We start from the raw sequence: 57,671 nt of genomic DNA, 5'->3' as shown, positions 1-57,671 counted from the left end.
TCGACTTAGTTTATTTTCGATTTTTTCAGGATAGCCCGCAATGAGCGTAGAGATTCCTCTACTTCTCTAGGATCCACCTTCTTTGTTTGAGTTTCTATTTTCTCTAAAAATTCCTCCGCGGCATTCTCGCTCAGCACAGGAATATTTCTTATAGGTATCGCCATACTTAGTTTATTTTACGGTTTTCGCAAAGGAAATATTTATTTCCCAGACAAACAAATTATTGCAGCTATTAAGCATGTATCATCCTGGTATTTTCCTGAATTGTTTAAATTGTTTCACAAGCACGATCGCTGTCACGATCGCTGCCACCGTATCGGCGATAGGCATGCTGATCCAGACACCGAGAGTTCCGAATAACGGGGGGAGGATGATTAAACAGGGTATCAAGAAAAGCATCTGCCGGGTCAAGGAGAGAAAGATCGCTTTCTTAGACATGCCGATGGAAAGGAAGAAGTTGGTCGCCACCATCTGGAAACCCACGATCGGGAATACGGCGAAGACAATATGCAGGCCATAGGAGGCGGCACCGATCAACTCCCCGTCACTCGTAAACATACGGACGATCCACGACGGCACCAACTGGCAAAGCAAGAAACCCAGCGTAGCCACTCCCACCGCCCAGCGCATCGTCAGCCGGGTCACGTCCGTCACCCGGGAATAGAGCCGGGCACCATAATTATAACCGGCTATCGGTTGCATACCCTGATTAAATCCCATGATAATCATCACGAAAAGAAAAGCGATACGGTTCACGATACCATAAGCGCCAATCGCCATATCCCCTCCATGCTCTTTCAATCCCCGGTTGATAAGGATCACGATCAAGCAGGAACAAAGGTTCATCAAGAACGGAGATAAACCGATCGACAAGATACCTTTCACGATCTCTGAGCGCAGCCTATAGATACCTTTCTTGAAATGAAGGAGTTGCCTCGGACTCGAGAAATGGATCAACTGCCCGGTAAGCGAGATCGCTTGCGAGATAACCGTAGCCCAAGCCGAACCTTCTATTCCCCACCCGAAACCAAAAATAAACAATGGGTTCAAGGCGCAATTGATAACAACCGACGCCAACGTAGCATACATAGCCATCTTCGGGAAACCCGAGGAGCGCAAGACGGAATTCAATCCCAGATACATATGTGTAATCACGTTACCATACAGGATAATCCGCATATAATCACGGGCATAAGAAATCGTATGCTCACTAGCGCCGAAAAAGTACAACACAGGATCAAGCAAGAACAAGAAAACGATCGTGAAAACGATACCCAGAACCACGTTCAAGATCAACACATTCCCCAACACATTATTCGCTCCCTCATAATCTTTCTGACCCAGCTTCACGGCAACCAGCGTAGAGGCGCCGACTCCCACCAGCGAGCCGAAAGCAGCCGCCAAGTTCATCAACGGAAAAGTCAAGGCAAGGCCGGAAATCGCCAACGCCCCCACTCCATGACCGATAAAAATGCTATCGGCCATATTGTACAAAGAAGAAGCTGTCATAGCGATAATCGCAGGAATCGCATATCGCGTAAGTAATTTACCGATGGGATCGGTTCCTAATACCAATGGAGAATTTTGTTTTGCCATGCCGCGAAGGTACAGACTTTTCAATTTATTTTTTACATTTGTAATCTTATAATAGTTTAAATATGGCAGAGGAACTACGGATTAAAAACGGTGATAAACAGGAGATGTATGAGACATTACTCCCTCAAATTATCTCATTGACAGGCAATGAAACCGATCCAATCGCTAACATGGCGAACATCGCCGCGGCACTCAAGCAAACCTTCGGTTTCTTTTGGGTGGGTTTCTACCGGGTCATAGACAATCAGTTGGTATTAGCGCCTTTCCAAGGCCCTATCGCCTGTACACGAATCAAATACGGAAAAGGGGTATGCGGCACGGCCTGGCAGGAGGCCCGCACGATCATCGTACCGGATGTAGACGCTTTCCCGGGACATATCGCTTGCAGCTCGGCATCACGCTCGGAGATCGTGGTTCCCGTGATACGGGAGGATAAGGTAATCGCCGTATTGGATATAGACAGCGACCAACCGGATAGTTTCGATGAGACAGACCGGATCTTTTTGGAAAAGATCGTGGAGTCGCTTCCTCATCAGTAAGCCTCGCCCCAGTACTCCGCAAGAAGTACTGTAGTACGGCCTAAGAAGTACCACAGTACTTTGTAAGAAATACTTTAGTACCCTCCGAGAAGTACCGGAGCGAATACTACTTGCCACAAATATTTTTAAACGGACAATAAGAGCAAGCTTTTCCCGTAGGTGTTTGCGTGAAAGGGATCTTTGGATTGAAAATCTCGTCCAAGCATCCCCGAAGACCTTCCTCGAAGGCTTGGGAATAACCGGAGAAATCCTCTACTTTTTCCGATTTCCCCCGTTCGACACGTTGATAGATAGACGGATCGAATGGATCGGCGAAGAGAGAGCGGACGTAATAAATACCCGGTTGTACCGTCTTCCCTTTGTTCTCGGTGAGATGGGCATACATCCAACAATACATGAATACCTGCATCACGGCTTTCGCACGGTCTTTCTCCTCCTTATCGAAAAGGCTCTCTATACCGCTAAAAGCCGTGGTTCCGCTACCGCTCTTGTAGTCGATAATACGGATAGCCCCACGTACCTCATCTACACGGTCGATAAAGCCTTTCAACCGGATCTCGGAATGATCGGACAGGCTGATCAAGCCGTTTATCTTACGCTCGGACTCAATGTAGGTGAAAGGAGTCAGTTTGCCGTCGCGTTCCAAGATTTTCCCAACATATTTGCGGATCATCTCACCAATCAAGAAGTTTTGTCCGGTAAGGGGACGAACCACCTCCGTCTTGAAAAACTCGCTGGCAAAAGCACGGGCGATAGTTCCGGTCAACAGGGGCGTATCCTTACGGATAGCTTTCAGCAAATCAGCGGTTACCATCTTTCCACGAAACGGGTTATAAAGCTCCTCCATTACTTTATGCAAGATGCTGCCGAAAACATCACTCTCGATCGTCTCGTTTACCTCTTCCTCCTCTTGGATACCTTCCACGACAGAAAAGTAGAATTTCAACGGGCAATCCAGATACGTATTGATAGCGCTCGCCGAGATTGCCTTGGTTCCCCCTTTCCGGTAAGCATCCAAACGGCGTATGATATCTTCCTTTTTCGGAATGGCCAGCGGAGGAGTCTTGGAAGAGGATACATTATATACGACCAACTTATCCTGTATAGGAACCTCGTAATGATAACGCAATTGATGAACAAAACGACTCACCTCCCCCGTCTGCAACCCGTTACTACGGGTATCGTATAAAAGGCTCACACGGCTGGCACGTTCTATCAAACGATAGAAATGGTAGGCCCATACGCTATCTTGGTGCTCATAAGTAGGTAGCCCGAACCCTCTGCGCAGGTTATAAGGGATAAAGGAGTTCGCCGCTTTTCGTTGCGGGAAAATCCCCTCGTTCATGGACAAGATGATCAGGCGGTCGAAATCCAAGGCACGGGTCTCAAGCACGCCCATAATCTGCAGACCGGAAAGCGGCTCACCGCGGAAAGGGATCGTGATAGTATCGGTTACCCGTTTCATGAGACGGAAGAAGGTATCCATTCTCATCTCTATATGAGCGTCTCTCATCACCTCTTTCATACGATTTATCGTGGTGAAATAGTGGAAGATGAACTCTTGCTCTAAATCGTTTGTCCGTTGGGTAACGTCCTCCTCTTCCTCATCGGAAAGGGCAGACATGACCTTGTTCAATTCTTCCAAAACCTTGATCAGGTAATCCGAGAAAGCCTCTACCCCGGTCACCGGCGTGAAAAGGATCTCCAGCAAAGGTGTTTTCTCCAATTCGGTGTGCGAGATATAGATCTTGTTGTTTTCCGTGATCTCTTTCACCAAGGAGGAAACAATCTCCGGTGAGGTCGAGAGCACATAGCGGTGATTCAATACCGGAAGCACGTCCCGGAAATAAAACAGCGGGTTCCGGTCTACATAGCGAACGTTCTTCTGCAACGCCAAGATATATTCGATCAAGGAGGCAACCGGGGTTCCTGCCAAGGGATAACCCATCGTGACGTTGATACGCCGGATTTGTTCCGGTATGGCGTTCAATACCGGGATCAGCAGATGCTCATCGGGCAAGATCACCGCCGTACGCAGAGCTTCTTCCGAACTCATCGCCACGTCCTTGCACCAATCGCTCAACAGGGTGTAGACGTGCTTGGCCTGCCCGATACCGGACGGGATACCGATTACCTCGATCTCGGTCTCTACTTTCTCCTCGGGGGATAAATTCATCGAGGAAGGGAAGCTTTTCAAGTTGCGGGAAACAAAATAAGAGGCTTTATTATCCGGATCGGTTACCTTATCGGATACATAATCCCAATAGAAATCCGCAACTCCCCGTTTTTGTAATTGAGCAAGAAAACGTTCCTCCGATATGGACAAGGCGTTCAAGCCGACGAAGACAATTCGCTCGTAAGGTAAATCCGGAGACTCACCTCGTTCCAAGCTTTCCACGACCTCTCGGAAAATCATACCCTCATAGCCTTTTCCCTCAGCGGCCAAAGCCGCACGGAATTCCTCATACAGATCGTATAACACTTGCCAGACCGCCAAGAATTGTTGTTGGTTGGGCGTATCGCCGCGGGGGTAAAAACTAGACCAAAAGCTACGGATGGCAGCGATCTGCTCATCACTCAAGAAATCGAAATCATTCTCTATCTCCCGTAGGTCCGTTACGTTGCTGAATAGCATGCGGGCGTTCGCCATGTACTTATCGACATCGTCAAAATCATTGAGCAACATCTCGCCCCAATAGAGGAACTCATCAAACGTCTCGGTAGAACCGCTTTGACGGATGTAGATATCGTACAGGGTAAAAAGCATGCTGATCCGGTCGGCGGTTTGTTTTCCGCTCAACTGGATAAAGAGGTCGTTGATCGTAAGGATTGTCGGAGAGAAAAGGGGGGTATCGGCTATCTCCGAGAGGTATTTCTGGAAAAAGAGGCCCGTACGTCGGTTGGGAAAAACAAAGGCCAAACGACTAACCTCCACCCCATATTTCTCGTAAAAAAGAGACGCTACTTGATATAAGAACGGTTTCATTTATTCTAAAATTTATACAGGCTTGTAGAGACGGGGCGTGCCCCGTCTCCCGCCATCTAATAGTAACTTTAAATATCCTTTTGAGGGGATGAGACGGGGCACGCCCCGTCTCTACAACTAGGTCCAATCATTGAAGGTTGGATACCTATTTTCTGAATCCGGATATGGTTCATGTTATAGTAAGATATTTTCTATCTCTTGTAATTCTTCCTTGGAGAAAGAGATATTGTCTAACGCTTTGAGGTTATCCATTAATTGGGCGACCGAGCTCGCGCCGATCAATACGCTGGTTACCCGGTCATCCTTTAATAACCAAGCGAGCGCCATCTCAGCCAAGGTCTGACCGCGGCGGGCAGCCACCTCATTTAACCTACGAGCCTTTTCCACAGCCTCCGGGGTAACCTGGGAGGTCTGCAAATGACCGGTTGGTTTCGCCGCACGGGAATTCTCCGGGATTCCATGTAAGTACTTATTCGTAAGCAAGCCTTGCGCCAACGGTGAGAACGCGATCATACCAACCCCCTCTTCCTTCAATACAGGGAGTAAATCAGGTTCCGTCCAACGATCGAACATCGAATAGCGGGCTTGGTGAATCAAGCAAGGAACCTTATGCTCTTTCAATACGGCCAAGGCCTTACGGGTCTGGTCCGCGTCATAATTGGAGATACCCACATACAAAGCCTTTCCTTGCCGGACAATATCGACCAAAGCCCCCATCGTCTCCTCGATCGGGGTCTCCGGGTCCGGACGGTGGGAATAAAAGATATCCACATATTCCAACCCCATTCGCCTCAAGCTCTGATCCAAGCTAGCCATTAGATACTTACGGCTTCCCCAGTTTCCATACGGCCCCGGCCACATATCGTAACCCGCCTTCGTGGAGATAATCATCTCATCCCGGTAAGCCCCCAAGCCTTTCTTTAATATCCGGCCGAAATTCTCCTCCGCCGATCCGTAGGCCGGGCCATAATTATTCGCCAGGTCGAAATGAGTCACGCCATGATCGAACGCGGCGTGAGCGATCTGGATAAAATTACTGAACACGTCCACACTACCGAAATTGTGCCACAATCCTAAAGAAACGGCCGGCAATAAAATGCCGCTCCGTCCGCACCGCCGATATATCATATCCGCATAACGATTCTCTTCCGCTTTGTAAAACTCCATATGATCTTTCTTTTTTAATTAGTATATCTCATCCGGCCAAGGAACTGGTTTGCCTGTTGCCTTAAACGACGGACGTTGCCCGTCCACTTTCCGTAAATACGTACCCAATTCCCCGGACAAACGCTTTACGATGTCGGGATGTTGTCTCGCCACGTCATTATGCTCTCCTATATCCTCCGGGATATTAAACAGCTCCTTCTTCCCGGTCTCGTAATAATAGATCAGTTTCCAGTCTTCATTACGGACCGAGCAAGTCGGACCGATTCCCGGCCCGTCATTTCCCCATATATTCGGGCAGTTCCAGAATAAGCTACGTCCTGCGGAAGGATCTCCCGTACCTTTTAATAAAGGCATGAAGCTAACGCCGTCTATCGGTTGTACGGTCTTATAATCTTTTATACCGGCCATCTCCAAGATGGTCGGATAGAAATCCTCGATAATCAAATATTTATCACATTTGCTTCCCGGCTTCACCACACCCGGCCAACGCACGATCATCGGCTCACGGATACCTCCCTCATAGGCAAAGCCTTTACCGCTATTCAAGGGATAATTTTGCGTATGGATCTCCCCGTCACGCCATTCGGGTTCGCTGGAGAGACCACCATTATCACTCATGAAGATCACGACCGTGTTACGCGCCTCATCATTCTTCTCCAGCCAATCCATCAAATCGCCCAAGCTCTTATCCATACCTTCTATCAAGGCTGCGTAAGCCGCCTCTTTAGCCGTCAGGCCCTTATCGATATATTTCCGGTAAAAACGCTTGTCTTTATCGATGGGAACATGGATTGCGTAATGAGACATATACAAGTAAAACGGCTGGTTATACTTCTTAGCCTTGTCCAGCGCCTTGATCGCCTCCTGCGTCAAGGCCTCCGTAGCGAAGGTATCGCTTCCCCAATACTTCTCCAGTCCGGGGATAGCGTTCGGGGCATAAGGTTTGCCATTCTTGGTGTGCCCGTAATTATCTTCCCCGAGATAACTGGCAAGCCCCCCTGCGGCATGTCCGGCTATATTCACCTCAAATCCCCAATGATGCGGGTCCTCCCCAGGGGTATCGATCGCCCCGAAATGTGCCTTGCCGCAATGGATCGTATGATATCCGTTATTCTTCAATATCTGTACGAACGAAGTTCCCACGAACGTATTATTCGTCCCGTCCACTTGAGCCACGCCGTTATAGTTCCAATCCGGCAGGGTAAGCACATCACTCTCCCGGTCGGTTGTTTTATCCTTAAAGAGCGTCCAGTTCGTCACCCGGTGACGGGCAGCGTTGGTCCCGGTGATCAGGCTACAACGAGTGGGCGAACTGATGCTACTGGCATAGGCTTGGGTAAACATCATGCCTTCTTTCGCCAGTCGTTCCATGTTCGGGGTCTCATATACTTCATTATAATGTGTCTTTTGGGTCCAAAAAGGCAAGGAGGTATCCTCCCATCCCATATCATCTACCAAGAACAGGATGATATTTGGGGGACGACCGGCGCTTTGGGCGTTCGTTATCGCCGATACCGACAATAACGCTATAGGGATAAACTGAGCTCTCTTCATGTGTAACAGATGTTTTTCTATGCCTTCCAATAGGGTTTGACTTCTATTTACGAAAGTAAGTATATTTTTGAGAATACACAATCTGATGAAGAAAATACTCACAAATAGGTATTGTCTGTAATTATGGATAAACCTATTTTTATAATTCCAGATAAACACTCAAAAAATGATATGCCCCTTGGATTTTTCGACATAAACACCAGCGGGCGAATCCGTAAGATCATCGATGATAACGCTAGTATCACCCACACATTCCTCGCGCATCAGCTACCCGACTTATCGGGCACGTTCTTGGTTCCTATTGCCGCTATCATCCTTATTTTCACATTCGACTGGCAGCTAGGGCTGGCCTGTATAATCCCCGTTATCATAGCGGCTTTGATCATGAGCTACACCATGAATACCAAAGGACAAGAATTCATGCGATTATATATGAACTCCTTCGAGGAGATGAATACGGAAGCCGTAGAATATGTCCGGGGAATCCCTGTAGTAAAGGTTTTCCAGCAAACGATCTATTCTTTCAAGAATTTCCACAAGAGCATCATGAATTACAATAAAATGGTCTATAGCTATACGATGATGTGGGAAAAACCGATGTCCTTTTATACAATCATCATCAACAGTTTCGTGTTCTTCCTGGCTCCACTGGCCATTCTATTAATTGGGAATAACGATAATTACGCCTCGGTATTACTTAATTTTTTCCTGTTTGTCCTTATCACTCCCGTGTTCTCGCAAAGCGTCATGAAATCCATGTACCTCAACCAAGCGTTGGGGCAAGCCAAGGAAGCGATCGGAAGGCTTGAGAACCTCACCGGTTACGAGACGCTAGCGAAGGCACAGAACCCTACTCCCATACAAGATTTCAGTATCCAATTCGAGCAAGTATCTTTCCGCTATCCCGGAGCGACGCAAAACGCGATCGACAAGATCTGTTTCTCTATACCGCAAGGTCAGACTGTCGCTCTCGTCGGGGCTTCCGGTAGTGGAAAGACAACCATCGCACGTCTAGTTCCCCGCTTTTGGAAAGTTACGGAAGGGCAGGTCTCCATTGGCGGGATTAACGTGAGAGACATCGATCCTAAAGAATTGATGAAGCACATCTCATTCGTCTTTCAAAATACCCGCTTATTCAAGACAACCTTGCTCGAGAATATAAAGTATGGTAACGCAAACGCAACCTTGCAAGAAGTGGAACGAGCGGTCGATCTGGCTCAGTGCAGGGAGATCATAGACCGATTGCCTCTCGGCTTGGACACCAAGATCGGAACGGAAGGTACCTACCTTTCCGGTGGAGAGCAACAGCGTATCGTACTGGCACGTGCCTTATTGAAAAACGCCCCAATCATAGTACTGGATGAAGCGACTGCGTTCGCAGACCCGGAAAACGAACACTTGATACGCTTGACACTAAAAGAACTCACGAAAGGGAAAACCATTCTCATGATAGCCCATCGCCTATCAAACATAACAGACGTAGACCGTATACTGGTCATCGACAAAGGGGGAATAGCCGAACAAGGTACCCATAATGAATTAATCAATAGGAAAGGAATGGATGTGGAATGAATATCAACAATCAGTCCGTTGGACAATCGGAAAGGAGGTCTCTCATGATTAACGCTATAAAAACACGTTTCGCCCTTTCTGAAAAGGGTGCAAAAGATTTTTGTAAAGGGGTATTTTTCACTGTGTTGCTGGATATCGCATTGATGTTGCTGGCGTTTTTTGTCTTCATATTCCTGGATGATTGGCTTCGTACGGAAGATGAACCTTTATTCTATTCTTCACGTACTCAATATCTTAGCAATCTCTAAAATCGTTCTCCCACTAATAACCCCACGTGTGCAATTCTTTGGATTGCTTGGTGTTGCGGTGGTTGTTTGAGTTGGTGCAAAAATACGAAATAGTTCATATAATAATCATCAATAGCCTATAATTTTTACGACAAATCTTTGGAATAACCGACAAAAGAGGTTGAAATGTCACTGAAATGGCTATCATTAAAGCGTTTACAGTGCCAAATGAAGCCAACCGCAAAAAACGGGAAACGCAAAGGAAAGCAGTTCTATGAAGCAGAAAGGTTTTCAAATCGTTACCCGAAGCGGAACGCATTTTTAACGCTCCCTGCAATGATTGCGCCGTTCTGCGCCGATTTGCTTATCAAGGTCTAACTCGTTGAGTAATAACTTTGCAAACAAAAAACGAGTATGGCAAGAAGTACATTCAAAGTGCTGTTCTACGTGAACGGCAGCAAGGAGAAAAACGGTGTTGTCCCCATCATGGGGCGAGTGACAATCAACGGAACTGTGGCGCAGTTCAGTTGCAAGCAGAGTGTCCCGAAAACGCTTTGGGACATCAAGGGCAACCGAGCCAAAGGCAAGAGCAAGGAGGCACGGGACATTAACCTCGCTTTGGACAACATCAAGGCACAAATCATCAAGCACTACCAGCGCATATCCGACCGTGAAGCGTTCGTAACTGCGGAAATGGTGCGCAATGCCTATCAGGGTATCGGCAGCGAGTACGAGACACTTCTCAAAGCGTTCGACCGTGAGAACGAGGTGTTCAAGAAGCGTGTCGGCAAGGACAGGGTAATGGCAACGTACCGTTCACGGGTGGTGGCAAGAAACCATGTGGCAGCGTTCATCAAGTCTTTCTACAGACGGACGGATATGTCCATGCTGGAGATTACGCCCGACTTCATCAAGGAGTTTGCCGCCTACCTCTCAACGGAAGCAGGACTGCATAACGGGACGATATGGGAAAAGTGCATGTGGCTGAAAGGTGTAGTTATGCGTGCGCACTTCAACGGACTGATACCGAGAAACCCGTTTGCCCAATTCCACATCAGCCCGAATGTAAAGGAGCGTGAATACCTGACGGAAGACGAACTGAAAGCGTTAATGACGCACGAGTTCGGGGATGCCAAACTGTCCTATATCCGTGATATTTTCGTCTTCGCCAGCTTTACCGCCCTCTCTTTCGTGGACATCAAAGAACTGACCAATGACAACATCGTGGAAGTGAACGGTGAGAAGTGGATATTATCCAAACGGCACAAGACGAAAGTGCCATTCCAAGTGAAACTGCTGGATATACCCTTGCAGATAATAGAGCGTTACCGTCCCTTGCAGGTAGATAACCTTGTTTTCCCCAATCTCAACTACTGGTCTATCTGCAAACCGCTGAAAAAGGTGATGAAAGAGTGCGGGATAACAAAGGACATCTCGTTTCATTGTGCAAGACATGGCTTTGCAACGTTGGCTTTGAGCAAGGGTATGCCTATTGAGAGCGTGAGCCGTGTATTGGGGCACACGAACATAGTCACGACCCAAATCTACGCAAAAATCACAACGCAGAAGTTGGACAACGACCTTACGATGCTCGGCAACAGGCTGAACCAATCGTTTAACAACGTATCAATGGCAGGACAATGAAAAGGAATATCATCGAAATCACTGAACACGGTACGGTAATTATACCAAGTGAAACGGCATGGATGAGCGAAGCGGAACTTGTCAGCCTGTTCGGGGTTATTGCCCCAACCGTCCGTGCAGCAATCAAAGCAGTCTATAAAAGCGGAATACTGAAAGTGCATGAAGCGCAACGGTATATCCACCTATCGGACAAAATCGGTGTGGATGTTTACAGCCTTGAAATGGTTGTCGCTCTCGCTTTCCGCATTAACTCATACGGAGCGGAACGGGTGCGCAATACCATACTTGAAAGGCTGTACTTGCGAAAAGAGAAAACAAGCATCTTCTTTTCGCTGGGAAATAGAATAGAAGTGCCTAAATATCAAGCATAACGTGTATTGATATGACGACATGAAGTAATGAAACCGATGCGTATTCCCATTGCCAACGATGTATCCATATACATAATTGAGTAGGCGCATTGCCATTCATTCATACGAATGCGACAATCCCGAAGAAGCACCCCTCTATAACGGTTGTTTCTTCGGGATTTTTATTGTTATGTTCTCCGATATACTGCAAGTTTTTCATTCCGTGTGTTTTTTGCGCCATTCTGCCGTGATTTGCGTATCAAGGTTTCAAACGGCTCACTCTAACTTTGCACACGATTATTTATCAACCATTTAAGCATATGGACAATGAGTAAATCAGACATCAGCAAGGAGGAGTTTATCCGAGTGGGTACAACCCTCTACAAGTTAGTGAACCAGCCCCGACTGAACGGCGGCTATGTGAAGAAACGCATCGTGTGGAACAACGAGACCCTGCGGCAGGACTACGGCAAGCACTTTCTCGCCACCGTCCCCAAGTATGACGGTTTCTGCACGATTCCCGACCATGTGAATTACCGTCCGATAGTGGACAAGTTCCTGAACCTCTATGAACCGATAGACCACCGACCGCAGGAGGGTGTCTTTCCCTCTATCCAATCTTTGGTACGGCACATCTTCGGGGAGCAATACGAGTTGGGCATGGACTACCTGCAACTGCTCTACTTGCACCCCATTCAAAAGTTACCAATCCTGCTGTTGGTATCGGAAGAACGCAACACGGGCAAAAGCACGTTCCTGAACTTTCTGAAAGCCTTGTTTCAGAACAACGTGACATTCAACACCAACGAGGACTTCCGCAGCCAGTTCAATTCCGATTGGGCAGGCAAACTCCTTATTGTGGTGGATGAAGTGTTGCTTAGCCGCAGGGAGGACAGCGAACGGTTGAAGAACCTAAGTACCACACTCTCCTACAAGGTGGAAGCCAAAGGTAAAGACCGTGACGAGATAGCGTTCTTCGCCAAGTTCGTGCTGTGTTCCAACAACGAGTATCTGCCCGTCATCATAGACGCAGGGGAAACACGCTATTGGGTGCGGAAGATAGACCGCTTGCAGTCGGACGATACCGACTTCCTGCAAAAACTGAAAGCGGAAATACCTGCTTTCCTCTACCATTTGCAGCACAGGCAGCTATCCACCGAGAAAGAGAGCCGTATGTGGTTTGCCACGTCACTGCTGCACACCGAAGCCTTGCAGAAGATTATCCGAAGCAACCGCAACAGATTGGAGATTGAGATGTGCGAACTTATACTTGATATCATGGCAAGTATGGGTGTCGACACTTTCTCTTTTTGCTGCAATGACATTCTCACGTTGCTGGCAAACACGTATGTCAAAGCGGAGAAGCATCAAGTAAGAAAGGTATTGCAGGAATGTTGGAAGCTCATACCTGCACCGAACGGGCTGACATATACCACTTATCAGCTTAACTACAATCGGGAGTGTCGGTATGAACCGATAAGGAGAGTGGGACGCTTCTATACCGTCACAAGGCAGCAACTTGAAACGCTGTAATTCCATTATCTTTTTGTTGAATTGTTGAATAAGGATATAATCATACTGATAATAAGCAATATATACTCTCAACAAAATCTCAACAGACCAAAAGAGAAGTTGAGCATAAAGCCACGACCTATTGTCGGTTTCTCTTTTGGTGAGTGGTTTGTTGAGCGGATGTTGAGCATCTATTTGTATGTATATAAACATATTACATATACCATTCAACGAATCAACGATTTTCATTCACCATTAAAACCATAGGAAGATTATGACTACACAGGAAGCAAAGAAGATACATATCGCAGACTATCTGCAAAGTCTGGGCTACAGCCCCGTCAAGCAGCAGGGGAAAAGCCTTTGGTACAAATCACCGTTCAGGGAGGAAGCGGAAGCATCGTTCAAGGTGAACACCGAACTCAACCAATGGTACGACTTCGGAACAGGTAAGGGAGGCAACATCATCGCTTTGGCGCAGGAGCTTTACGGTTCGGACTATGTGCCTTACCTGCTTGGTAAGATAGCGGAACAAGCACCGCACGTCCGTCCCGTGTCTTTCTCTTTTCGCCAGCAAGCATCCGAACCGAGTTTCCAACATTTGAAAGTGGGCGAACTCACGCACCCTGCATTGCTCCGCTACTTGCAGGAACGTGGGATAAACACCGCACTGGCGCAGACGGAATGCAAGGAACTGCACTTCATCCATAACGGCAAGCCCTATTTCGCCATCGGGTTCCCGAATGTGGCAGGAGGCTATGAGGTGCGCAACCGTTTCTTCAAGGGCTGCATCGCCCCGAAGGACATCACTCATATCAGACAACATGGCGAACCGAGAAACGTGTGCTATCTATTCGAGGGCTTTATGGATTACCTCTCGTTCCTTACCATCAGAGTGAAGAACAATCCACAATATCCACGATTGACAACGCAGGATTATATCATATTGAACTCCGTTTCCAATCTCGCAAAGGTGGAAAGCCTATTGGCAAACTATACACAGTTTGGCAGTTACCTTGACAACGACACGGCAGGACGGAACGCTTGCGAGACCTTGAAAGCGAAGTTCGGAGAACGGCTACTTGACAAGTCGCTATACTATCGTGAGTACAAGGATTTGAATGACTACCTATGCGGTAAGACCTTGTCCCAATCGGCAGAGCCGATAAAGCAGGAGACGCAAGTCCAATCCACAAGGCGGATGATGCAGCCACCGAAAAAGCGAGGGCTGAAGATGTAGGGAGTGAATGCTTGCAGCGACACGGATATTTGCCAACGGAAAATGCCGTAGCTTATTAGGGAATTTTCCGAGCCGCATTGCAAGCAACGCTGAAAATCCCCCAATAAGCCAAAGAGGTTGCACCTCTCTGGACACTCCCCAGCCAACGGCAGAAGCCGTATGGAAGTAAACCATCAACCATTGTTTCACAAGTTAAAAAGAAAGGATTATACATGGGTTATGCAGTATTACACATGGAAAAGACAAGCGGAACGGATACCGCCATGTCAGCGCATATCGAGCGCACCATCAAACCGAAGAATGCTGATGAGAGCAGGACGCACCTCAATCGGGAACTGATAAGGTTTCCTGATGGTGTGGAAAGCAGGACACAAGCCATACAGCACCGATTGGACACCGCAGGACTGACACGCAAAATCGGTAACAACCAAGTGAGGGCTATCCGTGTCCTGCTCACGGGAACACACGAGGATATGGAACGTATCACCAATGAGGGCAGGCTTGATGAATGGTGCAGCGACAATCTGAAATACCTTGCCGATACCTTCGGTAGAGAGAATATCGTGTCGGCAGTCCTGCACATGGACGAGCAGACACCGCATATACACGCCACCCTTGTACCGATAGTCAAGGGAGAGCGCAAGCGCAAGAAGAAAGAAGAACAGGTAAAGAAGCGATACCGCAAGAAGCCGACAGACACAGCCCGATTGTGTGCTGATGATATTATGACACGAGCCAAGCTCAAATCCTATCAGGACACTTACGCCCAAGCCATGAGCGGTTACGGATTGCAGCGTGGCATTGACGGTTCGGAAGCGAAGCATATCACCACACGGCAGTATTACCGTGATTTGATGCAGCAGACGGAGCAGTTACGAACAGACATAGGGCAACTTCAAGACCGCAAGGAAACGGCACAGGAGGAACTCAGGCAAGTAAAGAAAGAGGTACAGACCAAAAAACTGAAAGGGGCTGCCACAACAGCCGCCACCAACATAGCGGAAAGTGTCGGTTCTCTTTTCGGCAGTAATAAGGTCAAAACATTGGAGAAACAAAATGTAACCTTACAGAATCGAATCATTGAACTTGAAGAGGATGCCCAACGAAAAGAGGAACGGCATATCAAGCAGATGCGAGAAATGAAAAGCGCATACGAACAGCAAAACAGCAAGCTGTCCGAGTTTGTGGATTTTGTCAAACGCTATTTTCCGTATGTAGAGAAATTAATGCCGACAATAAAGTTTCTGCGTGATACTCTGAACTTTGGTGATGCTGCTATTAGAAAGCTATGCACATTCAAAGATGTTTCCATTAGAGGTGAACTATATTCCCGAGAGTTCAACAGACACTTCAAGGCTGACGGTGCGGTCTGCTCTCTCAAACAGGACACAGAAGGAAAATTTGAACTCAACATTGACGGTGTTTCACACGTTAGCTGGTTCAGACGAAAGAAAGACGAGTTTATGGAAACATTGGGAATACCGACAAGGATACAAAATCGGGGTATTAACTTGTAAGTCAATACAAAGTCCGTGATAATCGAATGTCATATCACGGATTTTTTGTACTTTTGTATGGTTTATTTTGAAAGCAAACAATGGAAAGGACAGATTTCATAGAAAACAGAATAGATGTCGTTAAAAACATCTATACTCTATATTCTTATGCCAAAAGTACAATAGTAGAGAATAGAAAATGGGCTTTGCAACGATTTCAAAGAGGGAAATGGTATGTGGTTGAGCCATTTGGTAACACCTTACTATTTGCTCCAAGTCGATTTGTCGGTTATAAAAATAACACAAGAGAAAAGCATACATCCAATCATGGAGATGGCACTCAGACTAACAACAAATTTCGTGAGCTAAAATTATATAAAGAAATATCAGACGATTATCTGTCAGAACAATTTGAACGTTTCATGGCCGCATTGGGTATAGAAAAAGATACTGCTAATTTCTTTATTCCTAATGATTTGGATATTTCTGATTTGCAAAATCAACATAAGTGTTATTTTATCTGTCCCACTCATTGTAAGGGACAAAAAGAAATTGCATGGAAAGGTTTTCTTACCCAAAATCTCATGTCAATAGGATGGAATCATACAGATTACACAAACTATACTATTGATGAGATAAAACAAGAATATCTTGATGACCAAACAGCTATAGGACCATTCACGTTAATTAAACAAATAAAAGCAGGGGATATTATCTGTTGCACCAATAATAATTTCGGTCTTTGGGGTATTGGAATTGCATTGTCTCAATATAAATTTAAAGATAAAATTCATTATGCCGGTGTAGATGATGATGGCAATGAATCATATTATTCGCATTATATTGATGTTGCTTGGTTGTGCTTTAAGGAACAAGGATACATTCCAACCTCCGAATTTAATATCCAATCTACTGAAAAGCAATGGCAGCCTTATGGGACATTGAATCAAAGAAATGATATTCCCCAATATATCTCAAATTACTTATTAAACAGCAGCTATACTGATATGGAAGATAATAATAAATACGAAAAATACATTAAGTTGTTAGAAGTTAATAAAAATCTCATTCTAACTGGAGCACCAGGGACAGGAAAAACATATTTGGCTAAAGCCATAGCAGAAGCAATGGATGCAGAGTATGGTTTTGTGCAATTCCACCCTTCCTATGACTATACTGATTTTGTAGAGGGCTTACGTCCGACTCCACCGGACAGCAATGGAAATATTGGGTTTGAAAGAAAGGATGGGGTGTTTAAAAACTTCTGTATAGAAGCAATTAGAGGCAAACAAAATTTTATTGCTTATAAATCAGCATCAGAGGCATTACTTTCTTTTAAAGAAGATCTAAGAGAAAAAGGTAGCATAGAAATTCCAAGTTTTAGAAGTAACCTCATAATTAAAACGTCATTATCATCAACAGAATGTATATCTGTTCCTGAAAAATCGGGATGGCGTGTATCAGATGAAAAGATGCTAGCTTATTTAGAAACAGGAACTTGTCATGAAAATGACACATATACAAAGTCAATAGGTGACTACATAAGAAAACAGTATTTGAGCAACATTTCTGCTGATATTAATCCCCATACTTCAAAAAAATTTATCTTCATTATAGATGAAATCAATCGTGGGGAAATTTCAAAGATATTTGGAGAATTGTTTTTTAGCATAGACCCAGGCTATCGTGGAGAAAGTGGATTAGTTAAAACGCAATACCAAAATCTGATAACGGATAAAACAGATCCATTCTATGACGGATTCTATGTACCAAGTAATGTTTATATAATAGGTACAATGAACGACATAGACCGTAGCGTGGAAAGCATGGATTTTGCCATGCGACGTCGTTTCGCATGGGAAGAAATCAAAGCAAATGAAAATACAGGAATGCTGGATGAACTTCAAGAAATGAAAGATGAAGTTATAGAAATAATGAAACGCTTGAATGCAGCAATATGGAACGATGAATCCAATACTGGTATAGAAGGGTTAAATGCAGCATATCATATTGGCGGTTCTTATTTCAGCAAATTGCAACTTTATCTCAATGAGGAGCATACAAACAAGAAATCTGCATACAGACACCTTTGGGAAAATCACTTGAAAGGAGTGCTTTTTGAATATCTAAGGGGAACAGCAAATGCTATGGAGAATCTAAAAATGCTTGAATCTGTTTATTATAACGAAAATGGCAACAATGATATTGAAGGATAATACACCGTATTCTTCAGATAACTTCGAAGAATATCTGTCATTCAATAATATTGCTAACAGAAAAATATCAGAATTGTTAGACGATAAGGGTAATAACCTGCTTGTTTATCCTCATTCATTTAGCCAGTGCGAGGATGAAATGGGGAGTCAATATCTATTTTCGTTACAAACCAACTGGAAAGATAATAAATGTACAAAAGCTATATTGGAAACAGGAAATATGGTCGGCTTTATAGACATAAATGGACAATCCGTTTCCATCCATTCCCGTTTTTCAAATAATGCAGAAGATTTCTTTTTACATTATATGCTTCAAAAAGTTTTATGTGTCAATGTTGTAAACTTATCACATGGAACTACAAATGAACGAATATTCGATTTCCTTTTATATCTATTTCCTAAGTTTCTCAAAGAAGCATTAGCACAAGGAGTATATAAAGAATACCTGCGAAATGAATACAATGATGCTAATATACGAGGTGTAATAGATATCAATAGGCATTTGAAAACAAATTTGCCATTTAACGGTCGTATCGCTTATCGTACACGAGAATTTAGTTATGACAATCATGTAACGGAGCTGATACGACATACGATAGACTACATTGGCAAAACTTCATTCGGAAAAATGTTGTTGGAAAATGATGCAGAAACGCATGCTAGTGTTGCTCAAATTATATCCGCAACTCCAAGTTATAGTAGGCAAGAAAGAGAGAAGATAATAAAAAGCAATTCAAAAATTGTAAATCATCCATATTACTTCCGTTATACACCACTCCAAAGGCTCTGCTTACGTATATTAAGACACGAAAAAATTAAGTACGGAGCAAAAGAGGATAAAATATATGGAGTTTTGTTTGATGTATCTTATTTATGGGAAGAGTATCTTGCCTCTATGCTTACAAAGCAAGGATTCAAACACCCTAATAATAAACAAGGAACTGGACGAATATATTTGGCAAAAAATAAATTTCCACGTTATCCCGATTTTTATAGAGAAGAAGACTGCTATATTATAGATGCAAAATATAAAAGAGAAATCAGTCGAGACGATATTCACCAAATGATAACGTATATGTATCGTTTAAAGGGGAAGAACGGTCTATTTATACAGCCAAGTGATAAGATATGGCAAAAAGAGAGTTATGACTTATTAGGATACGGAACTGATAATAATGCTAAACTACAAAAATATTTTTATTCTATACCACAAACTGCAAATGATTATAAGCAATTTGTTGCAGATATGCTTTTGGGGGAAGATATGCTGAAAGTTCAAATGCGCTCAGGGAAATAAAATCGTTGTTTATTTCCCTGAGCGCAGAAAAGTCTGATATATATTGATTATATTTGTAGTCAAATTGAGTTGCCAAGAAAGCATATCAAAGCAGAATACAGCAACAAGAACGGTTGGCAATTCGTTACCTCGAAATCGGGAAATCTACCCAAAGTCCTTATTATAAAGGGATAAGGATTATATTCCAAAGTTACAAGAAAATATTGTATCTTTACTGCAAATAAAGAAACTTAGTATGTTTGAACAGATAAAGTTATACATATCCAACAAATGGGAGAAATTATATCCATTACTATTTTCTTCGATGATATGTTTGCTATTGTACTTTTTTAAAGATAATGAAATAATAGATAAGTGTTATTATAAATGTTTTGATAAAACATTTATATCAGCTTTAGTTACAGCGGAAAGTATTGTTTTTGGGTTTTTATTAACAACGATGGTAACTTTGATGCAGTTAAACAATTCCGCTATTAAAAATTTAATTGATACTAATAGATTTCCAGAGTTAATACAATACAATAAGACAGCGGTAATATATTCTTTTTTATCTGTTATCTTAACCTGTGTGTTTTTATTAACATTAGAAATTCAAATACCTTATTACAATATATTTGTTGCAATATGGATATTTGTTATGAATATGGTCATATTTCTAAGTTATAGATTTTTGAATATATTTTACTCCTTTCTTAAACGCTGAATACTATCTACCACAGTAGAAACTTCTTTATAAAGTTTCATATAAACCGTATTAATACCATTTTTTCTATCCATAAATTGAAGGTTTGAAGCTATAATAGGTTCTTCTATTGAAAAACGAAAATCAATTTTATTTAGTAAAAAATCTACAACATCCTCTATTTCAGCTCCATCTTCATCTAAGATATTTCCTTTAATTATAAGTTTATTACCTTTTTCTCGCCCTAATTCTGTTGCCTCTGAATGAATACGTCCAAAACTATCTATAATATTTAAGATTTCCCCTTTCTTTAAGCTTTTTACTTTATCCGCAGTAAAAGAACATTGCATGTATTTATCTGCATTAAGCTGATCGGATATACTTGCCAATCCTCTTAATGACCCTTTAGACAAATTATTTCTAAGAAGCCCGGTGGGTTTAGCTAATTTCAAATTTACATATTTTATTCTCACCATGTTTTCAACTCTTTCATACGCCTCTTTTTTTAAAAGAGGACTGATTTCAATCCAAAAAGTAGGAATAGAGTCCCTAATAGCCCTCGCCTCAAAATATGCACATATTTTTGACGGACTAACTCCCATTCTATTTGTCTCTAAATATAGTACTTTAAATTGGGGATCATATAAAAATACATTAGGATAGGCTAAGCCTTGTCCATCATCTAAAGGCAATGCTGTATAATCGTCTCCATTTCCAGGTTTATGAGCCGGTGGAATATTTTTTCGACTTGTAGTTACAAATAGACCAACAATACTTCCATTTTTCTGTATTTGAGTATATTTAAGTTCGATTGTTCTATATTGATCAAGAACAAAGGGTTTTAACGACGATTCTTCGTTATCTAAAAGGAGTTGTACAAAATCCATGCTTTCTGGAATATTCACTGAATAGCATGTTACTTTTTTATTAACCATAGTATTATCGTCTTTTGTTACTTACAAAAGTATTACGTTACAACGAATTAAGCAAATTTTTAAATAGAAAATATTAATAATATACACAATCAAACTTGACCTTTATTCATTTTTTGGTATGGCTAATAAGAACGCAAATTTATAAACGCCATTATATTGTTGGTTAATTTTCTAAAGTTCAAATGATTACAAAAATATTTTTTTGATAAAGTAGGGCACTACCCTTTTATTTACTCCTAATTTGCTTTGTATTCTTTCAATAATTCTATGGCAAACAGAGATTAAAAATCAATTCTGATACATTTTTCTATTAGCTTTTAGGGCTTTTTTGTTAGAATGTCCCTTTTTTACACCTATTATCAATCTAAGAAATCTTACTTTTGTCTGATAGTTAAGGCAAAATGGAGAACATTCAAGTAATACAACCTACCAAATTGCTCGCTCCTTATATAAAGCAATATTGTTTTTTAAGGATAGATGACGTAAAGCAAGGCTTTCAGCGTTCTATCCCGGCGGGTTGTGTAGCACTTGTTTTTCATAAAGGAAATAAAATTATTTCTTCTTTTCATAAGGGAACGCAGCCACAATCCTATATAAGTGGGCAAATCAGTACTTATTCAGACATAGAATTTTCTTTCTTGGATATGGTCATTATTTTATTCCAGCCTATCGGATGCAGGATGTTTTTTCCATATCCTATGGAAGAGTTTACTAATCAGAATATAAGTATTGATTTGTTAGATAACACTTGTTTAGTAGAATTGGAAGAGAAAATAAATGAAGCATCAGATAATTATCAAATAGTCAGATTGATAGAAGAATATTTATTAAATAGACTATGCGAAAATATATCATACAACGCCAATAGGATGATGGCTACTATACACAATATCAATGAAGGTGAAGGAAATATATCCGTTTTATCTCAAACGGCTTGTTTAGGATATAAGCAATTCAAACGGATATTCGCTGAATATGTAGGACTAAATCCAAAAGATTTTATCCAAATCACACGATTTAGAAAGGCATTCAGTATTTTGCAATCAACTCCACAAATCAGTATAAGTAAAGTTGCCTATGATTGTGGATATTATGATAAATCACATTTAATAAAAGAGTTTAAAATGTTCACGGGCTATACCCCTAAGCAACTACTTGAAATTTGTGATACTTATACCGAAAATTTATCGGTATTCAACTCTGTATTTATCAACGACAACAAAGAACTTAATAATATCGCTTTATGAAAATATTGATATACGGTGCTGGTGTAGTGGGTTGTACTTATGGCTGGCAATTATCCAAAGCTGGATGTGACGTTACTGTATTAGTGCGTAAAGGGCAAAAAGAATTTGTACAAAAAGATGGTATTCACATTATTTGTTCTGACTTTAGAGAGAAAGTAAGAAAAGATACAGAAATAATCTTTAAGCCTACAGTAATAGACGAACTTTCGTCAAATAATGATTTTGAATACATTATTGTCTCCACCAATAAATTGCAATTATCAACTATATTGCCAAGTCTTTCAAAATCAGCAGGAAAAGCAAATGTCATATTTTTCCCAAATAATTGGGATGTTTTTACTGAAATAGATAAATATTTAAAACCTGAACAATACTTTTTTGCTTTTCCCTTTATGGTCGGAGGAGGAAAAGAAGATAAAAGCATACATTGTGCCATTTCAGGTCTAAAATATTCCAACACTCCGTTAGGTGAAAAAGACGGGCGGATAACTCCACGAGTAGAAAAACTTTCTATAGTACTGGACAAAGCAAACTTAAAACCTGCCATTTCTAATCAAATATTAGTATGGTTAATCACACATTATGCTGTCGCTGCGGGTCTTTCAGCGGGAATAATGAGTGCCGAAAGTACCTCTAAATTTATAGAGAATACGGCTATTATTAAAACCACGATGAAAGCTATTCGCGAAGGCTTGGCTATTTGCAAAAGAATGGGTATCAATCCTAAAACAGAAAAAGCAAACAGATTATATCTTTTACCTTTATTTATCAGTGTGCCAATAGCAAAGAAAATTTATAGTAATGATGCTCTACAACTTATGTTTGAAGGACATATAAATCACTCCCCTACTGAAATACGGCAAATGATAGATGATATAATAGATAGTGGTGTAAAATATGGTGTTGCAACTCCTAATCTGGCACAATTAAAAAGTTACATATCTTCCAATCAAACTAATAAAAGTAATTGAATAAGACTATCAATTCGATAGCTATTAAATATAAGCGTATGAAAGATATATTACAAGAGAGATTTTTCCGATTATTATTGGAATACTCACAGCGTAAAGTTTCTGTGACAGAGTTTACAGAAGCTTTTGAGGAATTGGCTACGCATTTAGCAGATTTCAGTTTCAACGAACAGGATTATAGCGTTTTACTTCGCTATTTCTCCTTTGGTTTACATCGACTTAAATCGTATCGTATGCGGTTTGAGCAAGAAAAAAATGCCCTACTTGCATTTAATTGATGAAGCAATAGGATTACTAAATAATGAAATGCGTATTATCAAACTGCGCATAAAATATCCTGAACAGTTCCAGCAACATGCAAATAAGCTCTTTATTTCTCCTCTCCATTTAGCTGACAAAACAAAGCCTTGTCAATATCATGGAAATAGTCAGCGGCTTATTCCTTTCAAAACGTGTAATATATCAGAATGGAAAACCTATTCACCTGACAGACTTAGGGAAAGCCTTTGAATGGCTTTTTAATATCAAATTAGGTGATTATCACCAAAAGTATATGGATGTCATCAAACGAAAACCTGCCAAACTAACGGAGTTCCTTAATGAACTGGCAAACCTTATCCACAAAGAACACGAAAATAAAGGGTATAGATAATCAATAACTTAGCATTAATTTATACGGGGTAGCGTATGCTACCCTGTAATTTGTTCGCTTTCCTTTTCTGAACTTTACTTCATCAATCGATTGGTAATCATTTAAGTATAACTTGAAAAATGAAGCAAATTATATATGTAGATAATTACGAGTTCAAAGACTGGATGCAAAAACTACTTGATAAACTGGAAGAAGTTGGCAAAGATGTTAAGAGTTTGCAGACCAATCCCGAAGTGATGCCGAACGACAAACTACTGGATAATCAGGATTTATGCCTGCTATTCAAAGTCAGTGCCCGGACATTGCAGAGATTGAGAAGTAAAAAACTGCTACCCTTTATGATGATTAGCGGAAAAGCCTATTACCGGGCTTCGGATGTGCGTGAGTTCATAAAGGAACGGTTCGATGTGGGTACGTTCCGTAAGTTTGAGAAAGAATACGGAACGGATAAGTAAGTATGAAATTTATCCCGGAGCTGTACACGTAGCAGTTCCGGGATGTTTTTTCTTTTGGCAAGTTTTTGTTGTTCGTCCGCCGATATGTACTTTCTATTTAAAATATTGGGATAAAGGTTTTATTACTTTTGCTTAGAATAATGAGCTTCAAGGTTATGTAATTGCTGTATAAATAGATTAGTCTGCTTACTGTTTTCTACCTTATCATATAAACTAACCATTATATATTCTTGCAATAAATCTTTGTTTGTTATGCAGTGACTGAAATCATATACTTTTGTATCAGGATCTAACTTTGTTATATCTTGAACATTAATGTGGTCGGGCATATATCCGTAAACATTGGTATAATATGTGGTTTTACTCCATTTCCAAGTATAAGTACGAGATCCTCCAAAACTATCAGAAGTATATGTTTTAATAAAATATAGAATTCGTAGCTTTTTATATAAATATAATGCAAGAATGATAAATCCGATGACTAAAACTATTATCCACAATGATATTCTATAGTTTAGATATGAGGATGGGATACTAAATAGGATTTCCAAAATTCCTATTAAAGACAAGATTCCTCCGATAATCGGATTAGTAAAAAATAGTATCAGCTTTTTCATATGCTCAATTATGTGTTTTCACTTTTATGATAAACAAAAGTAGTCATTTCTCTATAATTATCTCATTTTCAAAGGAGAATAATTATCTTTGTTGTAGTTATATGATAATATAAGAATGTACTATCAGTGATCCTTTGTGGAGAAAGATTATAATTTGCTAAATACAACATATGATTTTAAACCCCGTTAGTCCTATATTAAAGCAAACAACTAATATTAAAATTCATCCCGAAGCTGTACACGCAGCAGCTTCGGGATATTTTTCTTTTGGCAAGTATGTATTTACTTCTCTACTGATATAATCCCCTCTTCCTTATAAGATGCTTCAAACTGTTTGGTAAGTACAATAATCTGCTGGTTCATCTTTACCAGTTCAACAGTGTTGTGTTCCAGCTTGTAATGCAGGGTAAGTACTTTCTTTTCCGAAAAGTTGGAATGAAGTTCTTTCACCGTTTGGTTATACAGTATGCCCATGCTCCTGAATTGTGAAAACAATTGGGAGAGTTGGATGTAATAATCAACCTTGCTTTTATCAATCCTAAGTACCTTAAACAACTTTCCGAAAATACAGTTCTTTATGAAATGTGCCTTTACCTTATAGCCAGACTGGTCGTAAAAGGCTAAGAACTTGGCGTTCTCCACATCATCCAAATTCAGTGAATAGCGGTGTGTTCGTGGGTCAAGTTTAGGCTTGCACCCACCTTTGTTAAATGGCTTCTTTTTCTGTTCCATAATGATAATTATTTACTGGTTTTATGACTTCGGAGTAAAACTAACCGCCTGAAAAGGTGGCAAGGTTTTGAGGCACAAAAAACGAAGTGCGGGCCTCAAAACACAACTTGCTGTTATCATGTGATAACAAAAATCTTCCCTATGGTCAGATTGCAAAAGCAAGCGGTTTGGCTTCCTCCTATGCCTGTTTATTGATTACAAAATTACAGACAGCTATTTACCCCTGAAATATGCCTTATTACGCCAAATTGGGACACAAACGGACAAAATAATGCCATTTTTAAAAGCATCTGTTTTTACCCTTTTCTTTGCTGAAAATTGATTGAATGGTAACAATATATAAGACAGTCAAACAGGGTTTTAATACGGCTTTAAACCATATTTGAATGCTGTTTAAAGACATGGCAACATTACTATAAAACAAGCTTGCTTCCTTTCAATCGGTATCAAAAATCAATCAAGCTATTTTTAAACCATTAAAAACTGAATGTATGGAAGAAGTAAAACAGTCATTACAGGAAACAGCAAGTAAAGAACGGGAAAACTATAAATCGGTGTTCCTTAAAAAACGGTCGGTTTGTAACCGTCAAAGTGTGTACATAAGTGGAGAGATACAGAAACGTATTATGCAGATTGTAGGAGTGATTACTGGCAAACAAGTAAGCATCGGAAATTTCATTGATAACGTACTGGAAGAACATTTGAATACACACAATGATGTTCTTTCGGCTCTCTATCGGGAAGAAATGCAAAAAGGAATATTCAACCAGCCAAAAGAGAAAGACGTATGAATATTGTAACTATTGAGGAACAGACTTTTAAACAAGTATGTGGGCGGTTCTCCGGTTTCGTCAGTCAGGTGGAACGGGTTTGCAGAGAGAATACCCGCCAGCCGGAGAAATGGTGTCAGGTCGTGAAGTGTGCGCCCTGCTCGGTATCAGCATCCGAAGTTTGCAGAACTATCGGGACAGTGGCAAATTGGAATACGCTCAATGTGTTTCTTTTCACTGCTCCCATAATTCTTTGATTTTTAAGTGGTACAAAATTAGTTTGCTACGCTCAAAAAACAACTACGCAAAAAGCTGACAATCAAAGACAAATGCGTCAATTCGTGGGAGCAAAAACGGCTTCCAAAAGGTTCCACGGATAAGCCATGTGAGAACTGCCTGAAACCGCTGCTTTTTGCCGAAGCGGAGAAAAAGAAAAAGCTATAAAATCCTTGAATTTCAGAGCTTTACTCTAATTTGCTATTTGCTTTCGCGGTGCGTCCGGTATTTGAGCCTACGGCATCTGTCACCCATGGGATACTTTACTATAGCTTGTTGGGGATAGCATTCATGATCGTCATGTACGCATTCGCGGTCTTACAATACCGAAGCACGTATACCTCGGTCTATGAGGAGAGCGCAAACCGTCGTATCTCGCTCGCGGAGAAGTTACGCAAGTTGCCTCTCGCTTTTTTTGGCGAGAAAAACCTCTCAGACCTGACATCCACGATCATGGATGACTGTAGTGACTTGGAGCATACTTTCTCGCATGCGGTTACCTCAATTATTTGCCTCCTTTATCAGTATCGCCTTGATCGCTATTGGTATGGCGTTCTATAACTGGCAACTGACTTTGGCATTATTCTGGGTGGTTCCGTTGGAACTAGCGATCGTCCTTCTATCGAAAAGAAGCATGCGTAAAGGCAATGAAAGCAACTACTGGAATAAACGTGCCGTAAGCGAACAAATACAAGAAGGACTGGATACGATCCAAGAGATCAAATCCTATAATCAAGAAAACGATTACTTGGATAAGCTAGACGAGAAAATCAATACGTACGAAAAGGTCTTGACACGCAATGAACTAGTGCTTGGCATCTTGGTGAACGGCTCACAAAGTATCCTGAAGCTAGGGCTTGCCAGTGCCATCATCATCGGGGCCAATCTTCTCTCTCAAGGAAGCATCGATTTGTTCACCTACCTCATATTCATGGTCATTGGCTCACGCATCTATACGCCGATCCAAGAGGTCTTAAATAATTTGGCGGCTCTGATCTACCTTGATATCCGCATCAACCGGATGAACGAGATGGAGATGTTACCGATCCAACAAAGAACAACAGAGTTCCATCCAAATAATTATGACATCGAGTTCAACCACGTGGACTTTTCCTACGAGGTCGGGAAACAAATCCTGAAAGACGTATCTTTTACGGCTAAACAAGGAGAGATCACGGCTTTGGTTGGTTCTTCCGGAAGCGGTAAGAGCACGGCAGCGAAACTGGCAGCGCACTTTTGGGATATCCAGTCGGGAAAAATCACACTCGGAGGATTGGATATCAAGCAGATTGATCCGGAGACTCTGCTAAAGAATTTCTCCATCGTCTTTCAAGATGTTGTCTTATTCAATGCCTCTATCATGGATAATATCCGAATCGGCAAACGAGATGCTTCGGATGAGGAGGTGGTCCGGGTAGCGAAACTCGCCCGTTGTGACGAGTTCGTGAGAAAAATGCCGCAAGGATACCAAACGGTTATCGGGGAAAACGGGGAAACCTTATCGGGAGGCGAGCGCCAACGTATCTCCATCGCCCGTGCCTTATTGAAAAACGCCCCAATTGTCTTATTGGACGAGGCGACCGCTTCGCTCGATGTCGAGAACGAGACTCAAATCCAATTGGGGATATCCGAATTGATACGGAACAAAACGGTACTGATCATAGCACACCGTATGCGAACCGTGGTCAACGCAGACAAGATAATCGTCTTGGATAAAGGATCTGTAGCAGAGTCCGGATCACCGGAACTGTTGAGAAAACCAAACGGTATCTTTACGCAGATGCTGGAGAGACAGGTCATCAGCGTAAACTGACCGACGCTCATTTCTCGAAACGATCTATAAAATATATAGAGGCCGGCCCTTGAGTAGTTCAAGAACCGGCCCCTATACGTTAGGATACCTCCGGGATATTAACGCAGACGATCGAGCGATCGTACCAGTGCCTCATCAGCCCCGATATTACGAATCGCCAAGTAATCCAAGATCAGGTTGACCAACGGGAAGGAAAGAGCGATCTTCACGCTTACGCTAGCTCCTTCCATGTCTCCTTTCAGAGAATAGATCAAGAAGGCGAAGAAACCATAAAATCCCAACATCAGCAATGCGTTGAATACGCAAAGACGGATTTGCAGGATTCTTTTCTTATATAAGAAAATCGTCACCAAGGCAATGATAGCGATAATAGCGGTCAAGGCAAACAAGCCCCATGCCGGATATAGTAGTTCCGGCTCACCGATCATCGTGCTCAATCCACTAGCGTCGAACGAGAAGAGGGCATCTCCTTGTTGCAACACGGCCAATGGCAAGAATAAGGTCGCGACCGTAAGCACCACGATAACCAGCAAGTAAACAGTTTGTATTCTTTGTAGCATGATCTTTCTAGTTGATAGTTGACAATGGACAACCAACAGTTAAAAGAGGACAAACACAAAAGAAAATGGACAATTGTCCGATAACATCGAATTGTCCATTATATCCTATCTTAATTGTCAGCCCTCAACTGCTAGCTGTTTAAAAGTTATTCTTCTCTTTAGCAGGATTCTTATAATAAATCTTGCCTTCCTCATATTCTTGAGCCGCGATCAACGTTGACTTCGGAAGTTTCTCATAGTAACGTGAGATCTCGATCTGCTCACGGTTTTCAAAGACTTCCTCCAAATTGTCATTGTAAGAAGCGAACTCCTGAAGCTTCTTCTCCAAATCTTGTTTCATCTCAACACTAATCTGATTCGCCCGTTTTGAAATGATAGCGACAGTCTCGTATACGTTGCCCGTTTCTTCACTTAACTTCATCATGTCACGGGTTACCGTATTGGTAGGAGCGTTTGATTTTCTGTAATCCATTTTTGTTTTATTGATTAAATTCGCTTAATATGCATCTGTAATTCGTTTGCTGGCGTAGTCATAGAACTTCGTTACCTCCTTCACGTAGTTACCTTCCGGATATTCGTTCATGTAGTTGTAATACTCATCGACCACATCCCGGTAACGGCCCTGCAACTTTTCTTCCACGGATACCAACGCCAACTCATACTTCGCACGGATGATAAGGAACATGAATTCCTCGCGATACTTGGAATACGGATAATTCTTCAAGGCGTTCTGCGCGGTAATCACACACGACAAGAAATTGTTACCCATATAAGTTCCTAGATTGAAATACAAGCGAGTAGCCATCAACTCCTTATAAGCCAATTTTTCCTGAAGCTCGAACATGATGTTCTGCGCTTCCTCGGCTCGTTCGCTCTGTGGATAATACTCCAAATAAAGCTGCAACTGCTCGATCGCCTTATACGTCTGCGACTGATCTAACCGAGGATCCGGAGAGTCCAGATACAAACCGTAACCAGAGTAGAAGCGAGACAATTCCGTAAACTCACCCTTTGGATAAGTCGTATAATAAGTCTCGAAATATTGCGAAGCAGTTTGATAATCTTTCTGACCGTAATAGCTTTGTGCCAATAAGTACAAGGACTCCTCGGCATAAGCTGTTCCTTTAAAGATTGTAACCAGTTCATCCAGCAGAGTAGCGGATTTCGAGTATTGCTTCGCGTTGAAGTATTTCTTCGCGTACGAATATTTTAATTCGTAATCCGTGCTCTTCAGTATCTTATTATACTCTCCACAAGAGGATAATAGTACTGTCATCATCATCAGTAAAAATACAACCTTTTTCATTCACATACTTTTAGCGTGCAAAATTAATGCTTTTGGGCGAATAAACGAAACCTAAAACGTTAATATTTACAACTTATACAAATCGCTGGCCGCGATCAATTCCAATTTATTCGCTTTCAAAACCTCCGCGCACTTATTGATATCGTCCGGACGGATGATTACGTTAGCGGCGTCGCCTTGGGAAAAAGCGTACATATATTCAATAAAAATCCCCGCCGAGGTGATGATATCCATCGCTTTAGCCAAAGCTCCCGGCTGGTTGGGACAATGCAAACATACCACGTCGGCCACGCTTACCGCATACAGCTTCTCACGCAGCACGGAGATCGCTTTCTCCGTATCGGAGACAATCAGGCGAAGAATACCGAAGTCGGAATTCTCGGCCACCGTGAAGGCAGACATATTAACTCCCGCCTCTCCCAATATCTTGGCGACTTCCGTAAAACGACCTTTCTTGTTTTCCAGAAAGATTGATAATTGTTTTATTAACATAGTACTTAATCTTTTAGAGGTTATACTAACTTTCGTTTATCGATCACGTGCTTTGCCTTGCCCATGCTACGTTCTATACTACGCGGCTCCACGATCTTGATGTCCGGCTGCAAGCCGATCACGCTCTGCATACGGGAGGCGATCTTCTTCTTCAGGGCGATCATCTTGTTTATCTCGTCCGAGTAGTATTCCTGGCGAACTTCCACCTGTATCTGGAAAGTATCGGTATTGTTCACACGATCCACCACGATCAGGTAGTGCGCCTCGAACTCCGGCAGCTCCAAAATTACGGATTCTACCTGAGACGGGAAAACATTTACGCCGCGAATAATCAACATATCGTCGCTTCTACCCAAAATACGTCCCATGCGGACCGCCGTACGGCCACAGGCGCACTTCTCGTAGGTCAGCGAGGTAAGGTCGCGCGTACGGTAACGAAGCATCGGCATGCCTTCTTTCGTAAGCGTGGTGAACACCAGCTCCCCTACCTGTCCCGGCTCTACGGGCCGCAAGGTCTTCGGGTCTACGATCTCGGGGAAGAAATGGTCTTCCCATAAGTGAGTACCGTTCTGGCACTCGCACTCGCCTCCTACACCCGGCCCGCAGATCTCCGTCAGGCCATAGATATCGTAAGCCTTGATATTTAGTTTAGCCTCCAATTCCTTACGCATATTTTCCGTCCAGGGCTCGGCACCGAAAGCCCCGACACGCAATTGGAACTCTTCCAAGGGAATACCAGACTGATGGATGGTCTCTGCCAGATACAAGGCATACGAAGGCGTACAAGCCAAGCCCTTCGCCCCGAAGTCGTGCATCAACTGGATTTGCTTCTGGGTGTTGCCGCTGCTCATCGGGATTACCGTACCTCCTATATTCTCCACGCCGCAATGGGCGCCCAGACCTCCGGTGAACATTCCGTAGCCGTAGGACACTTGCACGGAGTCGTTCCGGGTCAATCCGTAGGCGGTCAGGCAACGAGCTACTACCTCGGCCCAGATACCCAAGTCCTTACGGGTATATCCCACTACGATAGGTTTACCCGTCGTTCCGGAGGAAGCGTGCAAGCGTACGATCTCGGACATCGGCACGGCCATCAAGCCGAAAGGATAATTATCACGCAGGTCTTGCTTTACCGTGAAGGGTAATTTCGTTATGTCATCTATTGTCTGCACGTCATCGGGGGTAATACCCATCTCTTGCATTTTCTTGCGATAAAACGGGGAATTATGATAAGCGTGTTCAACGACCCTCTTCAACCGCAAGCTCTGCAATTTCCGCATCTCCTCGCGGTCCATACATTCAATAGTCTCGTTCCAAATCATGGTATTTGTCTGTTATCTTAAAGTTAATAGTCTGAAATTCGCCGCAAAGTAATAACTTTTTTTAAATCGGTGCCCTTTTGCCATGAAAAATTACTTGCGAAGCGATCTATTTCAGTTCCCTTACCTTGATATTACGGAACGCTACCTCATCTCCATGATCTTGCAGAAGGAGGTGTCCTTTTGGCGCCTCTCCGAAAGCGCCGCCCGAGCTATAAGACGGATCGGCGTATTTACTTCCTTTTACCAAATCGCGGAAATCCTTGCTGCCACGCTCGTATTCCAATACCTTCACGCCATTCAGCCAATGCTCCACATGGTTGTTCGGGAATACCTTCACCACGGCCGTGTTCCACTCGCCCACACCGTTGAAACGTACATTCTCGCTCTTCTTCAGATCGTACAAGCTTCCAAGGGTACGACTGCCGGGGAAAGTGGTGTAAAGCTTGGCATCCGGATGTTTGGCATCATCCAATATCTGAAACTCCAAACCGTAAGCGGAACCTTTTTGTTTCTCCTGCTCGGTCACGAAATATTTGATACCGCTGTTGGCTCCTTCTGTGATCTTAAAATCCACGCTGAACTCAAAGGCAGAATATTCACCGTCCGTGACGATATCTCCCCCGTTCGTAGATTCGCTGCCATCGGATTTCTGGACGATCAGCTCACCGTCTCTCACCATCCATCCGTGATCAGGGAAAGCGTCTTTATGCGCCCCGCGCCAGCCATTCGTAGTCTTTCCGTCGAAAAGGAGTACCCAGCCCTCGGCCTTCTCTTGGTCGGTCAATTGATTAATTACCGGCGTAGCTACGGCTGTTGTCTCTACTTTTGTCGTTTCTTCCGTGTTTTGCGTGCCTTTTCCACCGCAGGCGCAAAGGATGATGGCCCCCATAACGGTACAAGTTGCTAGTGTTCTCATGTCTTATCTATTTTTATTAATGTATAAATCAAGATGTGTGCGTCCACAAAGATAAATCTTTTTCCGCAAATATTTATATTCTTTATTGGATTCACTTTCTATTTGTAATACATTTGCCAGATCTCAATTCAAAAGTTTTATTACATGAAAAAGCTATTTTTATTTCTGCTAGGTATCAGCGGTACACTGGCCGCTCAGCAAGGCTATCAAAACCCGGTCATTCCCGGGTTCCATCCGGACCCTAGCGTTTGCAACGTGGGTGAAGACTACTATTTAGTAAACAGTTCGTTCGAGTATTTCCCTGGTGTACCCATCTTTCACAGCAAAGACCTGATCCATTGGGAACAGATCGGACATTGCCTGACGAGAGACAGCCAAGTGAAACTAGAGAAATGCTGGACTTCCGGAGGTATTTTCGCCCCCACGATCCGGTATAATGACGGACGTTTCTACATGATCACCACCAATACGACAGGTGGGGGAAATTTCCTTGTACACACCACAGACCCCGCCGGTGAATGGTCTGAGCCGGTATGGATCAAGCAAGGGGGTATCGACCCTTCCTTATTCTTCGAAGACGGCAAATGTTACCTAGTCTCGAACCCGGACGGTATCGTTCTGAGCGAGATAAACCCGTTGACCGGCGAAATACTGTCCGCTCCCAAGACGATATGGAACGGTACGGGCGGACGATACCCGGAAGGCCCTCATATTTATAAGAAAGACGGATGGTACTATTTACTGATCTCCGAAGGGGGTACAGAGTACGGGCATAAGGTAACCATCGCCCGCAGCCGTAAAATCGACGGGGTTTACCAATCCAACCCCGCCAACCCGATCTTAACTCACATCAATGAGAACGCTCAGTCTAGCCCGATCCAAGGTACCGGCCACGCGGATTTGATTCAAGCTCACGATGGCTCTTGGTGGATGGTCTGCCTGGCGTTTCGTCCGCAAGACGGCACCCATCATTTACTGGGCCGCGAGACATTCCTCGCTCCCGTACGTTGGGACAAGGACGCATGGCCCGTTGTAAACGGAGACGGGACGATCGCCCTGCAAATGGATGTCCCCACCCTTCCGCAACATCCGGTAGCCGAGCTCCCCGGCAAGACAGAGTTCGATGGGAATACGCTAGGGTTCGAGTGGAATTATCTCCGTAACCCGGACCGCTCGAAATATAGCCTTACCCAGAAAAAGGGCTACCTACGTTTGTATCCCTCGACGATCAGCCTCGACGAGAACGACTCCCCTACTTTCGTAGGACACAGGCAAGAGGATATCGACTTCACGGGTACGACTTCCGTTGCCTTACATTCCGATAAGGCGAACGACGAGGCCGGCCTGACCGTCTTCATGAACAGCAGCTTTCATTACGACCTGTTCGTCCGGCAGGAAAAAGCCGGCAAGCAATCCCTCGTGCTCCGTTACCGGCTGGGAAACATCTCGCATATAGAAAAAGAGATTCCGCTCGAAGGCCCCACCGCCTATCTTCAAGTAAAAGGCGACAAGCAATTCTATACGTTCTATTATTCTACCGATAATAAAACCTTCCATCCGGTCGGCAAGGCGAACACACGTTTACTGAGCACGGAGACCGCCGGAGGCTTTACCGGTATTTATCTAGGCTTGTATTCCGTCACGGCGGATAAAACATCCAAAACTTACGCCGATTTCGATTGGTTTGATTACGATTAAGATTAATTTCGCGGCTTAAGAACATAAAATGAATATCCTATGAAACAGTTAAAGACCGCCTTGTTCGATTTTGACGGCGTAGTAGTGGATACGGAACCTATTTACGATTTATTCTGGAACGATGCGGCTAAACGCTACGGCCTGGGCATCGATAATTTCGCCGAAGTTATAAAAGGTACGACCCTGCCATATATTATGGAGAAATATTTTTCCGGATATACGGAGGAGTTTCGCCAGATGGTGATAAAAGAATCCACCGAGTACGAGAAGACGATGCCCTTGCCCCCCATGCCCGGCTCTATCGAGTTCATCCGCATGCTGAAAGAGCACGGCGTACAGACAGGCTTGGTGACCAGCTCGGACAACGCAAAAGTAAAAAGGGCTTTCGGGCTCCTGCATCTGGACAATCTGTTCGATACCTTAGTGACCGCAGACCGTATCACCCAGGGCAAACCCGACCCGATGTGCTATCTCTTGGCGGCGAAAGACCTGAACGTATCCCCCGGGAATTGTATCGTATTCGAGGATTCTTTCTATGGTATCCAGTCCGGCAACGACGCAGGTATGCGTGTCATCGGGTTAAGTACAACGAATCCGGCAGAATCCTTGAGAGATAAAGTATATGAGGTAATCCCCAATTTAGAGAAGGCTACATTCGAAGATTACCTGAGGTGGCAGGAGTAAAGAACGGCGTGGGTGAGAAGCTCTTTGAAGGCTTCGCACCTCCAGCCGCATGGCAAACCGATGCGGTATTTTCTCATAATTTATCGAGACGAGATAAGATACTCGAGTATTTCTACTGACAAATAATTGTAGAGTAAACCTGTTTCATCAATAAACAACAAAAGGAACAACCTGTTTTATCGCCAAGTACAAACCGGGTCGATCCCTTTTACTTTTTAGACTGAATGCGGTCAACTAAATTCATTAAACTACAAAGTTAATTATCAAGCTATTGCAGTTTCTTAAAATTTCCTATAAAGAAAACAAAAGTTTTCCCCTAATAAAACTTCAGTTTCCTCTAGGAGAAACGCCAGTTTCATTAGGGAGAAACTGAAGTTTCTATTAGAGGAAACTGGCGTTACCTATAAAGGGATTCCACTAGAAGCTATATCCCGCACGGACACCCAATATGGCTTGATTGAAATCTTTGATGATATTATATTTCACTTCCAATCCTATCGAAAGATTATCGGTAGCATAAACCTCACCGCCTAAACCGACGTTCACACCAAAACGAGTCGCCGAATCGGAAAGCTCATACTTACCATATTCTCCCAAATCTAATTTTCCTCCATCAAAATTCCAAAAAGCCAAGCTCAAACCGGCTAATGGATAAAAACCAAACATCTCACTCAATTTCACCACATAATGAGCATTCAAATCAATAGCCCAAGCACTCAAACCATTATTCTTCACAAAATGAGTTAAGCTCGGGTTCAAACGTACCGCATCCGTGATACAATAGCGATAATCAACTCCCAACGTAGCATTCTTTGAGTCGAATCCATAACCGATGTTAAGACCCACGGCAGATTGCCCTTGAAACGTCTGCGCATAAACTCCCAGGCTAAAAACAGCTAACATCAGCATCATTACAAACTTTCTCATACGTTTTCTCTCGTTTAGTTTAACATTAGATTATAATTGGTATTTATTTCACTCTCAGTCGATCGCCGGCACTCTTCACGATACCGCGGTAATAATCCTCGTCATATCCGGGAAAATCGGGAGAGGCAGGCTGGCCGTACGGATTACGCTTGAACTGTCCGTTTTCCTCTTTCTTCACGTTTCCGTCGATATACTTAACCAACAAATACTCACCCAACTGCTTCCAACGTGCGGTAGCGGAATCGGCGTTTGTCGTACTATACCACGTCAAGAACCGGATCGCTTCCTCCGGGTCTTTCGCATACAACTCCTGAGCCGCCTTATCGATAGCCGGGATAGTCTCCTGATAGCCATCCTCCAGCTCCCGCTGTACCTTGCGGATATCCTGAATCATGAAACTATATTTATGGTAAGCCATATTAGCCACCCAGTTATGAATCCAGAAAGCGGAAGTCCACGAGAAAGTCAGCATATCGCCATTACCTACCCGATAGCACTCCGGGGTATTCGTTACCGAACAATATACCGGGTTGAAAACCGCCATATCAGCATCGTCCACGGCAAACCATAAGATACCTCCGATAGCGTCCGGCAACCAGCCGCGCATTTGCGGAACGATCACGAAACCCGTTTGTTGCGTCGCGATGGCACGCTCATTCGTATATTCCTGTCCATCCACCTCGAACGTCATCGGCCGCCAACGGTAAGGAACCTTGTACGAGCCGGCACCGGCATCCTTCGTCATATCCAGATCCGTTCCCTCGTAATGGTCGCGCATGCCATCTTGGACATCGCGAACGGAAAGCTTCCGATTCGGCTTGATGTACAAAGGCATCGGCTCCTTGGAAGGATCACCCTTGATGAAATCCGCATACCGATCCATCGTCGTGTCATATTTGCGGAAAAAAGACCATACACGGGCCTCACATCCTCGCAAGGCGCTGAAATCATACGGGCAATAAGCCTTGGCGAAACTGAAATCCTCGTCTTTACCCTTGAAATATCCCTTCTCGCGAGCGAAAGAAACCACGTCTGGCGAATACATACAATTCTCCTTGTCGTCGAAGGGGATCCGCTGGATACGCGACTGGTTGGCATGCGCCGAGATACAATCGTCCGGGATACGGATCGCCACCCATACGGCTCCCTTGTTACCCGGTCCCTTACCGATCATCTCCATCACCCAAGCTTCGTTCTTATCGGCAATAGAAAACGTCTCGCCACTGCTGTAATAACCATATTCCTTTACCAAGTCTGTCATGACCTTGATCGCCTCGCGGGCCGATCTGGAACGTTGCAAAGCGATATAGATCAAGCTGCCGTAATCCATGATACCTGTCGTATCCACCAATTCATGGCGCCCGCCGAACGTGCTCTCGGTGATGGCCACCTGATGCTCATTCATGTTACCCACCACGGAATAGGTCTTCTCCACCTGGGCGATCTTACCCAACGGTTTCCCCGTATCCCACTCCTTCACCTCCAGCATAGCGCCCTTCGGCCACGTAGCGGCAGGCCAACGATACATCTCACCATACAACACATGCGAGTCTGCCGCATAACTAATCATCACCGAACCATCCGTCGAAGCCTTCTTTCCCACCAGCAAGCCGGTGCAGGCAATCGCCTCTACCCCCGATAACAAGGCGGCGCAAGCGGTTAATAATATCCAATTCTTCTTCATATAAATAAAGTTTTAAGCAAATAAAAGCATATATACGCCAGCGCCGCAGCAATAGCCGATCAACGCCAATATAGAGAACCGTTTCGTATAATACATGAAATCAATCTTCTCCAATCCCATCACCGTCACACCCGTGGCCGAGCCGATAATCAGCATGCTTCCACCCGTCACGGCGCAATAAGCCAAGAAAGTCCAGAAACCTCCGTCTGCCATGAAGAACTGGGCGTAAGGCGATAGGCCAGCCGCCTGCTCCACGATCGGGTACATACCCATCGTAGCGGCAACCAAGGCAACGTTGTCCACGCAAGAGGACAAGGCACCGATCACGAAACTGATCAGATACGGCTCGTGTACATGCTTATCCAAGAAAGCGGACATGATACCCAACTGGCCGGAAGTCTCCAGCGCTCCCACGGCCATCAAGATACCCAAGAAAAAGAAGATCGTAGCCAAGTCTATATTCGGCAACAACTGGGAGATACGGAGCTTTTGAGACTCATGCATATGCAGCCTGCTATACATAAGGTCTGTATAGAACCACAGGATCACCAAACCTAACAATACACCCAGGAATGGCGGCAGGTCCGTCAACATCTGGAAGACGGGTACCAACGCCAAGGAAAGCACGCCGATCACGAAGATCACCCGGCGCGAGCGGTTCGGTATCTCCGGTATGTACTCATCGCCTTGCTCCTCCTCGCTCAACACCCGTAAAGTGGCCCCTTTCTTGAACAGCCAGAAATGAGCGATCGTCAGCGGGACCAGCATATTGATAAAGGCGGGTATAAACACGTGAGAGATCTGGTGCATCGCCGAAATGTTCTTCCCTACCCAAAGTAAGATCGTCGTCACGTCGCCGATAGGAGACCAAGAGCCACCGGCGTTCGCCGCTATAATTACCATACAAGCATATTTCAAACGATCCGTACGGTCTGGTACCAGCTTGCGCAACACCGCCATGATCACGATAGCGGCCGCCAAGTTATCTAATAGAGCGGAGAAGAAAAAGGTCGCCAAACTTATATACCACAATAGCTTACGTTTGTTAGGCGTACGGATATAGCCGGTCACCGCCCTGAAACCGCCATGCTTATCCACGATATCCACGATCAACATGGAGCACATCACGAAAAAAAGCGTCTCCGATACGTTCCCCAAATGATAGACAATCGCACGGTTCGATATGAAATTAACGAACTGCTCATGAGGAGGCAAGCCGGCCATCTCCGGATTCTGGGTCAAGAACTCCTGAAAGATCGTACTGGAGCGTTCGACGAAGATATCGTAAGCATCGAACATCAATATCATCCACATAGAGATGGCCATGAACAACGCGATGGCCGCTTTATTGATTTTGATCTTATCCTCCAAGGCTATAGCAAGGATTCCTAAGATAAAAATGACAGGCATTAAAATAAACATATAATTATGATTTGAATTATTTATTCCTTTACAAAGGTACACTAATTATCGGGACTACCCTACTCAACTACCCGCGTCCCGCCTCTTCTTTACAGGCTATACAAAAGTTGTATCTCCTCCGGCCAAAGCGCCTCGTCCGGCGTCTCTAAGATTAAAGGCATATTATCAAAACGGGGGTCCCTCATGATCATCCGGAAGGTATCACACCCTATCAAGCCTTTGCCGATACTCTCGTGCCGGTCTACATGCGACCCCAAGTCTTTCTTGGAATCGTTCAAGTGCATGCCCCTTAAATAAGAAAAGCCGATCACCTCGTCGAAATGACGGAATGTCTCGGCGAATCCCTCCGGTGTCTTTATATCGTAGCCCGCGGCAAACGTATGCGCCGTATCAAGGCATACTCCTACCCGGCTCTTATCCTCTACCTCGTTTATAATATAGGCGATCTGCTCGAAGGTATATCCCAGGTTCGAGCCTTGCCCGGCCGTATTCTCTATCACGGCGCATACGCCGCTCGTCCGTGCCAACGCTATATTGATCGACTCGGCGATACGAGACAAACAGGCATCCATCTCCATTTTCCCCAAATGGCTTCCGGGATGGAAATTCAGCATTTTCAATCCTAGTTGCTCGCAACGCGTCATCTCGTCCAGAAAAGCGTCACGGGATTTTTGCAACCCCTCGGCATCCGGGTTCCCCAGATTGATCAAATAGCTATCGTGCGGCAAGATACATCCCGGATCGTAGCCATACTCCTCGCACCGTTCCTTAAACAAACGGATACTGCCCGCCTTCAACGGCTGCGACTTCCACTGCCTCTGGTTCCGGGTAAAAAGGGCAAAAGCTTTCGCCCCGATCTCATGGGCATTAACGGGGGCGTTCTCAACCCCGCCGACCGCGCTCACGTGAGCTCCAACATACTTCATAATAACCTAACCTTTCTTTTTTTATTTACACGAATGTTCATCCTCCGTCTTGCACCCACGGAAACCAAATTCCTCCATCGCACGCTCTTGAGGGGTGATGAAATAGACCATCTCGGCACGGGTACACAATTCATTCGCCGAGTTATAGATCTCGGTCTCTATGAAGATGGCGTTCCGTTTCCGGTCTGTCATCCGTCCTCGTATCGTCAATTGGGGATCGTCGGTGGAGATACTTTTCATAAACTTGGCGTCGAGGTGGGAGGTCACTCCAGAGGTTTGCAACTTCCGCAAGACCACCCATCCGGCCAGCTCGTCCATCAGCGTGGTCTGTATACCGCCGTGCAACGTACGCAACCAGCCTTGGTAAGTACCTCGCGGCTTCCAGAATGCCACGATATCGTCTCCATCCTCAAAAAACTCCATATGTAACCCTAGCGGATTATTCGGAGCGCAGCCGAAACACATATAACCGTCCAGCCCTTCCCATGGGTTAATTATCTTTTTCATATCACGAAAACACTATTTATATGTTTTTGGTTGTTCAAAGTTAACGAAAAAGCCGGCTCTTGAAAAGAACCGGCTCTATAAATATCACAAAAACACTCCACACGACTTATTCCTCGATCTCCGGCTGAAGGAAATCCACGAAGCAAAGAGCGGCCAACGCCGTTCCATAACGCTTCTCGATCGTGATCCCCTCGGTGATAAAGTTAAGCTCTCCAAGATAATATTTCCCATACGTCTTCTGGTGAAGATCGTTGATAACGCGGATCAGACGAGACTCAAGCTCCTCTATACGGTAACGCCCGCTAACCTCGCAAACAAGACCGCCTACCTTCTCGTCGAAATTCTCATCCTTGTACATCCATGCGTAAACCACACCAGCAGATACGAACTCATCCTGATATCCATGGGATACAGCCATGATCGTTTTCATCTCCGAACCAAATGGAGGAAGATCTAATTCATCCATGGTTGCCAGATGTGCCGTAGCGGGTATCACTGACGAATACGTCATGATATTGAAATCAGAGATACCGGCGTCATAAAGAGCCATGTGGTAAGAACCAGCGTGTTTCTCCAAGTCTGATTCGCCACTTCCTTTTGTAATAAAAAAGGTGTTTGGAATTAAATTCCCAACTTTCTTTACCATCTACAAATATGTTTTACTAATTAATAAAAGCTTAAGAGCGCACAAAAATAGGAACTTTCGCGATATCTAACGCATAGTTCCCCTCATAAAACTTTATCCGCAAACATATTTTCACCAAAAATTTATCACCGGCCCCAAAACTTTCATCCTCCCGGCTCTGTTTATATAATAGATCAACATAAAAAACTAGCGAACAATGCTCACATTATGTTTAAGTATATTATTAATGATCACGAATAGTCAAATAACAGATAAAAAAAGAGAAGTCATGAAATTCGAGTTAATCCAGTTGCCGTACGCAAACGACGGTCTAGAGCCAGTAATCAGTAAACAAACGATCGATTTCCATCATGGGAAACATTTATTGAATTACGTAAATACCCTTAATAAATTGATCGAAGGCACGAAATTCGAGAATGCCCCGCTGGAGCGGATCGTTCGCGAGTCTGATGGAGCCATTTTCAACAATGCCGGCCAAGTATTGAATCACAATCTATATTTCACCCAATTCTCCCCGAATGGAGGTGGCGAGCCTATGGGCAAGCTAGCCGAGGCTATCAAGTCTACGTGGGGATCGTTCGAGAATTTCCAAAAAGAATTCGTGGCCGCCGGTACCGGCTTGTTCGGCTCCGGATGGGTATGGTTGGCCAAGGATAAAGACGGCAAACTTTCAATTACCAAAGAACCCAACGGTAGTAACCCTGTCGTTAAGGGGCTAACCCCGATCTTGGGATTCGATGTATGGGAACATTCTTACTATCTGGATTACCAGAACCGCCGTGCGGATCATTTGAACGCATTGTGGAAAATTATCGATTGGGAAACCGTTAGTAAGAGGTATTGATCTAAATTGATGTAAGTTACGTGTAGAGAAGAACCGCCCGGGAGTTTTTCCCGGACGGTTTTTTTGTATTTTTCTGAAAAAAACATCATCAACTATTGCATCATAAAATATTATTACTACCTTTGCACCCGCAAACGAATAATACAAGCCTCTTTAGCTCAGTTGGCCAGAGCACGTGATTTGTAATCTCGGGGTCGTTGGTTCGAATCCGACAAGAGGCTCAAGAGAATTGAAAATTAATAAGGGCAGTTACCAGAGTGGCCAAATGGGGCTGACTGTAACTCAGCTGGCTTTCGCCTTCGGTGGTTCGAATCCATCACTGCCCACAATAAGAAAGGGCTCTATCACGGAGCTCTTTTTTTTGTCTTTTTTCCATAAAAAAAGCCCTTCCTTTGTGATTAAGGAAGGGCTTTTAAACAAACCGAATTATTTCAACCTTAAGGTGCTTCTCTCGGCTGCTATGGATGCCTGCGCCGGAGTAGACTTGCGGGAGCAATAGTTGAATTCCGCAGATTTATCGCCATCGAACGACTTCCATTTTAATTTCAACTTAACAGTCTCACCATTTGTATCCGGAAGGCTATCCAACTTAAAAGCGACCAGCCCATCCGCATATACGCCATATACATCACCGAAAGCGTTATGACGAAACTCTACCTCATAAAGATTCTCCGTATTCTTGCTAGCCAATAAATTTACGAAATGAGCTTTATTCCGGTCTCCCCAAATAGTTCTGAAACGAAGTGTCAGATACCCGTCCTCGGCTATGGTTACCCAGTCGTTCACAATCTCCACGGGATCGGAGCCATAGATCGAATCGTTACCTGCCGTCCCCAAGTCCGGAGCGATCGGTTTCGTGAGGATGCTGTCAATCCAGTTAATATTCACGGCCTTGCTGTAAATCCCGCTAGGTTCATCCGTTTCCTCGAAATTCACCAATGCCCTCACCTCTTTCTGCCCGAAAGGAGAAGAGGACATATTGACAGGCAACAGGGTCGTACTATCATCCAGCTGAAGAAAATATGAACCATCATCCACCGGCTTAACCGTCACCAACGCATTCGGCAAAACTTTACTGTAAGGATATTCATCGTCATCGTCCAAACAAGATTGGAATCCTGTCAAGCAAGCAGCCGCTACCACACCTACAACTAATTTCTTGAAATTAAAGAATCCGTTCATAATACTTCCAATTAAACTAACAACATTTTAATTCTTTAAAATTAGAAATGCGTTCTAAGGTGGAAATGCTGCATCCGTATATGTTAATTAAACAAAACAGGTTACGAGTCCCTATTTCGTCGCAAAGTTATACTCGAAAGCATACCGATAAGAACTCTCTACTCCTTCATTATCCTCATCGATTGTCATCCCCGTAATGTAATCTCCCACGGTTGTATAGGTATATTTATACTCAGCCTTCACCTCACTTTGGTTAGGAATCTCATAGGTATAGGCACGAATCGGCAGATTCCGGTTCTGGGCGCCATATAGCAGGTTCAAAGGAGTCACAGACTCAAAACCAGTTGGCGAGAAAGAACCGATCACCCGCAGGGGAAAATTATCAGGAGCCTCTGTCACGCTATATTCATATCTCATCTCCCGGTTATCCTGCGATTGGGCGTATAGAACCACATTACCGTTCTCCCATGTATATTTCTCGTATTCCGGATAACTTCTTTCCTCATATCCCGCCCCAAACTCTTTCGGCCAACGGGCATCCCAGGAAGTTAACGCCCAATTCGAACCTGAATAACGATAGGAATATTCATCGCTCACGTAAACCTCATTGCTGGCGTATGGATTCTCTTGAGAGATTTTCTTACTTGTAATTACATTACCGCTTAATGTATATTCCTCTATCACCTCACCCGAATTAACGCCCGTGACCGAAAATTTACCATCCGAATAGATAAACAATAACTTGTCTGTTCCCATGTTTATACTTGAGATCTTGCCTTCGCTCGTATAATAAATATCAGCGGAAAAAAGAGGGCTCGAAGATCCGTCTTTATAACAAGAAACTTTCGTTAGTTTATTCAATTCCGGAACAACGGGATCGTCATCGTCTCCGCAAGCCGTCAAACCCGCGGCTCCTATCAATAATAAAAATAGATACTTTTTCATCATTCTTTCGTGTTTTAATCTGGTACGGCAAAAATAGGGCTTTTAAACGAATAACCATAAAAGTAACCTATTTTAAGTATTCCTGTTTGAAAAAATGCTTCTAAAATTGTAGTTTTGCATCAATAGTATCAAGGATAACAATCTATCTTAAAATAGTTTACAATAAGTAATAATGTAAGACAAACAATATCTAAAATTTAATAACATGAAAATGAAACAACTGACCGTAGCGGTGGTCACCCTCCTACTCACCGCTTCTTGTAACGAAAAACAACAAGATTTCCCTTTTCGGAATCCGGATCTCCCCTTGGAGGAACGTATCGATGATTTATTATCACGGCTGACACCGGAAGAGAAAATCGGCCAAATGATGAATGTTACCCCCGCCATCGAACGTTTGGGAATCCCTACTTACGACTGGTGGAACGAGGCTCTTCATGGAGTGGCTCGTGCCGGACGTGCGACCGTATTCCCGCAAGCGATCGCTATGGCGGCTACCTTCGATGATAACGCGGTGCACGAGACCTTTACGATGGTCAGCGACGAAGCCCGGGCCAAATACCACCAATACCAGAAAGATAAGGAATACGACCGTTACAAAGGCCTTACTTTCTGGACCCCGAATATCAATATCTTCCGCGATCCTCGTTGGGGACGGGGCATGGAAACTTATGGCGAGGATCCTTACTTGACCGAGAAAATGGGTATAGCCGTAACTCGCGGATTGCAAGGCGACGATCCCAAATACTACAAGACACATGCTTGCGCCAAGCATTATGCCGTACACAGCGGCCCGGAATGGAACCGCCATGAATTCGACGTGGAAGTTACTCCTCGCGATTTGTACGAGACATATCTTCCGGCTTTCGAAGCGTTGGTTAAGAAGGGTGACATACAAGAGGTGATGTGCGCCTATAACCGTTTCGAGGGTAAGCCTTGCTGTAGTAGCGATAAATTATTGATCGATATCCTGCGTAACAGCTGGGGATACGACAACATCATCCTGTCCGACTGCGGAGCTATCGATGATTTTTGGCAAAAAGATAAACGCACGCCTCGCCACGAAACACATCCGGACGCCGCAAGCGCGTCTGCCGATGCCGTATTGAACGGAACCGACCTGGAATGTGGCGGTAGCTACCGTGCGCTTAACAAGGCCTTAGCCGATGGAAAGATTTCCGAGAAAGACCTAGACGTATCCTTACGCCGACTATTGAGAGGCCGCTTTGAATTAGGTATGTTCGATCCGGACGAGAGAGTACCTTACGCTAAAATACCTTATAGCGTGGTCGAAAGCCCGGAACATATCGCCAAGGCTCTGGATATGGCACGTAAAAGTATCGTCTTGCTGAAGAATAAGAATAACATACTTCCTTTGGACAAGAACATAAAAAAGATCGCCGTAGTCGGGCCGAACGCCGCAGATTCCACCATGCTATGGGCGAACTATAATGGTTTCCCGAGCAAGACCGTCACGATCGTGGAAGGTATCCGTAATAAAGTACCGAACGCAGAAGTCGTTTACGAGTTAGGATGCAACCACACCGCCGATTTCGTAATAACAGACCTGGGTAGCCACATATCCTCTGCCACAGGACAAGGCTTTGCCTCTGAGTTCTTCAATAATACCGAGTTTGAGGGTACTCCTGTCTACAAAGGTGTAGCAAAAGAACTTCATTATACAACCGGAGGTAATACCCAATTTGCCCCGAACGTAAACCTAACGAATTTCACGGCTCGTTTTACGGGCGAATTCGAGTCTCCGATAGACGGACCGGTCGAGTTCAAGCTATCCGGAAATGACGCTTTCCGTTTGTATATCGATACAGCGAAAGTTGCCGAAGTATGGGAAAATGAGTATGGAGCAGAAAAAATCTATACGTTGAACGCTAAGAAAGGCGAGAAATATCCTGTTAAGATCGAATATATGCAACGTACAGGCAGCGCCGACCTGAATTTCACGGTAGGCGTACGTACCCCCGTGGATTTCCAAGGTACGGCTAGCAAGGTAAAAGACGCTGATGTCATCGTATTCGTAGGTGGTATCTCTCCACGCCTAGAAGGTGAGGAAATGCCGGTAGATGCCGAAGGCTTCCGAAAAGGAGACCGTACAAATATCGAGGTCCCGACCGTACAGAAAGAGATGGTCAAGGCTTTGGTCGCAACCGGAAAACCGGTGGTATACGTAGTATGTACGGGTAGCGCATTGGCTTTGAACTGGGAGAATGATCATGTAGAAGCAATCTTGAACGCTTGGTATGGAGGGCAAGAAGGTGGAACAGCCGTAGCTGATGTGTTATTCGGAGACTATAACCCTGCCGGACGCTTACCGATCACGTTCTATAAATCTATAGACCAACTTCCGGATTTCCAAGATTACAGCATGAAGGGACGTACCTATCGTTACATGACACAGACCCCGCTTTATCCGTTCGGTTATGGCTTGAGCTATACGACATTCGATTATAAGAACGCTAAGTTGTCAAAAGATAAGATCGCTTCCAACGAATCGGTTACCCTCTCCTTCGATATCGCTAATACGGGCAAGATGGATGGTGACGAGGTCGCTCAGATCTATATCAAGAACCCCAACGATCCTGCCGGACCGCTAAAAGCGATGAAAGCATTCAAACGTGTAAACGTGAAGGCCGGTAGCGAGCAAGCGGTTAGCATCCAATTGGAACCGAACGCTTTCCAATCTTTCAATGACAATACACAAACCATGGAGGTTCGCCCGGGTAAATACCAAATCTTATATGGAGGTTCCTCGGACGATAAAGCACTAAAGAAGATTGATTTAGTGATTGAATAAAAAGGATATTGTTTTGAGTGCGAAAGGATATTGCTTTATACCCTAAAATATATTCTTTCGTGTTCAAAACAATATTGTTTTCAGAATCAGAACTTTTTAATCAGGAAAGACGGGTTGATACGCATGTAAACCCCTGCCGTAAAACTCGTGGCACTTCCCATCGGTTGTTTTACTCCTTCCGCATCATTCATATTCCCAGAAAGATGATGGAAAACGTCCACGTCCACCCCTATCGAGAAACCTTTCGCCAGTTGCCGAGAATATTCCACTCCGAGATAGATCATCCGCGGACGGTCGAACGTAATCCCTTCGTCAATCATCGAGGCCGCTCCGAAAAACGGGCTACCAAACATAGAGATGAAATCCTTACAAGTCCAATAGGATGTTTTCACCCGGAAATCATATATATCAGCGGAGGCACGGGCGTACAAGCCGTATCCGCTGTCAAAAGGCCAAATCTCTCCCGCCTGCTGGTAATAGCCGGTAGCGTCCAACTCAACGTTCACGTTCTTAAAAATACGATGTCCGGTATTCCATATACCTCCGACACCGATCGCCCCATTCATCAAGGTCTGCACGGAATTATTGAAAATCGTGTCGATCTCACCTCCTCTATGCTGCACCAGCCCTTGTACCGGAGTATAAAAATGAAAACTAGAGGCCGGGTCATTATACTTTACCCGGGAAGAGATCCCGACCGTGAAAGCCTCTTGATGCACATCTTCCCGAAAAATAAAACTCTGCCAGTTTACCCACACATCCAGGTCGAAAGCCTTCGAGTCGTACAATAACTGTAAGCCAACCTCTGGATCGCAGGTCAAATTCAATTCCGGATTATAGATAGGCTCTATCAAATTATGATTGGAAGCTCCATAAATATTCCCTAATATGATATTCACGTGATCCGAGAGGGCCATCTGCGCCCGGAAATAAGGTAGGATATGAACCCCTGCTTGGTATTGGTCTCCTTTCCAGTAGGCGATATCCTGATAAGCCATGCTAGGATACTTGTTCGCCCCGTGATAGATCAGCATATGGACACCAGCCTCCAACTTGATATTTTTCAAGGGATAATAAACCGCTTTACCTTGTACCCAAAGTCCCGGCAACGAATATCCTTTAGTAAATTTACCGGTATACTCGTTGTCTTTGAAAAAGCTAATATTATCCAACTCCACAGACAACTCCCGGGCTTTTTCCGGATCGATATGATAATCCGTCTTATAAACATGATCTACGATCTGCGCCCTCAGCGAGGACAACGAATTCCCCAGCCCCATCAAGCAAAGCCCCACTATGAGACTCCTGACACTTATATTTCTCATCTCTTTTAAAATTTCTCGCGAACATAAACAAAATACACAGAAAAAAGAAAGCGGAGAAACGGAAGTTTTCACCCCGTTTCCCCGCTTTTCCGTCTTATTTTAAAAATTTCCTTCTTCTAAAACTTAACGTCTAGGGATAGCTTCTTTAACAACCATTTGACGGCCTTCATACTCTGCCTGGTTCAACTCCTCGATAGCTTTTTGAGCCTCGGTAGCGTTAGGCATCTCAGCGAAAGCGAAACCTTTAGAACGCTTTGTGTCACGGTCAACAATGATTTTAACTGAGTCTACAACACCATACTCTTCCAGAATCTGTTGTAAGTCTGATTCTTTTACCCGATAATTCAGGTTTCCAATGTAAATATTCATACGAAAATGATATAAAAATAAAAATTAATAATAAAACAAGGATGGTTGGCGAAGTCAATCTCTAAAAGAAAGTATTATCATTGCTGATGAATAAATGCTAAAAGATAAAAGAGCTATACAAACTATCTTTTGTTCATGCCGCAAAGAAAAGCATTCTATTTGGATTAACAACTATAAAATGATAATTATTTTCAAAAAAAACCTCCAGCTCTCCATAAACTCGTTGTTGTTTCGGCTAAACAGTCTCAATTTATAGAAATTTTGACCAATTATATCAACTATACAGACTAAAAATATATCAGAAATCTCGTAACTTCGCGAAATTATTTCAAGAATAAATAAAAGTTATGGATTATGCGATCATTGCTGCCGGCGAAGGCTCCCGCTTGGCACAAGAAGGTGTTAAATGGCCTAAGCCACTGGTCAGGCTCAACGGTGTCGCTCTGATAGACCGGTTAATAGACGTTTTTTTGAAGAATAACGCTACCTCTATCAGCATCATCGTAAACGAAGAGATGACCGAGGTGCAGGATTACCTGAAGGCCTTACAACTACCTGTACCCTTTTACCTGTTAGTAAAATCTACCCCTAGCTCTATGCACAGCTTTTATGAGCTGAGCCATTATCTGGACGGTGACAAGATTTGTTTAACTACTGTAGACACGATCTTTAAGGAAGAAGAGTTCAGCGGCTACATCCAGCGATTCACCCAAGAGGATAAACTAGACGGATTAATGGCCGTCACCGATTTCATTGATGACGAGAAACCCTTATATGTGGAAACAGACAACGAACTTTATATCCGGAATTTCCTAGACAAGGCAGACGGCGATTGCCGTTACATATCGGGAGGTATCTATTGCCTGAGACGTCCGGCCCTAGGTGTATTAAACAAAGCCATCTCGCAGGGAATGTCGAGAATGCGTAATTATCAACGGCAACTTATCACCGAGGGTTTGAGGCTGAAAGCCTACCCTTTCAGCAAGATCATCGACGTAGATCACGCCGAAGACATTTCAAAAGCCGAATCATTTTTAAAGTCATAAAGAATACTGTCTAACAATGAGTAAATTAACTTTAGCTGGTATCCGTAGAGGAAATCAATTCTCCCCCAATCATATAGGAAACGACGCCGCGATTTTCGCCTTGACCGCCGAGCATTTGCGAAAATTAGGATGCGACGTAAATGAATATATCGAATCAGACTTGCTTCTACAAGACCCGAAAGAAAAGGGTATTTTCAATATGGTCAGGGATTGGAAGTCCATCCACAAGCTACAAGAACTAGAGGATAAAAACTATTTCGTGATGAACTCCGGCTACGGGATCGAGAATTGTACCCGCGAGAAAATGACCCGCCTCTTATTGTCCAACCATATCTCTCATCCTGAAAGCTTGATCTTACGGACGGACGAGGACCCGACAGAAGCTCTTGAAAAAGCCGGTTTTTATAATTGCTGGATCAAACGAGGAGATTTCCACGCGATTCACCGTGAGGATGTCACCTACGTAAGAAACCCGGAAGAGGCGAAAAGCATATTGAAGGAATATGCGATCCGTGGTATCCCTTCGGCGGTAATCAATGAACATCTGGTAGGAGACTTGGTGAAGTTTTACGGTGTCGCAGGAACGGACTTCTTTTACTGGTTCTACCCTTCAGACATACACCATAGTAAATTTGGTTTAGAGATTATCAATGGAACAGCGAAGGGGATCCCCTTCGACGAAGCGCAGCTTCGTCTGCTCTGCCATAAGGCCGCCGAGGTATTGAACGTGCATATTTATGGAGGAGACTGTATTGTCTCCGAAGATGGTGTCATGCGAATCATCGATTTTAATGATTGGCCGAGCTTCGCCCCTTGCCGGGAAGAAGCGGCGCCGCATATCGCACGCCACATCTGGGATCTTATGCGGGAACATATCTAAATTGTTTTAACAATATTAATTATGAGTAAGACTAAGTCTGCTCCCAGTTGGGAGTCTACCTTGAAATCTCTAGATACCGAGGAATTTATCGATATTCACTTCTATCGTCCCATTGGCTATCAATGGGCTTTATTCTTTAATAAGTTGGGGGTATCGCCCAATAGTATCACGATTGCCAGTATCTTTATCGGTATAGCGGCGGGGATTTGTTTTTACTTCCAGAGCCTCACTATCAACGTGATTGGTATGCTACTGCTGATTTGGGCAAACTCGTACGATAGCGCTGATGGGCAATTAGCACGTATGACCGGACAGAAAAGCGCCTTGGGACGTATCTTAGACGGTGCCGCCGGGGATTTCTGGTTTATCGCTATCTATGCGGCAATCTGCTTACGGCTTACGCCGGAATGGGGTATCTGGATCTGGTTGCTGGCAGCTATCACAGGGTTCTTCCATAGTAAGCAAGCGGCCATGGCGGATTATTACCGCAATATCCACTTATTGTTCTTGAAAGGAAAGTCGGGTAGCGAGCTCTCCCACTCTCCTCAACTGAAGGAAAATTACAAGAAGATGAGTTGGAGACACGATTTCATTTACAAATTATTCGAGACCTTCTACATTAATTATACGGTAAGCCAAGAGGCGTGGAGCCCCAAATTCCAGCATATGATGAACATCATCCGCGAGAAATATAACGGACAAGCACCGGAATGGTTTCGCAAAGCTTTTCGCGCAAAGAGCCTGCCATTGATGAAATATACGAATATGCTATCATTCAATACCCGGGTGATAGCCTTGTTTGTCAGCCTTTTCATCAATATACCGTGGTTGTATTTCGTGTTCGAGCTGACAGTCTTAAACTCGATGCTTCTCTATATGATCAAGAGGCACGAGCGCATCTGTGAAGAATTCAGCAAACAATTATAACAATTTTACCCCATTCCATCATGTTCAATCTAAATAAAGTAAAAGGAATCCTGTTCGATTACGGCGGAACGATAGACAGCAACGGTATGCACTGGGCAGAGGTGATTTGGATGGCTTACGAAGCCCTGAAGGTTCCCGTATCCAAAGATATTTTCCGGGATGCCTATATACATGGGGAAAGAACGCTCGGAAAGAATCCGATCGTAAAGCCCCATCATACGTTTCTGGATATGTTACGCTTAAAAAGCGATTTGCAAATCCGATGGTTGGAAGATAACGGGCATTTACCTCCCAAGAGAAATACAATGGAATTACCCAATTTACTAGCGGACTGGTGCTATGGATATGCCCGGGAAGCGATTGACAACGCCCGGCCGATCCTAGAGCAACTGGCCGAACGATACCCTTTGGTATTGGTATCGAACTTCTACGGAAATATAGAATCCGTGCTGAAGGATTTCGGACTAGACCATTTATTCGGCTCCATCGTAGAATCGGCGGTCGTTGGTATCCGTAAGCCTAACCCTGAGATTTTCCAATTAGGGGTGGATAGGTTGGGATTTCCCGCCGACGAGATTGTTGTCGTGGGCGATTCCTATGACAAAGATATCATCCCTGCCACTCAAATCGGATGCCAGACTATCTGGCTAAAAAATATTGGCTGGAGCGCCTATAAAGGAGATGAGACCGCCGATATTATATTATCCGATTTTACGGAAATAAAACAAGTATTCGCTTTATAGAATATACTTTTAGACCAGTATAGATCCTAAAATGACCTTTTTTAGAACTGATAGCGTCCTAACTTTGCATATAAAAAGTTAGGACACTATGTTTTTAAGGAAATACATATTATTCACTATCCCTCTATTCCTCACGGCTTGCGAATTAATCGACTATCACCCTTACGATGGTCGTTTGGACTCCGATACTTCCCGGGAAATCAACTCCCTGAATATTGAGCGTATCGAGAAGATTTGCGAAGGAAAAGACACGATTCGCTTTATCTTTATGGGTGACACCCAGCGGAGTTATAACGAGACGGAAGATTTCGTCAAGCATGTTAATCAATTAGATAGTATCGATTTCATCATACATGGGGGTGATTATACGGAGTTTGGCTTGAAGAAAGAGTTCGAATGGAACGATGATATCTTATCCAAACTAAAAATACCTTACGTAGGTTTAATCGGTAATCACGACGTAATTGGCAATGGAGACCAAGTGTTTCGTGAAATCTTCGGAAATGAGAACTTCTCGTTTGTCGTAAGCGACGTGAAGTTTGTTTGCCTCAACACAAACGCTATCGAGTATGATTATTCCCATCCGGTACCCGATTTCAATTTCCTCAAGAATGAGATAGCGGATAGTACTCGCAATAAGCGTACGATCGTAGTTATGCACGCCCCTCCCGGAAACGAGCAGTTCGACAATAACGTGAAAGACGTATTCCAACTTTATATCAAGATGTTGCCCTCCTTGATGTTCTGTTTGCATGCCCATAACCATTGTGTATCGGCTGCCGATTTGTTCGAGGATGGCATTATCTATTACGGTTGTGCCAATATCGCCAAACGAAGTTATCTTCTTTTTACCTTAACTCCCGACAATTACCTATATGAAGTGGTCTATTTTTAAAATTCTTCTTTTAACTTGCATCTTTCCTCTCATGCTTCATGCACAAGAGGATAAATACACAAAACGAATACAACGGTACGAGAACGCATGGCAGCGGGTCATTCCTCGCTATACGAAAGTACAATTCGCAGGTTCCATGGCGATGCTTTCCGTGGGTACCGGTTGGAATTATTACCGGAATCATTGGGAGACAGACATGCTGCTAGGTATCGTTCCCCGCAACGCCAATGATCACGCAAACATAACCTTCACTTTAAAACAAAACTATTTTCCTTGGAGTATCAACCTGGGAGAAAAAGTGTCTTTCGAGCCTCTTAGTTGCGGTATCTATGTAAACTTCCTATTCGACCGGGATTTCTGGGCCAAACAACCCAATAAGTATCCCCCGGGGTATTATTGGTTCTCTACCCGTATCCGTAACCATATCTTTATCGGCGAGCGGATCACGCTCAAACTGAATCCCAATAGTAGTTGGCACAAATCCATCAGCCTCTTCTATGAACTGAGTACTTGCGATTTATATATTATCAACACTATCGGCAACAGTTATCTGAAGCCCAAGGATTATCTGAGCCTTTCGTTCGGGGTGAAGCTACAGATATTATAAAGGCAAGAAACGGAAGGCACTCACTGCCCCCCGTTTCCTTAAACTACATAAAACACTTAAAAGAACAAACGTTGTTTATCAGAACGCCAAACCTAAGCGGATACCCCAGTTATTCAGGCCATCAATATGATAGCTAAGGACATCCCCTTTGTTGGTCGCATAGTTGTAAAAGGCGGCCATATGCACACCGATCTGTTTCTGAGGCGTAAAATACACAGTCATACCGATCTCGGGGGCTACATAGAATCCCCAGTTACGATCGTAAACCTTCAATACGTTCATATAGGTAGACATCTCGCTATAGCTAGCACCTAATTGGGCGCCGACATACGGTTGGAATTGCCCCTCCGGAGCGAAATTATAACGGAAAGCCGCACCAAAAGGCAACTGGAAGATAGAATGCTGTTGATCGGAAGTGATCACGGATGTTGAGTTTACCGGAATCGTCTGGCGATCTACATATTCATTATTTGTATGATAAGAAATGAACGCACCTATCGCGAAATTAGGGATCACATAGTAACCACCCTCAGCATGAGCACCCCAACCGCTGGTCTTTTTAGAGAAATCCTGACCAAACGGAGAGTTGATCTGCCAATCTACATTGAAATACGCATTTTTCAAAATCTGGGCGCCGGCCAGAGTAGGCATCGCCATACAAACTACGAGTAAAGCGATCAATTTGATTGATTTATTTATCTTTTTCATAAAATCTCAAACTTTTAATCATTCGAATTATTATTTCTTTACGTACGGAGATTGTACAAATGCTTGCTCGATAGCACGAACAGCCAATTGAGTGTCGAATTTATTAGAGCCAGACAACAAGCCACTCATGTAAGCGGTCCAAAGAACCGGAAGTTTAGCGTCTGCCTTAGAAGCGGCAGGAGCATCCAGATCCACCAACTCTGTCAACAAGGAACCTACGCTATAGCTATAAACCACAGGATACGGATAATACCAATTACCCCAACCCGGTCCCCAATATCCCGGGCTCCAATATCCCGGATAGTTCCACCACCAATACGGGGAATTGTAACCTCCGTTGTAATCAGCGAAATATTGAGTACTTTGCACATAAGAAACTTGCAGGCCCAAGTCGGCGTTATCTTTATCTAGCGTGCGTTCGAAACCTCGGCTTTCCATATTATTCACCAGTGTAGTGATAACATCGTCGGCTTCATTTGCTGTCCAGAACTGAGGTTTCTCGCTTGTGCCGATAACCAATACACTATCCGGAATGTAAAATGTCGTGAACGACTCAAATTTCGCGTCCTTATCATGATTCGTGAACACCAGAAAATCATTGTCCAATTTCGACATGTCCGGGTCCTTTTGGCAGGAAGCCAGCAGAAGAACTAATAGAAAAAAAGGAAAAATCTTTTTCATCTCATTTTAACGTTTAAAACAGTTTATACTATTATTTGTGCTTATATATAAGTCACTATTAAAACAGCATGAGTTGAAAAAGGTTCTAAAACTATCCTTTTGGGCATGTTAATTAACATATCCTAACCATACGACAGGATTATGGTCGCTATAGTCTAGATTAGGAGAATCATAGGTTACCCCCTTAAAACCAGAAGAATAAAATATGTAATCAATTCGGAACATACGTTTTAATTGACGAAAGGTGTACCCAAAACCGGAACCACAGTCACGGAACCCATCTGTTAAATCACCTTTCACGGTACGATATGTATAAGAGGCCGGTGTATCATTGAAATCTCCGCAGATAATCGTAGGCCCCTCCCCTGCATTAAGCATCTGACGGATATAATCTGCTTGAGTAGCCCGTTTCACGAAATTCTTTTTCATCTGGAAAGCCATATGAAAGGCGGCCTCGGTCTCTCCCAATTGGTTTCCTTCGGCATGGGCTTGGTAAAGGCGGGGTTTTACGGCATTTACACTAGTCGTTTGGAAATGGTTATTAAATATGCGAACACTATCCCCTCCAATGTCCAACACGGCGAACAAGGATTTATTGCTAGACTCCGGATATAAGATAGACTCGAAACGGAGGATCGGATATTTACTGAATATGGCGTTACCCGCAGCCTTCGTCGCCGAACGGGTAGAACAATAATATGGGAAGCAAGATAAAGTCTCGGCAATAGAGTCCATCCGTAGGGCCGATTCAACAGGGCATTCCTGAAAGCAAACAACATCCGGGTCCTCTTTTCTCAGCCATTCCGCTATATCGGGAAGCTGTCTCTTTCCGTTCGTGTTGAAATTATTCACGTTATAAGTAATCACCTTAACTGTTTTTTTCCCTGCCGGTATCTCCCTTGGGAAAACCCGTAATTGAAACATGGATATCAGAAACTCCCCATTCAACAACAATACGGCCAAAGGCACCCAGCACCAATGACTCCTAAATATACACCACATCAGGAAAAGGCATAAATCAACGGCCAATACCGGTAATAAAACCAATCCGGGAAAAGAAATCCACTCCTTCCCTTCCGGGTTAATACGCCCGGTAGCGAATCCGGCCACGGTCACCACGGCAAAAGCAATGGTAATCAATACAAATAAAATATATATCAACTTCTTCATCCTTTCTATCCTGCGATTTTAAACAAAAAAGGGACTATCCGGAAAAGACAGTCCCTCAATCCATGCACTATGACCTGTCTGATCCCGGCAGGAATAGTTTAAAACTTTATCGAAGCGTTCCTTGTTGAGCCTCTTGGATCATCTTTTGATTAGCCAAGATCACAATCTCTACACGACGGTTCAACGAACGCCCCTCGGGAGTGTCATTGCTAGCCACGGGATCATGTACACCCTTTCCTTCATAAACCATACGATCCGTGCTTATTCCTTGCATCATCAAGTAATCGTAAACACTTTTCGCACGTTTCTCAGACAGGGTCTGGTTATAATCTATCTTACCGGTATTGTCCGTAAAACCGATGATTCGGATATTCGTATCCGGATTAGCCTTCAAACTGGTGGCGAAATTGCGTAAGGCGCTTTTGGAAGCGTCGCTCAACGTACTTGAGTTCGTGGCAAATAAGATACCAGAATCAAAGGTAATCTTCAAGGCCTCACCATTATTCACGCTCTCTATCTTTGTCTCCTCAGGCAAGGTAGCTTCCAGTTCTTTCTTCTGTTTATCCATTTTCTTTCCAATTAACGCACCGGCCGTACCACCCACAGCCGCACCAAGCACGGCACCCAACGCAGTATTCCCGGCCAAGGCACCAACACCAGCGCCGACAGCCGCACCACCGCCAACACCGATAGCCGTACCCTTCGCCGTGTTATTCCATGTTCCACAACTCGTAAACACCACTGCCATACATAGCAGTAAAACAGATAATAACTTAATGTTCCTCATCATCTTCTACAATTTCACTTAAAACAACTATATATAACAGATATCAATCAAACATGTTGATTGAATCGCAATATTCAAGTTCTCCTTGTACGATAAAAGTGATCTCTTCCGGTT

Annotated in this window: 53 protein-coding genes, 2 tRNA genes and 4 pseudogenes (1 of these 59 only partly in view); 30 read left to right on the top strand and 29 right to left on the bottom strand. The window is 43.8% G+C overall.

What is annotated here, in order from left to right:
* Positions 1–5 precede the first annotated feature (5 nt).
* Together Q0110_RS02415 and Q0110_RS02410 are read right to left on the bottom strand one after the other, a co-directional pair.
* Complete coding sequence (locus tag Q0110_RS02415) at positions 6–164, bottom strand: hypothetical protein (protein WP_297901844.1); 159 nt, start codon at positions 162–164, stop codon at positions 6–8.
* Positions 165–243: 79 nt separating this feature from the next.
* Positions 244–1,596, bottom strand: coding sequence for an MATE family efflux transporter (locus Q0110_RS02410; protein WP_297901841.1), 1,353 nt, complete (start codon positions 1,594–1,596; stop codon positions 244–246).
* Between the two features lie 62 nt (positions 1,597–1,658).
* On the opposite strand from Q0110_RS02410, the gene Q0110_RS02405 reads away from it, so the two are divergent.
* On the top strand, positions 1,659–2,135 hold the full coding sequence (locus tag Q0110_RS02405; protein ID WP_297901838.1) for a GAF domain-containing protein: 477 nt from the start codon (positions 1,659–1,661) through the stop codon (positions 2,133–2,135).
* Between the two features lie 106 nt (positions 2,136–2,241).
* Here the strand turns inward: Q0110_RS02405 and Q0110_RS02400 are convergent, their stop codons facing one another.
* The 3 genes from Q0110_RS02400 to Q0110_RS02390 all read right to left on the bottom strand — a co-directional run bounded on the left by Q0110_RS02400 (position 2,242) and on the right by Q0110_RS02390 (position 7,842).
* A complete protein-coding gene (locus Q0110_RS02400; protein ID WP_297901835.1) occupies positions 2,242–5,121 on the bottom strand; it encodes a PD-(D/E)XK nuclease family protein in 2,880 nt (959 codons plus the stop codon).
* A gap of 174 nt (positions 5,122–5,295) precedes the next feature.
* On the bottom strand, positions 5,296–6,288 hold the full coding sequence (gene mgrA, locus Q0110_RS02395; protein WP_297901832.1) for an L-glyceraldehyde 3-phosphate reductase: 993 nt from the start codon (positions 6,286–6,288) through the stop codon (positions 5,296–5,298).
* Positions 6,289–6,306: 18 nt separating this feature from the next.
* The gene (locus tag Q0110_RS02390) at positions 6,307–7,842 is read right to left on the bottom strand and encodes a sulfatase (protein ID WP_297901830.1); all 1,536 of its coding nucleotides are present in this window, start codon (positions 7,840–7,842) and stop codon (positions 6,307–6,309) included.
* Positions 7,843–8,013: 171 nt separating this feature from the next.
* On the opposite strand from Q0110_RS02390, the pseudogene Q0110_RS02385 reads away from it, so the two are divergent.
* From Q0110_RS02385 to Q0110_RS02345, 9 genes and pseudogenes are all read left to right on the top strand, one after another.
* Positions 8,014–9,466: pseudogene (locus Q0110_RS02385) on the top strand (ABC transporter ATP-binding protein); the annotation flags it as partial.
* Positions 9,459–9,662 carry a hypothetical protein gene (locus Q0110_RS02380; protein ID WP_297901827.1) on the top strand — a complete coding sequence of 68 codons (204 nt, stop codon included), beginning with the start codon at positions 9,459–9,461 and terminating at the stop codon, positions 9,660–9,662. The pseudogene Q0110_RS02385 and the gene Q0110_RS02380, both read left to right, overlap by 8 nt.
* 393 nt (positions 9,663–10,055) lie before the next feature.
* Entirely contained in the window at positions 10,056–11,285 is a 1,230-nt protein-coding gene (locus Q0110_RS02375; RefSeq protein ID WP_297901824.1) for a site-specific integrase, read from the top strand.
* Positions 11,282–11,656, top strand: a complete 375-nt coding sequence (locus Q0110_RS02370; RefSeq protein ID WP_288148841.1) for a hypothetical protein — start codon at positions 11,282–11,284, stop codon at positions 11,654–11,656. Before Q0110_RS02375 ends, Q0110_RS02370 begins: the two co-directional genes overlap by 4 nt.
* 306 nt (positions 11,657–11,962) lie before the next feature.
* Complete coding sequence (locus Q0110_RS02365; protein WP_297901819.1) at positions 11,963–13,168, top strand: primase-helicase family protein; 1,206 nt, start codon at positions 11,963–11,965, stop codon at positions 13,166–13,168.
* 253 nt (positions 13,169–13,421) lie between these two features.
* Positions 13,422–14,387 carry a toprim domain-containing protein gene (locus tag Q0110_RS02360; RefSeq protein ID WP_297901814.1) on the top strand — a complete coding sequence of 322 codons (966 nt, stop codon included), beginning with the start codon at positions 13,422–13,424 and terminating at the stop codon, positions 14,385–14,387.
* A gap of 212 nt (positions 14,388–14,599) precedes the next feature.
* Positions 14,600–15,904, top strand: a complete 1,305-nt coding sequence (gene mobV, locus Q0110_RS02355; protein WP_297901811.1) for a MobV family relaxase — start codon at positions 14,600–14,602, stop codon at positions 15,902–15,904.
* Between the two features lie 80 nt (positions 15,905–15,984).
* Entirely contained in the window at positions 15,985–18,099 is a 2,115-nt protein-coding gene (locus tag Q0110_RS02350; protein ID WP_170105254.1) for an AAA family ATPase, read from the top strand.
* On the top strand, positions 18,074–19,396 hold the full coding sequence (locus Q0110_RS02345) for a hypothetical protein (RefSeq protein ID WP_289703847.1): 1,323 nt from the start codon (positions 18,074–18,076) through the stop codon (positions 19,394–19,396). The genes Q0110_RS02350 and Q0110_RS02345 overlap by 26 nt, the downstream gene beginning before the upstream one ends.
* A gap of 681 nt (positions 19,397–20,077) precedes the next feature.
* Here Q0110_RS02345 and Q0110_RS02340 read toward each other — a convergent pair.
* A complete protein-coding gene (locus Q0110_RS02340; RefSeq protein ID WP_132040146.1) occupies positions 20,078–21,013 on the bottom strand; it encodes a DUF6731 family protein in 936 nt (311 codons plus the stop codon).
* 401 nt (positions 21,014–21,414) lie between these two features.
* On the opposite strand from Q0110_RS02340, the gene Q0110_RS02335 reads away from it, so the two are divergent.
* The 5 genes and pseudogenes from Q0110_RS02335 (at position 21,415) to Q0110_RS02315 (ending at position 24,338) form a co-directional block, all read left to right on the top strand.
* Complete coding sequence (locus Q0110_RS02335) at positions 21,415–22,260, top strand: helix-turn-helix domain-containing protein (protein WP_297901802.1); 846 nt, start codon at positions 21,415–21,417, stop codon at positions 22,258–22,260.
* Positions 22,257–23,231: a 2-dehydropantoate 2-reductase N-terminal domain-containing protein gene (locus Q0110_RS02330; RefSeq protein WP_297901799.1), complete on the top strand. Its 975-nt coding sequence runs from the start codon at positions 22,257–22,259 to the stop codon at positions 23,229–23,231. Before Q0110_RS02335 ends, Q0110_RS02330 begins: the two co-directional genes overlap by 4 nt.
* 38 nt (positions 23,232–23,269) lie before the next feature.
* Positions 23,270–23,509, top strand: a complete 240-nt coding sequence (locus Q0110_RS02325; RefSeq protein WP_297901796.1) for a hypothetical protein — start codon at positions 23,270–23,272, stop codon at positions 23,507–23,509.
* A pseudogene (locus tag Q0110_RS02320) lies at positions 23,487–23,883 on the top strand (RteC domain-containing protein). The gene Q0110_RS02325 and the pseudogene Q0110_RS02320 overlap by 23 nt, the downstream one beginning before the upstream one ends.
* A 131-nt stretch (positions 23,884–24,014) precedes the next feature.
* On the top strand, positions 24,015–24,338 hold the full coding sequence (locus Q0110_RS02315; protein WP_297902460.1) for a helix-turn-helix domain-containing protein: 324 nt from the start codon (positions 24,015–24,017) through the stop codon (positions 24,336–24,338).
* 122 nt (positions 24,339–24,460) lie between these two features.
* Here the strand turns inward: Q0110_RS02315 and Q0110_RS02310 are convergent, their stop codons facing one another.
* Together Q0110_RS02310 and mobA are read right to left on the bottom strand one after the other, a co-directional pair.
* Positions 24,461–24,955, bottom strand: a complete 495-nt coding sequence (locus Q0110_RS02310; protein ID WP_297901794.1) for a hypothetical protein — start codon at positions 24,953–24,955, stop codon at positions 24,461–24,463.
* 282 nt (positions 24,956–25,237) lie between these two features.
* Positions 25,238–25,687: a conjugal transfer protein MobA gene (mobA, locus tag Q0110_RS02305; protein WP_297901792.1), complete on the bottom strand. Its 450-nt coding sequence runs from the start codon at positions 25,685–25,687 to the stop codon at positions 25,238–25,240.
* A gap of 491 nt (positions 25,688–26,178) precedes the next feature.
* On the opposite strand from mobA, the gene Q0110_RS02300 reads away from it, so the two are divergent.
* The 3 genes and pseudogenes from Q0110_RS02300 to Q0110_RS02295 form a co-directional block, all read left to right on the top strand.
* Entirely contained in the window at positions 26,179–26,478 is a 300-nt protein-coding gene (locus Q0110_RS02300; protein ID WP_297901789.1) for a DUF3408 domain-containing protein, read from the top strand.
* Positions 26,475–26,680, top strand: a pseudogene (locus tag Q0110_RS18265) (DNA-binding protein); the annotation flags it as partial. The gene Q0110_RS02300 and the pseudogene Q0110_RS18265, both read left to right, overlap by 4 nt.
* Positions 26,681–26,949: 269 nt before the next feature.
* Positions 26,950–28,546: pseudogene (locus Q0110_RS02295) on the top strand (ABC transporter ATP-binding protein); the annotation flags it as partial.
* A 98-nt stretch (positions 28,547–28,644) separates the two neighbouring features.
* On the opposite strand, the gene Q0110_RS02290 reads toward Q0110_RS02295, so the two are convergent.
* The 6 genes from Q0110_RS02290 to Q0110_RS02265 all read right to left on the bottom strand — a co-directional run bounded on the left by Q0110_RS02290 (position 28,645) and on the right by Q0110_RS02265 (position 33,142).
* The gene (locus Q0110_RS02290; protein WP_297901787.1) at positions 28,645–29,106 is read right to left on the bottom strand and encodes a DUF4293 domain-containing protein; all 462 of its coding nucleotides are present in this window, start codon (positions 29,104–29,106) and stop codon (positions 28,645–28,647) included.
* Positions 29,107–29,245: 139 nt separating this feature from the next.
* A complete protein-coding gene (locus tag Q0110_RS02285; RefSeq protein WP_297901784.1) occupies positions 29,246–29,578 on the bottom strand; it encodes a DNA-directed RNA polymerase subunit omega in 333 nt (110 codons plus the stop codon).
* A gap of 24 nt (positions 29,579–29,602) precedes the next feature.
* On the bottom strand, positions 29,603–30,412 hold the full coding sequence (gene bamD, locus Q0110_RS02280; RefSeq protein ID WP_297901781.1) for an outer membrane protein assembly factor BamD: 810 nt from the start codon (positions 30,410–30,412) through the stop codon (positions 29,603–29,605).
* Positions 30,413–30,478: 66 nt separating this feature from the next.
* Entirely contained in the window at positions 30,479–30,904 is a 426-nt protein-coding gene (locus Q0110_RS02275; RefSeq protein ID WP_165156872.1) for an amino acid-binding protein, read from the bottom strand.
* Between the two features lie 20 nt (positions 30,905–30,924).
* Positions 30,925–32,226, bottom strand: coding sequence for a phenylacetate--CoA ligase (locus tag Q0110_RS02270; protein ID WP_297901777.1), 1,302 nt, complete (start codon positions 32,224–32,226; stop codon positions 30,925–30,927).
* Between the two features lie 106 nt (positions 32,227–32,332).
* Entirely contained in the window at positions 32,333–33,142 is an 810-nt protein-coding gene (locus tag Q0110_RS02265; protein ID WP_297901774.1) for a DUF1080 domain-containing protein, read from the bottom strand.
* Between the two features lie 144 nt (positions 33,143–33,286).
* Between Q0110_RS02265 and Q0110_RS02260 the strand changes: the two genes are divergently transcribed.
* Complete coding sequence (locus tag Q0110_RS02260) at positions 33,287–34,840, top strand: glycoside hydrolase family 43 protein (protein ID WP_297901769.1); 1,554 nt, start codon at positions 33,287–33,289, stop codon at positions 34,838–34,840.
* Between the two features lie 39 nt (positions 34,841–34,879).
* Complete coding sequence (locus Q0110_RS02255; RefSeq protein ID WP_297901766.1) at positions 34,880–35,524, top strand: HAD family phosphatase; 645 nt, start codon at positions 34,880–34,882, stop codon at positions 35,522–35,524.
* A 417-nt stretch (positions 35,525–35,941) separates the two neighbouring features.
* Here Q0110_RS02255 and Q0110_RS02250 read toward each other — a convergent pair whose 3' ends face one another.
* The 6 genes from Q0110_RS02250 to Q0110_RS02225 form a co-directional block, all read right to left on the bottom strand.
* Positions 35,942–36,451, bottom strand: coding sequence for an outer membrane beta-barrel protein (locus tag Q0110_RS02250; RefSeq protein ID WP_297901763.1), 510 nt, complete (start codon positions 36,449–36,451; stop codon positions 35,942–35,944).
* Between the two features lie 43 nt (positions 36,452–36,494).
* The gene (locus tag Q0110_RS02245) at positions 36,495–38,135 is read right to left on the bottom strand and encodes a C69 family dipeptidase (RefSeq protein ID WP_297901760.1); all 1,641 of its coding nucleotides are present in this window, start codon (positions 38,133–38,135) and stop codon (positions 36,495–36,497) included.
* Between the two features lie 12 nt (positions 38,136–38,147).
* Positions 38,148–39,557, bottom strand: a complete 1,410-nt coding sequence (nhaD, locus tag Q0110_RS02240) for a sodium:proton antiporter NhaD (protein ID WP_297901757.1) — start codon at positions 39,555–39,557, stop codon at positions 38,148–38,150.
* 89 nt (positions 39,558–39,646) lie between these two features.
* Positions 39,647–40,483: a deoxyribonuclease IV gene (gene nfo, locus Q0110_RS02235; RefSeq protein WP_297901754.1), complete on the bottom strand. Its 837-nt coding sequence runs from the start codon at positions 40,481–40,483 to the stop codon at positions 39,647–39,649.
* 21 nt (positions 40,484–40,504) lie between these two features.
* Positions 40,505–40,990 (bottom strand): PaaI family thioesterase, encoded by a 486-nt coding sequence (locus Q0110_RS02230; RefSeq protein ID WP_297901751.1) that lies wholly within the window; start codon positions 40,988–40,990, stop codon positions 40,505–40,507.
* Positions 40,991–41,096: 106 nt separating this feature from the next.
* Positions 41,097–41,636, bottom strand: a complete 540-nt coding sequence (locus tag Q0110_RS02225; protein WP_005856730.1) for a pyruvoyl-dependent arginine decarboxylase — start codon at positions 41,634–41,636, stop codon at positions 41,097–41,099.
* 196 nt (positions 41,637–41,832) lie between these two features.
* Here Q0110_RS02225 and Q0110_RS02220 point away from each other — a divergent pair, with 196 nt between their 5' ends.
* From Q0110_RS02220 to Q0110_RS02210, 3 genes are all read left to right on the top strand, one after another.
* Positions 41,833–42,480, top strand: a complete 648-nt coding sequence (locus Q0110_RS02220) for a superoxide dismutase (RefSeq protein WP_297901734.1) — start codon at positions 41,833–41,835, stop codon at positions 42,478–42,480.
* A gap of 147 nt (positions 42,481–42,627) precedes the next feature.
* Positions 42,628–42,701 (top strand) — tRNA-Thr (locus Q0110_RS02215).
* A gap of 22 nt (positions 42,702–42,723) precedes the next feature.
* Positions 42,724–42,806 (top strand) — tRNA-Tyr (locus Q0110_RS02210).
* 100 nt (positions 42,807–42,906) lie between these two features.
* On the opposite strand, the gene Q0110_RS02205 is transcribed toward Q0110_RS02210, so the two are convergent.
* Together Q0110_RS02205 and Q0110_RS02200 are read right to left on the bottom strand one after the other, a co-directional pair.
* Complete coding sequence (locus Q0110_RS02205; protein ID WP_297901732.1) at positions 42,907–43,662, bottom strand: NigD-like protein; 756 nt, start codon at positions 43,660–43,662, stop codon at positions 42,907–42,909.
* 111 nt (positions 43,663–43,773) lie between these two features.
* Positions 43,774–44,607, bottom strand: coding sequence for a DUF5032 domain-containing protein (locus Q0110_RS02200; protein ID WP_366139633.1), 834 nt, complete (start codon positions 44,605–44,607; stop codon positions 43,774–43,776).
* A 205-nt stretch (positions 44,608–44,812) separates the two neighbouring features.
* Here Q0110_RS02200 and xyl3A point away from each other — a divergent pair, with 205 nt between their 5' ends.
* Positions 44,813–47,419, top strand: a complete 2,607-nt coding sequence (gene xyl3A / locus Q0110_RS02195; RefSeq protein ID WP_297901728.1) for a xylan 1,4-beta-xylosidase — start codon at positions 44,813–44,815, stop codon at positions 47,417–47,419.
* An 86-nt stretch (positions 47,420–47,505) separates the two neighbouring features.
* Here xyl3A and Q0110_RS02190 read toward each other — a convergent pair whose 3' ends face one another.
* Positions 47,506–48,744 carry a hypothetical protein gene (locus Q0110_RS02190; protein WP_297901716.1) on the bottom strand — a complete coding sequence of 413 codons (1,239 nt, stop codon included), beginning with the start codon at positions 48,742–48,744 and terminating at the stop codon, positions 47,506–47,508.
* Between the two features lie 123 nt (positions 48,745–48,867).
* Complete coding sequence (locus tag Q0110_RS02185; protein ID WP_297901713.1) at positions 48,868–49,113, bottom strand: RNA-binding protein; 246 nt, start codon at positions 49,111–49,113, stop codon at positions 48,868–48,870.
* A 347-nt stretch (positions 49,114–49,460) separates the two neighbouring features.
* Between Q0110_RS02185 and Q0110_RS02180 the strand changes: the two genes are divergently transcribed.
* The 6 genes from Q0110_RS02180 to Q0110_RS02155 all read left to right on the top strand — a co-directional run bounded on the left by Q0110_RS02180 (position 49,461) and on the right by Q0110_RS02155 (position 54,211).
* Complete coding sequence (locus tag Q0110_RS02180) at positions 49,461–50,159, top strand: NDP-sugar synthase (protein WP_297901710.1); 699 nt, start codon at positions 49,461–49,463, stop codon at positions 50,157–50,159.
* A gap of 16 nt (positions 50,160–50,175) precedes the next feature.
* Positions 50,176–51,039, top strand: coding sequence for a hypothetical protein (locus Q0110_RS02175; RefSeq protein WP_297901707.1), 864 nt, complete (start codon positions 50,176–50,178; stop codon positions 51,037–51,039).
* 21 nt (positions 51,040–51,060) lie between these two features.
* Positions 51,061–51,966 carry a CDP-alcohol phosphatidyltransferase family protein gene (locus Q0110_RS02170; protein ID WP_297901705.1) on the top strand — a complete coding sequence of 302 codons (906 nt, stop codon included), beginning with the start codon at positions 51,061–51,063 and terminating at the stop codon, positions 51,964–51,966.
* Between the two features lie 20 nt (positions 51,967–51,986).
* Positions 51,987–52,709, top strand: a complete 723-nt coding sequence (locus tag Q0110_RS02165) for an HAD family hydrolase (RefSeq protein ID WP_297901667.1) — start codon at positions 51,987–51,989, stop codon at positions 52,707–52,709.
* Positions 52,710–52,797: 88 nt separating this feature from the next.
* Positions 52,798–53,604: a metallophosphoesterase gene (locus Q0110_RS02160; protein WP_297901664.1), complete on the top strand. Its 807-nt coding sequence runs from the start codon at positions 52,798–52,800 to the stop codon at positions 53,602–53,604.
* Complete coding sequence (locus Q0110_RS02155; protein ID WP_297901661.1) at positions 53,585–54,211, top strand: hypothetical protein; 627 nt, start codon at positions 53,585–53,587, stop codon at positions 54,209–54,211. The genes Q0110_RS02160 and Q0110_RS02155 overlap by 20 nt, the downstream gene beginning before the upstream one ends.
* 78 nt (positions 54,212–54,289) lie before the next feature.
* Here Q0110_RS02155 and Q0110_RS02150 read toward each other — a convergent pair whose 3' ends face one another.
* The 5 genes from Q0110_RS02150 to Q0110_RS02130 all read right to left on the bottom strand — a co-directional run.
* A complete protein-coding gene (locus Q0110_RS02150) occupies positions 54,290–54,919 on the bottom strand; it encodes an outer membrane beta-barrel protein (protein WP_297901659.1) in 630 nt (209 codons plus the stop codon).
* Positions 54,920–54,949: 30 nt separating this feature from the next.
* A complete protein-coding gene (locus Q0110_RS02145; protein ID WP_297901656.1) occupies positions 54,950–55,600 on the bottom strand; it encodes a DUF4136 domain-containing protein in 651 nt (216 codons plus the stop codon).
* Between the two features lie 108 nt (positions 55,601–55,708).
* Positions 55,709–56,770 (bottom strand): endonuclease/exonuclease/phosphatase family protein, encoded by a 1,062-nt coding sequence (locus Q0110_RS02140; protein ID WP_297901653.1) that lies wholly within the window; start codon positions 56,768–56,770, stop codon positions 55,709–55,711.
* 106 nt (positions 56,771–56,876) lie between these two features.
* Positions 56,877–57,557, bottom strand: coding sequence for an OmpA family protein (locus Q0110_RS02135; RefSeq protein WP_297902452.1), 681 nt, complete (start codon positions 57,555–57,557; stop codon positions 56,877–56,879).
* Between the two features lie 43 nt (positions 57,558–57,600).
* Positions 57,601–57,671, bottom strand: the end of a protein-coding gene (locus tag Q0110_RS02130) for a hypothetical protein (RefSeq protein ID WP_297901650.1). Its footprint extends 253 nt past the window's final position; 71 of the gene's 324 nt are visible here — the last part of the coding sequence; the start codon falls outside the window, past its right edge; its stop codon occupies positions 57,601–57,603.

The organism is uncultured Parabacteroides sp. (assembly GCF_947855115.1).
GTDB lineage: Bacteria > Bacteroidota > Bacteroidia > Bacteroidales > Tannerellaceae > Parabacteroides.
The sequence above is the reverse complement of the archived record's forward strand: the minus strand, read 5'-3'. Positions and strand labels throughout refer to the sequence as shown.

Excerpts from the sequence above, each read along its gene's own strand:
- Q0110_RS02265 (WP_297901774.1), bottom strand. The coding sequence starts at position 33,142 with ATGAGAACACTAGCAACTTGTACCGTTATGGGGGCCATCATCCTTTGC.
- Q0110_RS02300 (WP_297901789.1), top strand. The coding sequence starts at position 26,179 with ATGGAAGAAGTAAAACAGTCATTACAGGAAACAGCAAGTAAAGAACGG.
- Q0110_RS02415 (WP_297901844.1), bottom strand. The coding sequence starts at position 164 with ATGGCGATACCTATAAGAAATATTCCTGTGCTGAGCGAGAATGCCGCG.
- mobA (WP_297901792.1), bottom strand. The coding sequence starts at position 25,687 with ATGGAACAGAAAAAGAAGCCATTTAACAAAGGTGGGTGCAAGCCTAAA.
- Q0110_RS02400 (WP_297901835.1), bottom strand. The coding sequence starts at position 5,121 with ATGAAACCGTTCTTATATCAAGTAGCGTCTCTTTTTTACGAGAAATAT.
- Q0110_RS02250 (WP_297901763.1), bottom strand. The coding sequence starts at position 36,451 with ATGAGAAAGTTTGTAATGATGCTGATGTTAGCTGTTTTTAGCCTGGGA.
- Q0110_RS02145 (WP_297901656.1), bottom strand. The coding sequence starts at position 55,600 with ATGAAAAAGATTTTTCCTTTTTTTCTATTAGTTCTTCTGCTGGCTTCC.
- bamD (WP_297901781.1), bottom strand. The coding sequence starts at position 30,412 with ATGAAAAAGGTTGTATTTTTACTGATGATGATGACAGTACTATTATCC.
- Q0110_RS02155 (WP_297901661.1), top strand. The coding sequence starts at position 53,585 with ATGAAGTGGTCTATTTTTAAAATTCTTCTTTTAACTTGCATCTTTCCT.
- Q0110_RS02370 (WP_288148841.1), top strand. The coding sequence starts at position 11,282 with ATGAAAAGGAATATCATCGAAATCACTGAACACGGTACGGTAATTATA.
- Q0110_RS02260 (WP_297901769.1), top strand. The coding sequence starts at position 33,287 with ATGAAAAAGCTATTTTTATTTCTGCTAGGTATCAGCGGTACACTGGCC.
- Q0110_RS02245 (WP_297901760.1), bottom strand. The coding sequence starts at position 38,135 with ATGAAGAAGAATTGGATATTATTAACCGCTTGCGCCGCCTTGTTATCG.
- nhaD (WP_297901757.1), bottom strand. The coding sequence starts at position 39,557 with ATGTTTATTTTAATGCCTGTCATTTTTATCTTAGGAATCCTTGCTATA.
- Q0110_RS02230 (WP_297901751.1), bottom strand. The coding sequence starts at position 40,990 with ATGAAAAAGATAATTAACCCATGGGAAGGGCTGGACGGTTATATGTGT.
- Q0110_RS02185 (WP_297901713.1), bottom strand. The coding sequence starts at position 49,113 with ATGAATATTTACATTGGAAACCTGAATTATCGGGTAAAAGAATCAGAC.
- Q0110_RS02390 (WP_297901830.1), bottom strand. The coding sequence starts at position 7,842 with ATGAAGAGAGCTCAGTTTATCCCTATAGCGTTATTGTCGGTATCGGCG.
- Q0110_RS02190 (WP_297901716.1), bottom strand. The coding sequence starts at position 48,744 with ATGAGAAATATAAGTGTCAGGAGTCTCATAGTGGGGCTTTGCTTGATG.
- Q0110_RS02150 (WP_297901659.1), bottom strand. The coding sequence starts at position 54,919 with ATGAAAAAGATAAATAAATCAATCAAATTGATCGCTTTACTCGTAGTT.
- Q0110_RS02325 (WP_297901796.1), top strand. The coding sequence starts at position 23,270 with ATGAAAGATATATTACAAGAGAGATTTTTCCGATTATTATTGGAATAC.
- Q0110_RS02255 (WP_297901766.1), top strand. The coding sequence starts at position 34,880 with ATGAAACAGTTAAAGACCGCCTTGTTCGATTTTGACGGCGTAGTAGTG.
- Q0110_RS02170 (WP_297901705.1), top strand. The coding sequence starts at position 51,061 with ATGAGTAAGACTAAGTCTGCTCCCAGTTGGGAGTCTACCTTGAAATCT.
- Q0110_RS02180 (WP_297901710.1), top strand. The coding sequence starts at position 49,461 with ATGGATTATGCGATCATTGCTGCCGGCGAAGGCTCCCGCTTGGCACAA.
- Q0110_RS02275 (WP_165156872.1), bottom strand. The coding sequence starts at position 30,904 with ATGTTAATAAAACAATTATCAATCTTTCTGGAAAACAAGAAAGGTCGT.
- Q0110_RS02135 (WP_297902452.1), bottom strand. The coding sequence starts at position 57,557 with ATGAGGAACATTAAGTTATTATCTGTTTTACTGCTATGTATGGCAGTG.
- Q0110_RS02340 (WP_132040146.1), bottom strand. The coding sequence starts at position 21,013 with ATGGTTAATAAAAAAGTAACATGCTATTCAGTGAATATTCCAGAAAGC.
- Q0110_RS02160 (WP_297901664.1), top strand. The coding sequence starts at position 52,798 with ATGTTTTTAAGGAAATACATATTATTCACTATCCCTCTATTCCTCACG.
- mobV (WP_297901811.1), top strand. The coding sequence starts at position 14,600 with ATGGGTTATGCAGTATTACACATGGAAAAGACAAGCGGAACGGATACC.
- Q0110_RS02360 (WP_297901814.1), top strand. The coding sequence starts at position 13,422 with ATGACTACACAGGAAGCAAAGAAGATACATATCGCAGACTATCTGCAA.
- Q0110_RS02310 (WP_297901794.1), bottom strand. The coding sequence starts at position 24,955 with ATGAAAAAGCTGATACTATTTTTTACTAATCCGATTATCGGAGGAATC.
- xyl3A (WP_297901728.1), top strand. The coding sequence starts at position 44,813 with ATGAAAATGAAACAACTGACCGTAGCGGTGGTCACCCTCCTACTCACC.
- Q0110_RS02375 (WP_297901824.1), top strand. The coding sequence starts at position 10,056 with ATGGCAAGAAGTACATTCAAAGTGCTGTTCTACGTGAACGGCAGCAAG.
- Q0110_RS02410 (WP_297901841.1), bottom strand. The coding sequence starts at position 1,596 with ATGGCAAAACAAAATTCTCCATTGGTATTAGGAACCGATCCCATCGGT.
- Q0110_RS02270 (WP_297901777.1), bottom strand. The coding sequence starts at position 32,226 with ATGATTTGGAACGAGACTATTGAATGTATGGACCGCGAGGAGATGCGG.
- Q0110_RS02200 (WP_366139633.1), bottom strand. The coding sequence starts at position 44,607 with ATGAAAAAGTATCTATTTTTATTATTGATAGGAGCCGCGGGTTTGACG.
- Q0110_RS02330 (WP_297901799.1), top strand. The coding sequence starts at position 22,257 with ATGAAAATATTGATATACGGTGCTGGTGTAGTGGGTTGTACTTATGGC.
- Q0110_RS02290 (WP_297901787.1), bottom strand. The coding sequence starts at position 29,106 with ATGCTACAAAGAATACAAACTGTTTACTTGCTGGTTATCGTGGTGCTT.
- Q0110_RS02175 (WP_297901707.1), top strand. The coding sequence starts at position 50,176 with ATGAGTAAATTAACTTTAGCTGGTATCCGTAGAGGAAATCAATTCTCC.
- Q0110_RS02285 (WP_297901784.1), bottom strand. The coding sequence starts at position 29,578 with ATGGATTACAGAAAATCAAACGCTCCTACCAATACGGTAACCCGTGAC.
- Q0110_RS02220 (WP_297901734.1), top strand. The coding sequence starts at position 41,833 with ATGCTCACATTATGTTTAAGTATATTATTAATGATCACGAATAGTCAA.
- Q0110_RS02365 (WP_297901819.1), top strand. The coding sequence starts at position 11,963 with ATGAGTAAATCAGACATCAGCAAGGAGGAGTTTATCCGAGTGGGTACA.
- Q0110_RS02225 (WP_005856730.1), bottom strand. The coding sequence starts at position 41,636 with ATGGTAAAGAAAGTTGGGAATTTAATTCCAAACACCTTTTTTATTACA.
- Q0110_RS02405 (WP_297901838.1), top strand. The coding sequence starts at position 1,659 with ATGGCAGAGGAACTACGGATTAAAAACGGTGATAAACAGGAGATGTAT.
- Q0110_RS02165 (WP_297901667.1), top strand. The coding sequence starts at position 51,987 with ATGTTCAATCTAAATAAAGTAAAAGGAATCCTGTTCGATTACGGCGGA.
- Q0110_RS02140 (WP_297901653.1), bottom strand. The coding sequence starts at position 56,770 with ATGAAGAAGTTGATATATATTTTATTTGTATTGATTACCATTGCTTTT.
- Q0110_RS02350 (WP_170105254.1), top strand. The coding sequence starts at position 15,985 with ATGGAAAGGACAGATTTCATAGAAAACAGAATAGATGTCGTTAAAAAC.
- Q0110_RS02335 (WP_297901802.1), top strand. The coding sequence starts at position 21,415 with ATGGAGAACATTCAAGTAATACAACCTACCAAATTGCTCGCTCCTTAT.
- Q0110_RS02345 (WP_289703847.1), top strand. The coding sequence starts at position 18,074 with ATGGCAACAATGATATTGAAGGATAATACACCGTATTCTTCAGATAAC.
- nfo (WP_297901754.1), bottom strand. The coding sequence starts at position 40,483 with ATGAAGTATGTTGGAGCTCACGTGAGCGCGGTCGGCGGGGTTGAGAAC.
- mgrA (WP_297901832.1), bottom strand. The coding sequence starts at position 6,288 with ATGGAGTTTTACAAAGCGGAAGAGAATCGTTATGCGGATATGATATAT.
- Q0110_RS02380 (WP_297901827.1), top strand. The coding sequence starts at position 9,459 with ATGATTAACGCTATAAAAACACGTTTCGCCCTTTCTGAAAAGGGTGCA.
- Q0110_RS02205 (WP_297901732.1), bottom strand. The coding sequence starts at position 43,662 with ATGAACGGATTCTTTAATTTCAAGAAATTAGTTGTAGGTGTGGTAGCG.